The 57,671-nt window shown below is 39.6% G+C and carries 61 protein-coding genes and 1 pseudogene (2 of these 62 cut by a window edge); 55 read left to right on the top strand and 7 right to left on the bottom strand.

Annotated features, from left to right (window positions below):
* From alaS to MKY11_RS12485, 15 genes are all read left to right on the top strand, one after another.
* Window positions 1-1,155: the 3' portion of an alanine--tRNA ligase gene (gene alaS, locus MKY11_RS12555; protein ID WP_256689356.1), read on the top strand. Its footprint begins 1,482 nt before the window's first position; 1,155 of the gene's 2,637 nt are visible here — the last part of the coding sequence; its start codon lies beyond the left edge, outside the window; its stop codon occupies window positions 1,153-1,155.
* Between the two features lie 89 nt (window positions 1,156-1,244).
* Entirely contained in the window at window positions 1,245-1,511 is a 267-nt protein-coding gene (locus MKY11_RS12550; protein ID WP_024718370.1) for an IreB family regulatory phosphoprotein, read from the top strand.
* Between the two features lie 3 nt (window positions 1,512-1,514).
* A complete protein-coding gene (gene ruvX / locus MKY11_RS12545; protein WP_003216519.1) occupies window positions 1,515-1,931 on the top strand; it encodes a Holliday junction resolvase RuvX in 417 nt (138 codons plus the stop codon).
* A gap of 15 nt (window positions 1,932-1,946) precedes the next feature.
* The gene (locus MKY11_RS12540) at window positions 1,947-2,231 is read left to right on the top strand and encodes a DUF1292 domain-containing protein (protein ID WP_017358102.1); all 285 of its coding nucleotides are present in this window, start codon (window positions 1,947-1,949) and stop codon (window positions 2,229-2,231) included.
* Between the two features lie 156 nt (window positions 2,232-2,387).
* Window positions 2,388-2,954, top strand: a complete 567-nt coding sequence (locus MKY11_RS12535) for a biotin transporter BioY (RefSeq protein WP_024718368.1) — start codon at window positions 2,388-2,390, stop codon at window positions 2,952-2,954.
* Window positions 2,954-4,411 (top strand): acyl-CoA synthetase, encoded by a 1,458-nt coding sequence (locus MKY11_RS12530; RefSeq protein WP_342501458.1) that lies wholly within the window; start codon window positions 2,954-2,956, stop codon window positions 4,409-4,411. Before MKY11_RS12535 ends, MKY11_RS12530 begins: the two co-directional genes overlap by 1 nt.
* Window positions 4,399-5,487: an acetyl-CoA C-acyltransferase gene (locus MKY11_RS12525; protein ID WP_019743021.1), complete on the top strand. Its 1,089-nt coding sequence runs from the start codon at window positions 4,399-4,401 to the stop codon at window positions 5,485-5,487. Before MKY11_RS12530 ends, MKY11_RS12525 begins: the two co-directional genes overlap by 13 nt.
* Window positions 5,488-5,560: 73 nt before the next feature.
* Entirely contained in the window at window positions 5,561-6,643 is a 1,083-nt protein-coding gene (mltG, locus tag MKY11_RS12520; RefSeq protein ID WP_024718365.1) for an endolytic transglycosylase MltG, read from the top strand.
* 212 nt (window positions 6,644-6,855) lie between these two features.
* Entirely contained in the window at window positions 6,856-7,521 is a 666-nt protein-coding gene (locus MKY11_RS12515) for an O-methyltransferase (protein ID WP_024718364.1), read from the top strand.
* Window positions 7,518-8,447, top strand: coding sequence for a peptidase U32 family protein (locus tag MKY11_RS12510; protein ID WP_342501457.1), 930 nt, complete (start codon window positions 7,518-7,520; stop codon window positions 8,445-8,447). The genes MKY11_RS12515 and MKY11_RS12510 overlap by 4 nt, the downstream gene beginning before the upstream one ends.
* A 20-nt stretch (window positions 8,448-8,467) precedes the next feature.
* Complete coding sequence (locus MKY11_RS12505; protein WP_056705818.1) at window positions 8,468-9,736, top strand: U32 family peptidase; 1,269 nt, start codon at window positions 8,468-8,470, stop codon at window positions 9,734-9,736.
* Window positions 9,737-9,743: 7 nt separating this feature from the next.
* Window positions 9,744-10,376 carry a uridine kinase gene (gene udk / locus MKY11_RS12500; RefSeq protein ID WP_007501435.1) on the top strand — a complete coding sequence of 211 codons (633 nt, stop codon included), beginning with the start codon at window positions 9,744-9,746 and terminating at the stop codon, window positions 10,374-10,376.
* Between the two features lie 647 nt (window positions 10,377-11,023).
* Complete coding sequence (gene greA / locus MKY11_RS12495; RefSeq protein ID WP_007501433.1) at window positions 11,024-11,497, top strand: transcription elongation factor GreA; 474 nt, start codon at window positions 11,024-11,026, stop codon at window positions 11,495-11,497.
* A gap of 50 nt (window positions 11,498-11,547) precedes the next feature.
* Entirely contained in the window at window positions 11,548-13,290 is a 1,743-nt protein-coding gene (locus MKY11_RS12490) for a penicillin-binding protein 2 (protein ID WP_025207694.1), read from the top strand.
* Window positions 13,291-13,357: 67 nt separating this feature from the next.
* Window positions 13,358-14,023: a YrrS family protein gene (locus MKY11_RS12485; protein WP_017367687.1), complete on the top strand. Its 666-nt coding sequence runs from the start codon at window positions 13,358-13,360 to the stop codon at window positions 14,021-14,023.
* A gap of 141 nt (window positions 14,024-14,164) precedes the next feature.
* Here MKY11_RS12485 and MKY11_RS12480 read toward each other — a convergent pair whose 3' ends face one another.
* Entirely contained in the window at window positions 14,165-14,371 is a 207-nt protein-coding gene (locus MKY11_RS12480) for a YrzA family protein (RefSeq protein ID WP_024718362.1), read from the bottom strand.
* 187 nt (window positions 14,372-14,558) lie between these two features.
* Between MKY11_RS12480 and MKY11_RS12475 the strand changes: the two genes are divergently transcribed.
* The 7 genes from MKY11_RS12475 to MKY11_RS12445 all read left to right on the top strand — a co-directional run bounded on the left by MKY11_RS12475 (window position 14,559) and on the right by MKY11_RS12445 (window position 19,437).
* Window positions 14,559-15,200: a class I SAM-dependent methyltransferase gene (locus tag MKY11_RS12475; RefSeq protein WP_041506826.1), complete on the top strand. Its 642-nt coding sequence runs from the start codon at window positions 14,559-14,561 to the stop codon at window positions 15,198-15,200.
* Between the two features lie 15 nt (window positions 15,201-15,215).
* The gene (mtnN, locus tag MKY11_RS12470; RefSeq protein ID WP_007501428.1) at window positions 15,216-15,911 is read left to right on the top strand and encodes a 5'-methylthioadenosine/S-adenosylhomocysteine nucleosidase; all 696 of its coding nucleotides are present in this window, start codon (window positions 15,216-15,218) and stop codon (window positions 15,909-15,911) included.
* 45 nt (window positions 15,912-15,956) lie between these two features.
* A complete protein-coding gene (locus MKY11_RS12465; RefSeq protein WP_024718360.1) occupies window positions 15,957-16,880 on the top strand; it encodes a cysteine synthase family protein in 924 nt (307 codons plus the stop codon).
* Between the two features lies 1 nt (window position 16,881).
* Window positions 16,882-18,030, top strand: coding sequence for a bifunctional cystathionine gamma-lyase/homocysteine desulfhydrase (locus MKY11_RS12460; protein WP_047946484.1), 1,149 nt, complete (start codon window positions 16,882-16,884; stop codon window positions 18,028-18,030).
* 72 nt (window positions 18,031-18,102) lie between these two features.
* Window positions 18,103-18,333 carry a YrhC family protein gene (locus MKY11_RS12455; protein ID WP_017358091.1) on the top strand — a complete coding sequence of 77 codons (231 nt, stop codon included), beginning with the start codon at window positions 18,103-18,105 and terminating at the stop codon, window positions 18,331-18,333.
* A 648-nt stretch (window positions 18,334-18,981) separates the two neighbouring features.
* The gene (locus MKY11_RS12450; protein WP_008342648.1) at window positions 18,982-19,116 is read left to right on the top strand and encodes a YrzI family small protein; all 135 of its coding nucleotides are present in this window, start codon (window positions 18,982-18,984) and stop codon (window positions 19,114-19,116) included.
* A 165-nt stretch (window positions 19,117-19,281) separates the two neighbouring features.
* Window positions 19,282-19,437 (top strand): hypothetical protein, encoded by a 156-nt coding sequence (locus MKY11_RS12445; protein WP_223255651.1) that lies wholly within the window; start codon window positions 19,282-19,284, stop codon window positions 19,435-19,437.
* Window positions 19,438-19,480: 43 nt separating this feature from the next.
* Here the strand turns inward: MKY11_RS12445 and MKY11_RS12440 are convergent.
* Window positions 19,481-19,555 (bottom strand): annotated as a pseudogene (locus MKY11_RS12440) (YjcZ family sporulation protein); the annotation flags it as partial.
* Between the two features lie 318 nt (window positions 19,556-19,873).
* On the opposite strand from MKY11_RS12440, the gene MKY11_RS12435 reads away from it, so the two are divergent.
* The 5 genes from MKY11_RS12435 to MKY11_RS12415 all read left to right on the top strand — a co-directional run bounded on the left by MKY11_RS12435 (window position 19,874) and on the right by MKY11_RS12415 (window position 25,570).
* Window positions 19,874-20,476 carry a methyltransferase domain-containing protein gene (locus MKY11_RS12435; protein ID WP_039167119.1) on the top strand — a complete coding sequence of 201 codons (603 nt, stop codon included), beginning with the start codon at window positions 19,874-19,876 and terminating at the stop codon, window positions 20,474-20,476.
* 425 nt (window positions 20,477-20,901) lie between these two features.
* The gene (gene fdhA, locus MKY11_RS12430) at window positions 20,902-22,116 is read left to right on the top strand and encodes a formaldehyde dehydrogenase, glutathione-independent (protein ID WP_017367682.1); all 1,215 of its coding nucleotides are present in this window, start codon (window positions 20,902-20,904) and stop codon (window positions 22,114-22,116) included.
* Between the two features lie 209 nt (window positions 22,117-22,325).
* The gene (locus MKY11_RS12425; RefSeq protein WP_100325253.1) at window positions 22,326-23,270 is read left to right on the top strand and encodes an ABC transporter ATP-binding protein; all 945 of its coding nucleotides are present in this window, start codon (window positions 22,326-22,328) and stop codon (window positions 23,268-23,270) included.
* 19 nt (window positions 23,271-23,289) lie between these two features.
* A complete protein-coding gene (locus MKY11_RS12420; protein ID WP_342501456.1) occupies window positions 23,290-24,456 on the top strand; it encodes an ABC transporter permease in 1,167 nt (388 codons plus the stop codon).
* Entirely contained in the window at window positions 24,449-25,570 is a 1,122-nt protein-coding gene (locus MKY11_RS12415) for an ABC transporter permease (protein ID WP_274660631.1), read from the top strand. The genes MKY11_RS12420 and MKY11_RS12415 overlap by 8 nt, the downstream gene beginning before the upstream one ends.
* Before the next feature lie 138 nt (window positions 25,571-25,708).
* Here MKY11_RS12415 and MKY11_RS12410 read toward each other — a convergent pair whose 3' ends face one another.
* The gene (locus MKY11_RS12410) at window positions 25,709-26,602 is read right to left on the bottom strand and encodes a LysR family transcriptional regulator (RefSeq protein ID WP_008342630.1); all 894 of its coding nucleotides are present in this window, start codon (window positions 26,600-26,602) and stop codon (window positions 25,709-25,711) included.
* 130 nt (window positions 26,603-26,732) lie between these two features.
* Between MKY11_RS12410 and MKY11_RS12405 the strand changes: the two genes are divergently transcribed.
* From MKY11_RS12405 to MKY11_RS12380, 6 genes are all read left to right on the top strand, one after another.
* On the top strand, window positions 26,733-28,175 hold the full coding sequence (locus MKY11_RS12405) for an alanine/glycine:cation symporter family protein (protein WP_342501455.1): 1,443 nt from the start codon (window positions 26,733-26,735) through the stop codon (window positions 28,173-28,175).
* Window positions 28,172-29,329, top strand: coding sequence for an iron-containing alcohol dehydrogenase (locus MKY11_RS12400; RefSeq protein WP_342501454.1), 1,158 nt, complete (start codon window positions 28,172-28,174; stop codon window positions 29,327-29,329). Before MKY11_RS12405 ends, MKY11_RS12400 begins: the two co-directional genes overlap by 4 nt.
* Window positions 29,330-29,561: 232 nt before the next feature.
* Complete coding sequence (locus tag MKY11_RS12395; protein ID WP_007501410.1) at window positions 29,562-30,311, top strand: glucose 1-dehydrogenase; 750 nt, start codon at window positions 29,562-29,564, stop codon at window positions 30,309-30,311.
* Window positions 30,312-30,682: 371 nt separating this feature from the next.
* Complete coding sequence (locus MKY11_RS12390; protein ID WP_342501453.1) at window positions 30,683-31,873, top strand: MFS transporter; 1,191 nt, start codon at window positions 30,683-30,685, stop codon at window positions 31,871-31,873.
* Window positions 31,874-31,972: 99 nt separating this feature from the next.
* Window positions 31,973-33,013: a 2,3-butanediol dehydrogenase gene (locus MKY11_RS12385; protein WP_008342621.1), complete on the top strand. Its 1,041-nt coding sequence runs from the start codon at window positions 31,973-31,975 to the stop codon at window positions 33,011-33,013.
* A 126-nt stretch (window positions 33,014-33,139) separates the two neighbouring features.
* A complete protein-coding gene (locus MKY11_RS12380) occupies window positions 33,140-33,970 on the top strand; it encodes a manganese catalase family protein (protein WP_216894738.1) in 831 nt (276 codons plus the stop codon).
* Window positions 33,971-34,006: 36 nt separating this feature from the next.
* On the opposite strand, the gene MKY11_RS12375 is transcribed toward MKY11_RS12380, so the two are convergent.
* Genes MKY11_RS12375 through MKY11_RS12360 form a run of 4 tightly spaced genes read right to left on the bottom strand, consistent with a single transcriptional unit; the run spans window position 34,007 to window position 37,073 of the window.
* Window positions 34,007-34,720, bottom strand: a complete 714-nt coding sequence (locus MKY11_RS12375; RefSeq protein ID WP_041090876.1) for an amino acid ABC transporter permease — start codon at window positions 34,718-34,720, stop codon at window positions 34,007-34,009.
* Between the two features lie 12 nt (window positions 34,721-34,732).
* The gene (locus tag MKY11_RS12370) at window positions 34,733-35,431 is read right to left on the bottom strand and encodes an amino acid ABC transporter permease (RefSeq protein ID WP_342501452.1); all 699 of its coding nucleotides are present in this window, start codon (window positions 35,429-35,431) and stop codon (window positions 34,733-34,735) included.
* On the bottom strand, window positions 35,428-36,288 hold the full coding sequence (locus tag MKY11_RS12365; protein ID WP_017358081.1) for an amino acid ABC transporter substrate-binding protein: 861 nt from the start codon (window positions 36,286-36,288) through the stop codon (window positions 35,428-35,430). The genes MKY11_RS12370 and MKY11_RS12365 overlap by 4 nt, the downstream gene beginning before the upstream one ends.
* A complete protein-coding gene (locus MKY11_RS12360; protein ID WP_008342612.1) occupies window positions 36,285-37,073 on the bottom strand; it encodes an amino acid ABC transporter ATP-binding protein in 789 nt (262 codons plus the stop codon). The genes MKY11_RS12365 and MKY11_RS12360 overlap by 4 nt, the downstream gene beginning before the upstream one ends.
* Before the next feature lie 120 nt (window positions 37,074-37,193).
* On the opposite strand from MKY11_RS12360, the gene MKY11_RS12355 reads away from it, so the two are divergent.
* The 22 genes from MKY11_RS12355 to MKY11_RS12250 all read left to right on the top strand — a co-directional run.
* Entirely contained in the window at window positions 37,194-38,363 is a 1,170-nt protein-coding gene (locus MKY11_RS12355) for an acyl-CoA dehydrogenase family protein (RefSeq protein ID WP_025207686.1), read from the top strand.
* 115 nt (window positions 38,364-38,478) lie between these two features.
* The gene (blaBPU, locus tag MKY11_RS12350; RefSeq protein WP_342501451.1) at window positions 38,479-39,267 is read left to right on the top strand and encodes a BPU family class D beta-lactamase; all 789 of its coding nucleotides are present in this window, start codon (window positions 38,479-38,481) and stop codon (window positions 39,265-39,267) included.
* Between the two features lie 168 nt (window positions 39,268-39,435).
* A complete protein-coding gene (locus MKY11_RS12345) occupies window positions 39,436-46,449 on the top strand; it encodes a DNRLRE domain-containing protein (protein WP_342501450.1) in 7,014 nt (2,337 codons plus the stop codon).
* 6 nt (window positions 46,450-46,455) lie between these two features.
* Window positions 46,456-47,139, top strand: coding sequence for a hypothetical protein (locus MKY11_RS12340; protein WP_342501449.1), 684 nt, complete (start codon window positions 46,456-46,458; stop codon window positions 47,137-47,139).
* A gap of 27 nt (window positions 47,140-47,166) precedes the next feature.
* Window positions 47,167-47,826, top strand: coding sequence for a hypothetical protein (locus MKY11_RS12335; protein WP_342501448.1), 660 nt, complete (start codon window positions 47,167-47,169; stop codon window positions 47,824-47,826).
* 123 nt (window positions 47,827-47,949) lie between these two features.
* Window positions 47,950-48,117, top strand: a complete 168-nt coding sequence (locus MKY11_RS12330; RefSeq protein WP_342501447.1) for a hypothetical protein — start codon at window positions 47,950-47,952, stop codon at window positions 48,115-48,117.
* A 426-nt stretch (window positions 48,118-48,543) separates the two neighbouring features.
* Complete coding sequence (locus MKY11_RS12325) at window positions 48,544-49,200, top strand: hypothetical protein (protein ID WP_342501446.1); 657 nt, start codon at window positions 48,544-48,546, stop codon at window positions 49,198-49,200.
* 54 nt (window positions 49,201-49,254) lie between these two features.
* The gene (locus tag MKY11_RS12320; RefSeq protein ID WP_285526747.1) at window positions 49,255-50,013 is read left to right on the top strand and encodes an Imm26 family immunity protein; all 759 of its coding nucleotides are present in this window, start codon (window positions 49,255-49,257) and stop codon (window positions 50,011-50,013) included.
* 47 nt (window positions 50,014-50,060) lie between these two features.
* Window positions 50,061-50,303, top strand: coding sequence for a DNA-binding protein (locus tag MKY11_RS12315; protein WP_046526837.1), 243 nt, complete (start codon window positions 50,061-50,063; stop codon window positions 50,301-50,303).
* 191 nt (window positions 50,304-50,494) lie between these two features.
* Window positions 50,495-50,653 carry a hypothetical protein gene (locus MKY11_RS12310; protein WP_342501445.1) on the top strand — a complete coding sequence of 53 codons (159 nt, stop codon included), beginning with the start codon at window positions 50,495-50,497 and terminating at the stop codon, window positions 50,651-50,653.
* A gap of 4 nt (window positions 50,654-50,657) precedes the next feature.
* Window positions 50,658-51,272 carry a hypothetical protein gene (locus MKY11_RS12305; protein ID WP_047946475.1) on the top strand — a complete coding sequence of 205 codons (615 nt, stop codon included), beginning with the start codon at window positions 50,658-50,660 and terminating at the stop codon, window positions 51,270-51,272.
* A gap of 71 nt (window positions 51,273-51,343) precedes the next feature.
* Window positions 51,344-51,961 (top strand): hypothetical protein, encoded by a 618-nt coding sequence (locus MKY11_RS12300; protein WP_342501444.1) that lies wholly within the window; start codon window positions 51,344-51,346, stop codon window positions 51,959-51,961.
* 1 nt (window position 51,962) lies between these two features.
* On the top strand, window positions 51,963-52,361 hold the full coding sequence (locus tag MKY11_RS12295; protein WP_284725497.1) for a hypothetical protein: 399 nt from the start codon (window positions 51,963-51,965) through the stop codon (window positions 52,359-52,361).
* A 58-nt stretch (window positions 52,362-52,419) separates the two neighbouring features.
* Window positions 52,420-52,767, top strand: coding sequence for a YxiJ family protein (locus tag MKY11_RS12290; RefSeq protein WP_342501443.1), 348 nt, complete (start codon window positions 52,420-52,422; stop codon window positions 52,765-52,767).
* A gap of 18 nt (window positions 52,768-52,785) precedes the next feature.
* A complete protein-coding gene (locus MKY11_RS12285; RefSeq protein WP_144667376.1) occupies window positions 52,786-53,163 on the top strand; it encodes a hypothetical protein in 378 nt (125 codons plus the stop codon).
* Between the two features lie 53 nt (window positions 53,164-53,216).
* Window positions 53,217-54,086 carry an alpha/beta hydrolase gene (locus MKY11_RS12280; RefSeq protein ID WP_110487667.1) on the top strand — a complete coding sequence of 290 codons (870 nt, stop codon included), beginning with the start codon at window positions 53,217-53,219 and terminating at the stop codon, window positions 54,084-54,086.
* A 71-nt stretch (window positions 54,087-54,157) separates the two neighbouring features.
* On the top strand, window positions 54,158-54,514 hold the full coding sequence (locus MKY11_RS12275; RefSeq protein ID WP_029708013.1) for a winged helix-turn-helix transcriptional regulator: 357 nt from the start codon (window positions 54,158-54,160) through the stop codon (window positions 54,512-54,514).
* Window positions 54,515-54,911: 397 nt separating this feature from the next.
* Window positions 54,912-55,544: a 3-hexulose-6-phosphate synthase gene (gene hxlA, locus MKY11_RS12270; RefSeq protein WP_024718772.1), complete on the top strand. Its 633-nt coding sequence runs from the start codon at window positions 54,912-54,914 to the stop codon at window positions 55,542-55,544.
* A complete protein-coding gene (gene hxlB, locus MKY11_RS12265; protein WP_342501442.1) occupies window positions 55,541-56,098 on the top strand; it encodes a 6-phospho-3-hexuloisomerase in 558 nt (185 codons plus the stop codon). The genes hxlA and hxlB overlap by 4 nt, the downstream gene beginning before the upstream one ends.
* A gap of 148 nt (window positions 56,099-56,246) precedes the next feature.
* Window positions 56,247-56,972: a DsbA family oxidoreductase gene (locus tag MKY11_RS12260; RefSeq protein WP_024718774.1), complete on the top strand. Its 726-nt coding sequence runs from the start codon at window positions 56,247-56,249 to the stop codon at window positions 56,970-56,972.
* Window positions 56,973-57,066: 94 nt separating this feature from the next.
* On the top strand, window positions 57,067-57,522 hold the full coding sequence (locus MKY11_RS12255) for a MarR family transcriptional regulator (protein ID WP_202394234.1): 456 nt from the start codon (window positions 57,067-57,069) through the stop codon (window positions 57,520-57,522).
* Between the two features lie 10 nt (window positions 57,523-57,532).
* Window positions 57,533-57,671: the start of a serine hydrolase gene (locus MKY11_RS12250; RefSeq protein WP_342502110.1), read on the top strand. It continues 878 nt past the right edge of the window; 139 of the gene's 1,017 nt are visible here — the first part of the coding sequence; the start codon lies at window positions 57,533-57,535; its stop codon lies off the right edge, out of view.

The following is a 57,671-nucleotide window of genomic DNA, read 5'->3' as shown; positions in this document are numbered from 1 at the left end:
GATGAAACACCTTTCTATGCGGAAAGCGGCGGACAAGTGGCGGATAAAGGAACGTTAAAAAGTGCCGAAGCGATCATTGATATTAAAGATGTGAAAAAGGCGCCAAACGGCCAGCATGTCCACGAAGGAGTCGTCGTAAGTGGTACGGTTCAAAAAGGCATTGAAGTCACTGCAGAAGTCGAATCAGCACTTCGAAAAGGCATTGTGAAAAATCACACAGCGACACATCTTTTGCACCAAGCGCTAAAAGATGTATTGGGCAGCCACGTTAACCAAGCGGGTTCACTTGTGAATGAAAACAGACTTCGCTTTGACTTTTCTCACTTTGGACAAGTAACAAAAGAAGAATTGTCACAAATTGAAAAAATCGTCAACGAAAAGATTTGGGAAGGCATTTCGGTTTCCATTGACCTGAAACCAATTGCTGAAGCAAAAGAAATGGGCGCAATGGCGCTGTTTGGCGAGAAGTATGGCGATATTGTCCGTGTGGTGCAAGTAGGTGATTACAGCATCGAGTTATGCGGAGGCTGTCACGTTCAAAACACTGCGGAGATCGGATTGTTTAAAATTGCATCTGAATCGGGTATTGGTGCTGGAACACGCCGTATTGAGGCTGTAACAGGTAAAGGTGCTTATGAAGAATTAAATGATCAGCTTGCGATTTTAGAAAAGGCAGCTAATGAACTGAAATCAAATACAAAAGATGTACCAAAACGCATCGCTTCCTTGCAGGCTGATTTAAAAGAAGTTCAAAGAGAAAACGAATCACTTCTTGCGAAATTAAGTCAAGCAGAAGCTGGCTCTATTTTAGAAAAAGTCATCGAAGTTGGCGGAGTGAACGTGTTAACTGAAAAAGTAAACGCCAAAGACATGAACCATTTAAGAACGATGGTTGATGACTTAAAAGCGAAATTAGGTTCAGCAGTCATTGTACTTGGCGCTGTTCAAAATGGAAAAGTCAACATTTCAGCCGGTGTGACGAAAGACGTCATTGAAAAAGGTCTTCATGCAGGAAAACTTGTGAAGCAGGCAGCTGAAATTTGCGGCGGAGGCGGAGGCGGACGCCCAGATATGGCACAAGCAGGCGGGAAACAGCCAGAAAAGCTTGAAGAAGCACTGGCAACTGTCGAAGAATCTGTCAAATCCGTTTTATAATCAGTCAATGTAGTGTAGAATAATGGTATTAGATGAGCGGTTAGAAAAAAGCTTGCTAGTAGAATGTTGGAAGAGAGGTGCAAGAAGCAGTGAGTTCATTTGATAAGACAATGAAGTTTAACTTCTCTGATGATTCAGCTGAAACCAATGTGAATGAAGTGCTCATAACAGTTTATGACGCACTCCAAGAAAAAGGATACAACCCGATCAATCAAATTGTCGGATACTTGCTGTCAGGCGACCCTGCTTATATTCCAAGACATCAGGATGCACGCAACCTAATTCGTAAACTAGAACGAGACGAATTAATTGAGGAATTGGTTAAATCGTACTTAGAGACACATAAAGAGGCGTAAAACATGAGAATTTTAGGCTTAGATTTAGGCACGAAAACCCTTGGTGTGGCAATCAGTGATGAAATGGGATGGACAGCTCAAGGGATTGAAACCATTAAAATTGATGAAGCAGGCGGAGACTTTGGTCTCAGCCGCCTGTCTGAGATCGTCTCGCAATATGGAACGGATAAAATTGTACTTGGTTTTCCAAAAAATATGAACGGTACGGTCGGTCCAAGAGGCGAGGCCAGCCAATCATTTGCGAAAGTGTTAGAAAACACGTACAATGTTCCTGTTGTGCTTTGGGACGAGCGTCTGTCAACGATGGCAGCAGAAAAAATGCTCATCTCTGCAGATGTGAGCAGACAAAAGCGTAAAAAAGTCATTGATAAAATGGCGGCTGTTATGATCCTTCAAGGGTACTTAGACAGCTTAAATTAAAATGAGGTGAATCAAATGGAACACGGAGAAAAGCAAATTACAATCGTTGATGATAATGGAAATGAGCAGCTTTGCGAAGTACTATTTACTTTTGAAAGCGACCATTTTAACAAATCATATGTTCTTTACTACCCAATTTCTGAACAAGATAACGAAGAAATTGAAATTCATGCATCAAGCTTCACACCAAACGAAGACGGTGAAGATGGCGAATTAGAGCCAATTGAAACGGATGAAGAGTGGGACATGATTGAAGAAACGTTAAATACGTTCTTAGATCAAGAAGACGAAGAAGAATAGAACGAATAAAAGGCCTGTGAACATGATCTCTGTGATCTTTCTTCACAGGTCTTTTTTTACATTCTATATGTAAACTATTATTGAAATTTAGTTGACATATATCACTCGACCTTTTACGCTATTTTTATCAAAAACATCGAGTGAGGGGTATGAAAATTGAAAATTCACGATATGATGCAAATGGCATTCATGACAGCAGTTATTGGGATGTTAGGATTGATTCCGCCTATTTTTCTTGCGTTTACACCTGTACCAATCACCTTACAAACCGCAGGTCTTTTGCTTGCTGGAGGGCTGTTAAAACCAAAGCAAGCCCTGATTAGTTTACTTCTGTTTCTTCTAATAGTGGCAGCAGGCGCACCTCTTTTATCTGGAGGGAGAGGCGGAATAGGGGTCTTTTTTGGGCCAAGCGGTGGTTTTTTACTTGCTTATCCAGTGGCTGCCTTTATGATCAGCCTGTGGCTAAACCGGCTGAAGAAAGTGACGGCCTTACGCCTATTTTTAATCTATGCGGTATGCAGTATCGGGATATTATATATAGGCGGAATTCCCTTTCAAGCCATGATGATGCATATAAAGATCACGCAAGCAGCTCTGTTCAGCGTCATTTATTTACCGGGTGATCTGATCAAAGCAGGGATATGTGCCGTCTTCACGGTGAAAATCATTCAAGCGATGTCATATCGAAAAAGGGACTTACATAGAGGGAGGCGAGCAGTTTGATGAGAATAACGGAAAGCTATGCAGCTCATGCAAAAGTGAAGCCAGATCAGATGGCGATCATAGATGAAAAAGAGCAGATCACTTATGAAGAATGGCATGAGCGTGTGAAGTCATCTGCACAATGGTTAAAAGAAACGCCTCATCAGCAAAAAAGAGTCGCTTTTTTATTATCAAATGGTGTTCCGTTTCTCCAACTATTTGCTGGCGCAGCTTCTGCAGGATGGACAGCGGTGCCTCTTGATCCGCGGTGGAGTGATAAGGAATGCGCGGAAAAGCTCTTATTAAGCGAGGCAGACCTTGTCATTGTGGAAGATCGATATATCAAAAGAATTGAAAAGTACAAGCTGGATATGCCAGTGCTCTCTTTATCTGAATGGAAAGAAAGAATCAGCCTCAGCATAAACGTTCAATCGAACAAAGGTGAACCGGAGGAAGATCCTGCTTTTTATATGGGATTTACTTCAGGATCAACGGGATCGCCCAAAGCCTTTATAAGACGCCAGCAGTCATGGATCGAGAGCTTTCAAATGACAACATCCGTCTTTGGGATCACACATAAAGATCATGTACTGATTTTGGGCACACTTTTATCCTCTCATTTTTTATACGGTGCGATCAGCACACTTTATTTCGGGGGCACTGTGACATTGTTAGAAAAATTTGTGCCAGAGAAAGCAAAGAAAACCTTAGAGAAAGGAGACATCACGGCTATTTATACTGTTCCGACCATGACAGAATCGTTACTGCAAATGGATGCTTTCGGAAAGAATCCGCTTCTTGTCCTGTCGTCTGGTGCAGATTGGGGAAACTCTTCAAAAAAACAGCTCGTCAACCGCTATCCTCACATCACATTTTTTGATTTTTATGGAACATCAGAATTGAGTTTTGTCTCCTATTTATCTTCAGATGACTTTTTGCAAAAGCCTACTTCTGTCGGAAAGCCTTTTCCTTCTATTCAGGTTGAAGTCAGGAGGGCAGATCAAACCGTTTGCCAGCCAAATGAAATAGGGAGAATTTATGTGAAAAGCCCAATGTCTTTTTCAGGCTATTTACAAGATGAAAAGCCGCCCGAAGAGTGGCTGACCGTATATGACATGGGGTGGCTCGACGAAGATGGTTACTTGTATATGAGCGGCCGCGAGAATGGCATGATTGTCTATGGGGGACTGAATATTTTTCCAGAGGAAATTGAGCGTGTGCTGAATGAACAGCCAGAGGTGTATCGGTCAATCGTGATTGGACTTCCTGATCCATATTGGGGCGAAATCCCTGTTGCCATTATTGAGAATGTACAGCAAACAAAACTCATTCGGCAAGCTGTAAAAGAAACATTAGCGGCATACAAAGTACCAAAAAAATGGCTCGTCACGGACAAAATGATCGAAACATCAGGAGGGAAAATCGCTCGTGCCAGTATGAAAAAGTGGGCGGAGGAACAATTATCATGCAAGCCGTGATTGTACAAGCGAAGCGGACGCCCTTCGGTGAGAAAAATGGAATGTTGAAGGATTACCGGCCAGAGCATCTAGCTGCGCCCTTGATCCAGCATTTTTCAAACGTGACCAAGCCAGATGACATCATTTTAGGCAATGTCGTCGGGGGTGGTGGCAACATTGCCCGTCTGTCCTCGTTAGAAGCAGGGCTTTCATTACATATTCCGGGTATGACCATTGATAGGCAGTGTGCTTCCGGTCTTGAAGCCATTAGAACGGCGTGCATCATGATTCAGTCGGGGGAGGGATCAATGTATATCGCTGGTGGAACGGAAAGCATTTCTCGGTCACCAATGAAAGAAAGGGCCCGCTTTTCTCCAGAGTGGATAGGGGACCCTCATATGGGGGAAGCGGCAGAGCTGACGGCGTCGAGATTTTCAGTTGCGAGACAAGAGCAAGATGACTATGCACTTTTAAGCTGGGAACGAAGTATAACCGCATTCAAGCAAGGAACGTATTCAGAAGAAATTGTTCCGATTAGCGGGATGAGTACAGATGAAGCGGCAGCTAAAATAAGACCGATTGCAAGCTTGATAAAGCGGGCAAAACCTGTCTTTTTACCAGGCAAAGGTACTGTGACTGTGACCAATAGCTGTAAAGAAGCAGATGGTGCAGCTGCCGTCGTTGTGATGGAAAGAGCGGAAGCGGAGGCAAAAGGCTTCAGCCCTATGCTGCGGTATATCGGGAGTGCCGTGACCGCTATGGACCCGCATTATCCTGCTGCTTCACCAATTGATGCAATCAAGAAACTTTTACATAAAGAACAAGTGAAGATAGAAGATGTTGCACTTTTTGAAATCAATGAAGCGTTTGCGCTCAAAGTAGTGCTCATTGCCCGGACACTGGGTATTCCTTATGACCGTATCAATAAAAGAGGCGGTGCGCTTTGTCTTGGGCATCCATATAGCGCCTCGGGAGCTGCTATGATGGTGAGACTGTTTTACGAAGCCCGCGCCTTACCGAATGGAAGTTATGTCATGGCTGCAATTGGCAGTGGAGGCGGTGTCGGTTTAGCCACACTATGGCAAGTTCTGTCATGACATGCATGAGCAAGTAATTGCCGAACTCCGTCGAATCATGTACTATAAAAGCTAGATGTGAGGAGGGCCATGCATGTTTTCAGAACAAAAGAAACGACCATTTTTTAAACGAAAAATGGGGATCGTCCTGTTATCTGTACTTGCTGTGATCATCATTGCAGCATTATCAGGTTTTTTATATGTAAAATCAGCACTCGGGCCGGTCGATCAAAAAAGCAAACAAACCATTAATATTCATATTCCAAATGGGACATCTGTCAGTGGAATTGCGAGCATTTTAAAAGAAAATGAGCTGATTTCAAATGACACGATTTTCACTTACTATGCAAAGTACAAAAAAGCGTCAGGCTTTAAAGCGGGCTATTTTCATCTCAAACAAACAATGGATGCGGATCAGCTAATTCAAAAGCTGACATCTGGCGGGACAGATTACGCATTTCAGCTTGTGATACCTGAAGGGAAACAGTTGTCTGATATTGCAACTATTATCGCAAACCAGACGAATTTTTCAGCGAAGGAAGTTGAAGCGAAGCTGGATGATCCAGCCTTTATTAAAAAATTGATGAAAAAATACCCGAAAACGGTGACATCACAAGTGAACGGGAAACAGGTCAAGCATCCGTTAGAGGGATATTTATTCCCGGCGACGTATCCGTTTTATCGTGAGGATGAATCACTTGAAACCATCATTGACACGATGATTAAACAAACAGATCAATATGTGAAAACGTATGAAAAGGACATGAAAAAGAGAAAGATGTCCATCCATGATGTCCTAACGATGGCATCCCTGATAGAAATGGAAGCAACGGAAAAAACAGACCGGTCAAAAATCTCAAGTGTGTTTTATAACCGGTTGAAAAAGGACATGCCGCTTCAAACAGATCCAACCGTTCTTTATGCGCTTGGCGAGCATAAGTCCCGTGTTTATTACAAAGATTTAAAAGTGAAATCACCTTATAATACGTATACAAACAAAGGGCTGCCGCCTGGACCTATTGCCAATGCTGGAGAATCTTCTTGGAAAGCAGCACTCCATCCAGAGAAAACAGATTTTGTTTACTTCCTAGCAAAGAAAAATGGGGAAGTCGTCTTTACGAAAACGTTAAATGAGCACAACAAAGCAAAAGCGAAATACATCACTGGCAGCAACTAGCGCTCATGTGAAAGGAAAAAGACTGTAGACAATGGTGAAATTGCCTGCAGTTTTTTTCGTTGTTATATCTATTTTATAGGTTCGCAATTACCACATCTTTGTGGTAAAATATATCGGGTTGTTTTTACTTAGATGAACGAAAGATTGACGAGAAAGAGAGCTGCAGCAGGCAGGACTCTTCTTTTTCAGGTCATGAAGGAGCTAGACATATAATGACAATCGAAGATGATCAAATAAATGATTATATTGAAGATTTAATTGAGCCGAGTCCTAATGCCATCGCTCAATTAGAGGAGTATGCGAAAGAGCATCATGTGCCAATCATGGAAAAGGTGAGCATTGAACTGTTATTGCAGCTGCTTTCTTTGAAAAAACCGAAGAAGATTCTTGAGGTTGGGACAGCGATTGGCTATTCAGCGATTCGAATGGCAGAAGCTCTGCCAGATGCTGAAATCTATACGATTGAGCGAAATGCGAAACGTTATGAGGAAGCGACACGAAATATTGAAGAATTACATTTCAAAGATAGAATTCACGTGTTTTTTGGCGATGCGATCGAATCAGCTAAAACGGTTCAGACGATGGCGCCCTATGATGTGATCTTCATTGATGCGGCAAAAGGTCAGTATCAACGCTTTTTTGAGCTGTTTGAACCGATGCTGTCCGATGACGGAATGATTATTACAGACAACGTATTATTTAAAGGCTTAGTTGCGACAAATTATGAAGAAGAAATTGAAGATAAACGAAAAAAACAATTAATAGGCAAAATTGATCGATACAATCAATGGCTGATGTCAAATCCTGACTACCAAACGTGTATCATTCCGGTTGGAGATGGGATCGCTATTAGTACAAAAAGAGGTGACCAATCATGAAAAAACCAGAATTGCTTGTGACGCCAAGCAAGGTGTCGGATGTACTGCCGCTCATTGAAGCGGGTGCTGACGCATTTTTAATAGGTGAACAAACATATGGAATCCGTCTTGCAGGTGAGTTTTCAAGAGAAGATGTGAAACAAACGGTTCAACTCGCACATGCACATCACAAAAAAGTATATGTCGCCATGAATGCGATTTTTCATAATGACCGTGTGGCACTGCTTGGAGATTATTTAACCTTTCTCGATGGGTTAAACGTGGATGGTGTCGTTTTTGGAGATCCGGCAGTGATCATGGCCGCAAAAGAAACAGGTGTCAACTTGAATCTGCACTGGAGTACAGAAACAACTGGGACAAACTATTACACTTGTAACTACTGGGGCAGAAAAGGCGCAACACGTGCTGTTCTTGCCAAAGAACTCAATATGGATAGCGTGATTGATATCAAAGAAAACGCCGAAGTGGAGATTGAAATTCAAGTCCACGGCATGACCTGTATGTTCCAATCCAAACGGACACTTGTTGGCAACTATTTTGAATATCAAGGCAAACAAATGGACGTGGAAGGCAGAAATATGGAAGAAGGTCTATTCCTTCACGACCAGGAGCGTCAAAACAAATATCCTATTTTTGAGGATGAAAATGGCACACACATTATGAGTCCAAATGATGTATGTATGATTGATGAATTAGAAGAATTTGTCGACGCAGGCATTGACTCATTTAAAATTGACGGAATTTTAAAGTCACTTTCTTATATGACAGAGGTGACATCCCTCTATCGAAAAGCCATTGATTTACTAGTGACTGATAAGGAAGCCTATGAAGATCGGAAAGATGAATGGGTGGAGCGTATTGAAGATATCCAGCCTGTCAACCGTTCAATCGATACAGGGTTCTTCTTTAAAGAAACGGTTTATTAAGATAAAAGGAGGCAGAGGAAATGGCACTTTTAAAAGATGGAATTTCTGAAGTGATCGATGGAAAACGTGTCATTACAAAAAAACCAGAACTGCTAGCGCCAGCAGGAAACTTAGAAAAACTAAAAATTGCTGTGCATTATGGAGCAGATGCTGTTTTTATTGGCGGGAAAGAATTTGGACTTCGTTCAAATGCAGATAACTTTTCAATCGAAGAAATGGCAGAAGGTGTCGCATTTGCGAACAAGTACGGTGCTCGCATTTATGTGACAACGAATATTTTCGCCCACAACGAAAACATGGACGGGCTGGAAGAATATCTTCAAGGGATTGAAGGAGCGGGTGTAGCGGGAATTATTGTCGCTGATCCACTCATTATTGAAACATGCAAACGAGTAGCTCCAAAGCTTGAAGTTCACTTGAGCACACAGCAGTCTCTTTCGAATTGGAAAGCGGTGCAGTTTTGGAAGGAAGAGGGGCTTGAGCGTGTGGTCCTTGCACGTGAAACAAGCGCCCTAGAGATTAAAGAAATGAAAGAAAAAGTGGATATTGAAATCGAAACGTTCATTCACGGGGCGATGTGTATTGCTTATTCTGGCCGCTGCGTACTCAGTAACCATATGACAGCGAGAGATTCAAACCGCGGAGGCTGCTGCCAATCTTGCCGCTGGGATTATGATCTTTATAAACTAGAAGGCTCTGAGGAAGCGCCTTTATTCAGTGAAGAAGATGCACCATTTGCGATGAGTCCAAAAGATTTAAAACTCATCGAATCCATACCGCAAATGATTGAAATGGGAATTGATAGCTTAAAGATCGAAGGACGAATGAAGTCCATTCATTATGTAGCAACAGTTGTCAGTGTCTATCGTAAAGTCATTGATGCTTACTGTGCGGATCCAGACAATTTCGTCATTCAACAAGAATGGCTCGATGAATTAGACAAATGTGCCAACCGTGACACGGCTCCTGCCTTTTTTGAAGGTGTACCAGGAACGGATGAACAAATGTTTGGCATTCACGGAAAGAAAACGACCTTTGATTTCGTCGGTCTTGTACTTCATTATGATGAACAAGAACAAATTGTCACATTACAGCAGCGTAATTTCTTTAAAGCTGGCGACGAAGTTGAATTTTTCGGTCCAGAAATTGAAAATTTCACATGCAAGATTGAGACGATTTGGGACGAAAAAGGGAACGAACTCGATGCCGCTCGTCATCCACTGCAAATTGTGAAATTTAAGCTTGATCAAAAAGTATACCCTAGCAACATGATGAGAAAGGGGAAATAACCGGCACATGGGGAAAAAACCAGTGGTGATTGGAATCGCTGGCGGCTCGGGTTCAGGTAAAACGAGTGTCACCAATTCCATTTACGAAAAATTTAAAGGACATTCAATCCTCATGCTTCAGCAAGATTTATATTATAAAAATCAAAGTCATATGCCATTTGAAGAGCGCCTGCTGACCAATTATGATCATCCGCTTGCTTTTGACAATGACCTGATGATTGAGCATGTAGAAGCGCTGCTAAAGTACGAGTCCATTGAAAAACCAATTTATGATTTTAAACTAAACACACGTTCAGAAGAGACGGTACATGTTGAACCCAAAGATGTCATCATCGTTGAAGGAATCTTTGCTCTTGAAAACGAACGTCTAAGAAACTTAATGGATATTAAACTGTATGTGGATACAGATGCAGATCTTCGGATCATTCGCCGTATTTTACGTGATACGAAAGAAAGAGGCAGATCGATTGATTCCGTGATTGAACAATATGTATCTGTCGTCAGACCGATGCACAATCAATTCATTGAACCGTCAAAACGATACGCGGATATCATCATTCCAGAAGGTGGACAAAACCATGTCGCAATAGACCTCATGGTGACAAAAATTCAAACGATTCTTCAAAACCGCGGAGAGTAAATGGTGGAGAAGAACAAAGACCTTTACGACGTAAAGGTCTTTTCAACATCCTGCTCTTGTAGTCAATACTTTAGTAATGGCTAGTCCGAAATCATCGGTGAGCATTGTAAGAAGTAGTCCCTGAGTAAAAGATTTGATATGATAGGAAAACAATGCTGCGAAATGAAGACAGGAAAATCACGATGGGATGCTGAAAGTTTCAGTTATTCCTGCTTTGTAAAAGTATATTAAAAAAACGACAAACAAATCATCACAAATTTTCAAACAATTCTTGATCAAAATGCAATTTTGTAATAATATAGCATAGACATATCGTACACTGACCATATTATGTATTGGAAGATGGAGAATGGATAAGCTATTCTTCTACATATGATCGAAATGGCCGAACGAGGTACAGGAGCTTCCTGTGCCTTTCCACAGTTTGTGCGATGAAGATAATACATCATCATGAGACCGCTGCTGTTCCTGCCTAATAAAAAGGCATAATAGTTGCATCTAAAAGGGACGCCATGTAAGATGGACTTTTACGAATATGGGACAGAAGGAATGAGGGCCGGAATATGTCCTCATTCTTGTATATTTCAGTCGTCACTCACATGCAGAAAGCTTGTATGATGAGGATTAATAGAAGGAGTGAATGATTCATGGCACAAGAGAAAGTATTTCCAATGACAGAAGAAGGAAAGCGCAAATTAGAAGAAGAGCTTGAATATTTGAAAACGGTTAAACGTAAAGAGGTTGTAGAGCGTATTAAAATCGCTAGAAGTTTTGGAGACCTCTCTGAAAACTCGGAATATGATTCTGCTAAAGAAGAGCAAGCGTTTGTAGAAGGTCGTATTACAACGCTTGATAATATGATTCGTAATGCCAAAATTATTGAAGATGAAGGTAACTCAAATATTGTTTCACTCGGTAAAACGGTGACATTCGTTGAATTACCGGACGGTGAAGAAGAGTCTTATACGATTGTAGGAAGTGCAGAAGCTGATCCGTTTGAAGGCAAAATTTCAAACGATTCACCAATTGCAAAAAGCCTTTTAGGCAAACAAGTAGACGACAAAGTCACGGTTCAAACACCTGGCGGAGAAATGTTCGTCCAAATTGTAAAAATTTCATAATTACGTTTATACGATCAACACCTCGTCCACAATAGGGACGAGGTGTTTTTATGCTGAAAACAAGAAGAATCCAATGGACAGGTGTCATTATTTTTATCTTATTGCTCGGTCTCCTATTTAGACTAGCGGAAATTCAGTTGTTTTTCACAGAATCTTTTTCAAAGCTTGATATTAATTTGATCCAAGAAAGTGTCAGGCAGCGAACAGAAGAAGTAGTCATTTCAGACGGACGCGGCGAATTTTTAGATCGAAACGGCGAGGCACTTCTCACAAAAGAAGAGCCTGCGGTCATCATATTTCCTTTCCTGCAATATGACCTCCCTCACTTAAAGCAAACCGCTTCTATACTTGAGATGGAAGAAGATGAATTGAAGAGCCAGCTGACAGAAACGAAGAAACCACTCATTTTAAAAGATGATATCACGAAAAAAAAGCTAAAAGACATCAATGATATGAAATATTCAGGTGTTTACGGCGTATATATGAAAGAGAAGGACAAAAAAAGACTTGCCCTCCACACATTAGGTTTCACAAGCGAGAATCCAGAACTATTGAGAAAACGTTATCCGGACAAAAAAGAGCTTTCAATCCGCACTGAGATCGGTACATTCGGTTTGGAAAGTACATTTGACGAATTTCTATTACCAGAGCAAGACACAAAATTGTTATACCATGTGGACGGAAGGGGAAACCCTTTGTTTGGGATGGACGTCAAATATACAGCAGAAGCTCATTCATTTTATCCGCTGCAAGTGCAGACAACCATGGACGAAGACATGCAAAGGGAAATGGAGAATGTTCTCAAAGCACAAGGTGTTGAAAAAGGCGGAGCGGTTCTGCTCGACATTCAAAATAGCAGTGTGCTGGCGATGGCGAGTGTTCCAAATGTGACCAGCAAAAACCGGCATGAGGCAAGAAATTACATGCTGACCGCAATGGCTCCCGGTTCTGTATTTAAAACGGTCGTACTTGCCGCAGCGATTGAAAAAAACTTGAACCAGCCACAAACGATGTATGATTGTCGAAAGAATTTATATGGAGAGCCAGAAGGAAAGCAGGAAGTACTGAATCTGTCTGAAAGCTTTGCGCAAAGCTGTAATTATACATTTGCGACACTCGCTGAGCAGCTCATCCAAACAGATGATCAAATCCTTGAAAAGACAGCTTCAAAGCTTGGGCTTGTGGATCGAGCCGGCTGGGAAGGGGATGTATATCACAAGCAACAATTCAAACAGTTTGATCGTGAAGAAACAGGCAGTGTGTGGGGAGATAAAAGAGACAAGCATGTCAAAAAAGCCATTGCGCAAACGGCGATTGGTCAAAAAAATGTCAAAACAACCCCCTTACAAATTGCCAATATGATGGCAACGATTGCAAGGGGTGGAGAACGAAAAGAAGTGAGGATTGCAGATAAAGTGATGTATCAAAACGGAACAACGATGCTATCCTTTCAAAACAAACGACCTGATGGTGACAGTATTGACCGCTATACAGCTCAAACCTTGCAAAAGTACTTAAGGCAGGTGGTGACGTCTGACAAAGGAACAGGAAGAAGATTTCAAGACCTGCCGTTCCATATAGCAGGGAAATCAGGCACTGCCCAAACCGGCAGCAAAGATAAACAGGGGAATCCACTTTATCACAAGTGGTTTGCCGGATACTTTCCGGCAGAAAAACCAAAATACGCTCTCGTCGTTGTTCACCTTGATGAGGCAAGTGGCCGGGCTAAGACAAATGAAGCGTTTTATGATATTGTAAAAAAGGTCAATGAAATTGAAAAGAAACAGACATAGAACATCCCTTTATGTCATGTTAGAATAGTAACGACTTAGGGAACAGAGGCAAAGGAGTGCAGAGATTTTGAGTAGAAATTCTCGATTTGAACATCGTGATAAGCGCAGAAAGGCGAATATGGTGCTTAACATATTAATTGGTATCGTTGTGGTGCTTATTTTGGTTGTCGCATCGAGTTTGTTAATTTTTAATAAACCGAAAGATACAAATGTAGCAGACGAACCATCCAAAACAGCACCGGCATCGAGTGAAAATAAACAAAACTCAGAAGAAGATGTGAAAGATCAAAAGAAAGATACATCCGATGATGCGGATGCGAAAAAAGACGATTCATCTGACAAAAAAGACGATACAAAGAAAACAGATGATGAAGAAGAGCCAAACAAAGATGCGTTAAAAGATGCCACAGAAACAGATGGCGGTAAAACAAGTGACGTAGACAAAACATATGAAAACGATAACTGGGAGCCTGTAGGAACAGAGCAATCGGGATCACATACAGCAACCTATGATGCTAACTCAAAAGACTGGAAAGAAATGATCAAAGCCATGTCCTATGCGACAGGGATCTCAGAAGATCAAATGACTGTTATTTGGTTAGGAAATAACGGAGGACCTCAAGATGCAAAAGGAACCATCCGTGATAAATCAACAGGTGAACGCTACCGTGTAGAAATTACGTGGGTGGACGAAAAAGGCTGGAAACCTGTGAAGGTTGAAAAATTAAAATAAAATAAAAAAGTTGCATGCAAAAAGGCTAAAATGAACTTCATTTTAGCCTTTTTCTTCTTTTTAGCGTGATAGAAAACCTTTGCAGTCTAGGAAGGACTAGCACCGGCGCACAGACCTGACTGCCTACACGCTGATCTTTTTTTATGAGACATTCGCTTTAAAATGAACAACTGCTGTATACAAAATCTTATCATCAATGACAGTCGTTTGATGACTCACAGAATGAACAGTCAGCAAGATCGCCTGATTATGTTCAATTTGTTTTTGGATCTTTTGTTCAAGTTCTTTTAAAGACGTTGCTTCAAAAAATTCAATTTTGTCCTTTAAAAAATCCAGTTGAAAATCCATTTCATTCATCCCTCCATGCTCTAGATTCATCATAATCTCTCCCATTCAAAAGGGCAAATATTTTCCCACCCCACTCAGTATTTTTTAGTAGGAAAGAATCAGAAGATGTGGTAGGATAGGAACTGTTCGACGGAATAAAACATACTATACGCATAGGAATAAATAGATAAAGTGGAGGGAAAGAAAAATGGGACGTGAGTTTCTTTCTTTATTTGATCATTGGGCTGAATCTTATGATGACACTGTAAGTGGTCATGACGAGCAATATAAAGAAGTGTTTCGCCGGTATCCGGCCATTCTAAAAGAGATTACTCGCCGTGCAGGTCAACATGTCATTGAGTTTGGAAGCGGCACAGGAAACTTAACAGCGGCACTGCTTCAAGCAGATAAGAAAGTGTTTGGCGTTGAACCTTCAGAGGCCATGAAGAAAGCGGCTCTTCAAAAAGGAATACCAAATGTATTTCATGACGGAGATTTTTTATCGTTTCCAGCCCCGCCTTTTGAGCCTGATACGATCGTCAGTTCATATGCTTTCCATCATTTAACGGACGAAGAAAAAAAACAAGCCATCCACACCTATGGCAACATCCTTCCCTCAGGTGGTAAAATAGTCTTTGCTGATACAATGTTTCAAAATCAAGCAGCACATCAAGCGGCAACGAACAAAGCGAAAGCCGCTGGGTTCGATCAGCTTGCAGAGGATTTAGAAACGGAATATTATCCATCCATAGGTGTGTTAAAGCAAATCTTTGAAGAAGAAGGTTTTAGCACATCTTTTCATCAAATGAATGATTTTGTGTGGATCGTAGAAGCGAAGAAAAGGGAATGAAAGGATGTTTTTGATTTGAAAATCGCAGTGATAGGTGCAATGGAAGAAGAAGTGACGATTTTAAGAGACCAACTAAAGAATGCCACACAAGAAAACATCGCTGGGTGTGAATTTACAACAGGTGTTTATGAAGATAAAGAAGTGATTTTATTAAAATCAGGGATTGGAAAAGTAAATGCAGCGGTCAGCACAACACTTCTGCTTGACCGCTTTCAGCCAGATTATGTGATCAATACAGGATCAGCTGGCGGTTTCCATCACTCATTAAATGTAGGTGATATTGTCATCTCTACAGATGTTAGACATCATGATGTGGACGTGACGATCTTTGATTACGAATATGGACAAGTGCCAGGATTACCAGCTGCTTTCATCGCAGATGATCAGCTTGTGAAGCTGGCAGAGGAATCTGCTTCAGAAATCGATCATATTCAAGTGGCAAAAGGAACGATTGCAACAGGAGATTCATTTATGGATGATCCTGGTCGTGTCGCGTTTGTGAGAGAGAAATTTCCAGAGCTGTATGCAGTGGAAATGGAGGCAGCAGCAGTTGCGCAAGTTTGCCATCTATTTGAAACGCCATTTGTGGTCGTTCGAGCGTTGTCAGATATTGCTGGGAAAGAATCCAATATCTCTTTTGATCAATTTCTAGAGCAAGCAGCGATTCACTCAACAGACCTTGTCCTGCGTATGATAAAGCAAACACAATAAAAGAAGGGGTTCCCCCTTCTTTTCCATACAAAGGAAGGGATTTATATGGCTGTCATACATGATATTACGGAATTAATTGGCCACACACCGCTTTTAAAACTGTCAGGGATGGGTGTGCCGGCAGGTGTTGATGTTTATGCAAAACTTGAAATGATGAACCCAGGCGGAAGTATTAAGGATCGCCTAGGTGATATGCTGATTAAAGAAGCGCTGGCATCGGGCAAACTGCGCCCAGGCGGAACCATTATTGAAGCAACTGCAGGAAACACAGGTATCGGGCTTGCGCTAAGTGCAAGAAAACATCAATTGCATCCGATCTTCTGTGTACCAGAACATTTTAGTCAAGAGAAACAACAGCTCATGAAGGCGCTTGGTGCAGAGATTATTCATACACCAAGAAAAGATGGGATGAAGGGTGCGATTGATCGAGCCCTTGAACTAGAGGCAAGCCTTGACAATGCTTATTGCGTCTTACAATTTAAAAACCAAGTAAATCCATTGACTTACTATAAAACGCTCGGGCCAGAAATATGGTCTGACCTCCAAGGGAACATAGACGTGTTTGTAGCAGGAGCGGGCTCTGGCGGAACGTTTCAAGGCTGTGCTGCCTATTTAAAAGAGCAAAAAGAAGCGCTAAAAACAGTGATCGTGGAACCAGAAGGATCTATTTTAAATGGCGGAAAGCCGGGACCGCATAGAACGGAAGGAATTGGCCTTGAATTTATTCCAGATTATATGGAATCGACTTTATTTGACGAGATTTATACCGTCAGTGACGATGATGCTTTCCGAATGGTGAAAGAAGCAGCTGAAAAGGAAGGTGTTCTGCTCGGAAGCTCTTCTGGAGCCGCTCTATTTGCCGCTTTAGAGGAAGCGAAAAAGGCATCACCTGGGACAGTGATCGTGACCATTTTTCCTGATAGCAGTGAACGTTATCTAAGTAAAGGTATTTATGAGGGAGGAAAATAAAATGAAGCCAAAAACAATGATGATTCATAGTGGAATCACTGGTGATGAAAAAACAGGAGCCGTGTCTGTTCCCATTTACCAAGTCAGCACCTATAAGCAGCCTAAAGCAGGCGAGCACACTGGATATGAATATTCCAGAACTGCGAATCCAACAAGAACAGCACTGGAAACAGTCATTCGTGATCTTGAAGGCGGGGCAAACGGCTATGCATTCGGTTCAGGGATGGCTGCAATTACAGCTGTGATGATGCTGTTTAACAGCGGAGATCATATCGTACTGACTGACGACGTGTACGGCGGAACCTATCGTGTGATGACAAAGGTGGTCAACCGGATTGGCATTAAAGCCACATTTGTAGACACAAGTGATCCTGAAGCGGTGAAAAAAGCAATTTTACCAGAAACAAAAGCCGTCTATATTGAATCACCAACCAATCCATTGCTGAAAATGACCGATCTACAAGCCATAAGCCGGATCACAAAAGAAGCTGGCATCTTGATGATTGTCGATAATACGTTTTTTACCCCATATTTTCAAAAGCCGATTTCATATGGGGCTGACATTGTCTTGCACAGTGCCACAAAATATTTAGGCGGCCATAGTGATGTGGTGGGCGGACTTGTCGTGACAGCTACTGAAGAGCTTGGTGAAGAACTGCACTTTGTTCAAAACTCTACAGGCGGTATTCTTGGACCGCAAGATGCGTGGCTTCTAATGCGAGGGATGAAAACGCTCGGACTAAGAATGGAAGCACATCAACAAAACGCGCAGAAAATCGCTGAGTTTTTAGAACAGCATCCTGCGATTACACGTGTCTATTACCCAGGTTTAAGCGCTCACCCAGGTCATGAGCTTGCAAAAACTCAAGCAACAGGCTTTGGCGGTATGATTTCTTTTGATATTGGAAAAGAAGAAAATGTCGACGTGTTTTTAAGCCAATTAAAATTGTTTACAATCGCAGAAAGCCTAGGGGCGGTTGAAAGTTTAATCTCTGTTCCTGCTCGCATGACCCATGCATCCATTCCAAAAGAGCGCAGAGAAGAACTTGGCATCACAGATGGTTTAATCCGTATTTCTGTCGGTATTGAGGATATTGATGACTTATTACATGATATTGAACAAGGGCTCGACGCAGTAACGAATGGATAGATTTACATGCCCCTCGCATTCTCTCACTATGGTAAGCTATCAATAGACATTGATAACGGGAAGGTGAAACAAGTGAAGAAAAAGTGGGATGGTTTAGTGACAGATTACAAGCAATACGCTTTTATTTTGCTTGCTGTCAGCACCTTTTTATATATTGGTACGATTTTACCGAATCAGCACATAGAAGCATCACCAAAAATGCTGATGCTGGCAGTTGATTGTGTTTTCCTATTGGCTGCTTTTCTTTGCGTGAAACGTGCGATCTTTTTTCAAAAAAAGCTACAAGAACTAGATGAAGATTAAATAAAAAGTCTCCTCATATGATGAGGAGACTTTCAGCGTGTAGACAAACCCTCGCATTCTTTGTCAGTCCTGCGTGCCGGTGCTCACGAATGTCAAATTCGCTCCGCGCCGGTACTCGTCCTTCCTAGAATTCAAAGGTTTTCTATCACGCTGAAAAGAAGACAAAGGGCTAAAATCAAGTTCATTTTAGCCCTTTGTCAACATTCTGAAGTTTCCTCATGTGATGAGGAAACTTTTTTTTAATTGCACTGGATAATCGGACAAGAATCACTGTAGAAATTTAGTCAAACACACAAAAATCATCTAATTTACTAAAAACAGGTTTACAAAATGGTGCTCGCTGGATATACTTACAAAGTAATTAAAAACGTAAAGGAGGCTGAAGAATATGTTATTCGTATCTACTTGTGATCAATTCAACAACCAATTTCATCATGTCATCAGCCTGTGGAAGAGCTCGTGTCCTTCCTTTACCTTTTACGGTTCACGCTACAAAACTGTTTAAGTAAACGAGGATTTCACGTATCATCCATCGCAGGTTAGAAGACACTGTCTTTTGATCTGCGTTTTTGTGTGCCCGCAGGTCAACTGATAAAGAAGATCTGCGGGCTATTTCGCGTGCTGCGAACTGAAGGGAGGTGAGCGTATATGACAATCCATTTATTTTTTATTACTTTGACGATCCAACGTAAATACAAGGACATTGAAACCGTTCTTTATGAACAACAAGTCGAAACATTTTATGAAGAAATGAAGCAGAAACAACTAAAGTACATGAACTAAAAAGGACAATAAAAACATGAAAAGGAGGAGATTGACATGTTTATGATGCTTGCAATGCTTGATTGTTATACAAGGGAGAAGGACCAGGTTTAGACACGCTCCACATTGATCACCTGCACATATGATAACCGTAAAAGGAGATTGTGAGGTGATCAATGAATGTCAATGTCACCATATATGAGGTTTCCGTCAGTGGGGCACGGGTATGCGTCTATTCCGCATTCTTTAAAGCACGGATACGGCAATCCATACAGAATGCAAAGAGAGCAAGAAGAAATGCTCAGACGCTATATGTACAATTATCCAACTTATTGGTATTAAAGAAAAGGAGCAGGAAACGTTATCGTTTCCTGCTCCTTTTACATTAGCAAATCCAGCTTGCACCGATGATGATTAACAAAATGAACAGTACAACAAGCAATGCGAATCCGCCTGCAAAACCGCCACCGTAGCCACCGCAGTAGCCTCCAGAATAACCGCCAAAGCCCATAATCTAGCACCACCTTTATCTAATCAAGATACATTCATAAAATATGCAGCTCATGCAGAAAACGAAATCAATCTGAGCACAATTAATGAAAATGCCTATTTGTTTAAATATTTTTCATTACGTGCGAAACATTTTCAGAAAAGGTGCCGTCTAATAAAAGACAAAGAAATTAGGACTAGGTCTTAACTTTTGTTAGGCGAGAGCCGATATGAAAAGTAAGAAAATTCGTAAATAGTTTTATTTACTGGTGCAAAGCAGGTGTTGACATTGATTCAAAGCTGGATTGGAAAACAAATGAGGGAACCAAAGGGCTTGTTCTCAAAATGGGTTGCCCGCTATATGGAAAAAAATCATCATAATATCAATCAATGGACGATTCAACTCTTAAATATACAAGAAAACGACCGGATTTTAGAAATTGGTACTGGAAGAGGTATGACATTATCTAAAGTAGCGGAAAAACTTGACCGAGGGAAAGTATATGGAATCGATGCTTCGCATCATATGGTAAAATATGCGAAAAGAAAACATAAGAGGCTTGTCGAGCAGGAAAAAGCCGTTATCACACTTGGAAAAGCTGAGCAATTACCTTTTGAAGACAGATCATTCAATAAATTGTTCACAGTGCAGACCATCTATTACTTGCCAGATATCGAACAAGTCATGAAAGAGGTATATCGTGTTCTTCAAGTGGATGGAGAAGTATTCTTATCTTTTCAAAAGCAGGAACTAATGAAGGAACAAAAACGCTCACAGTCTCTTTCAACGTACAGTGAAGAAGACATCAGCTGTCTTTTTTCAGCGTATCACTTTAGAGACGTCTCTGTTTACCATTATGATACATACATCTGTATCAAAGCCTTAAAATGATGAAAATATTTCCCAGGTAATGAACAAGCACTCAAAAAAAGGCTCTTCGCCAGAAGGGCCTTTTTTGCATGTGGGAATTGATCATTCATCAATAAAAAAGACTCTTCACAAGAAGAGTCTTTTGCATTCATTTCATATGTAGGGGCCAGCCAGGTGTGTAAGGAATGATAGTATATATAAGGAATTTGTTTGTCGATTAAGGATACCTGTCTGGCTTATTCCTTATATCGACAATGTTCTGCAAATGTTTAGCTTTTTTTTCAATATTTTCTTTTTTATTTGACTGGAAAATACATTTTTCTCTCCTAGATAGACATTTGTCACTTATTTTTTGAGTCAATGTGCGGTTAAAAGAAGGAAAAAGCCCGAGAAAGAGAGAATTTTGGAGAGACTTCATTTTTAAACAAAAAGGGAGGAATGAAAACATGTCGGGAAACAAAGGTGTCGTTTACAAAGGAGCAGGAAATGTAGCAGTTGAGGATATTGGATACCCTGATTTGGTTTTAAGGGATGGCCCTGGTGTACCTAAAGCCAATGTTGGACGTAAGTGTGAGCATGGCGTCATTTTAAAAGTGGTGACAACAAACATTTGCGGGAGCGACCAGCATATGGTAAGAGGGCGCACAACTGCGCCTGAAGGACTTGTCCTTGGTCATGAAATTACTGGTGAAGTCGTTGAAGTTGGACGAGATGTAGAGTTTATCCAAAAGGGTGATCTCGTATCAGTTCCGTTTAATATTGCCTGTGGCCGTTGCGTCATGTGTAAGGAACAAAAAACCCATGTGTGTTTAAATGTGAACCCCGATCGACCTGGCTCAGCTTATGGTTATGTAGATATGGGCGGATGGGTTGGCGGCCAATCAGAGTACGTCATGGTGCCATATGCTGATTTCCAGCTGCTTAAATTTCCGGACAAAGATCAGGCGATGGAGAAAATACTTGATTTGACGATGCTTTCCGATATTTTCCCGACAGGTTTTCATGGTGCGTATTCGGCTGGCGTAAAACCAGGCTCTACTGTCTATATTGCTGGTGCAGGGCCAGTAGGTCTTGCAGCAGCGCATTCCGCTCAGCTCCTTGGCGCTTCTGCTGTCATCGTCGGCGATCTCAATGAACAAAGGCTCGAGCAGGCGAGAAGCTTTGGCTGCGAAACGATTAATTTACGAAAACATGATCGAATCGGTGAACAAATGACAAACATCCTTGGAGAGCCAGAAGTCGACTGTGCGGTCGATTGTGTCGGTTTTGAAGCTTCAGGTCATGGAGATCAAGGAGAAGCACCAGCCACCGTTTTAAATACAATTATGGATATTACCAAAGTTGGCGGTAAGCTTGGAATTCCAGGACTTTACGTCACAGAAGATCCAGGTGCTGTGGATGAAGATGCAAAAGTTGGATCTCTGAAAGTGCGAATTGGACTTGGCTGGGCCAAAGCCCATACCTTTGTGACAGGCCAAACCCCTGTCATGCAATATCACCGCAGCTTGATGAAATCTATTTTAAGCGGAAGGGCACAAATCGCCAAAGCCGTTAATGCGACCGTCATTTCCCTTGATCAAGCCCCTAAAGGATATAGCGATTTTGATTCGGGTGTGGCGAAGAAATTTGTGATTGACCCGCATGGCATGATTTCTAAATAATGATCCATCGAAAAAAACTTACAGGATTTTTCCTGTAAGTTTTTTTGTTTATAAATATAAAAAGACCTATACTGTTCTTCTACATTTCATAACGTGGTAAAATGAGTAAATTGGAAAAAATGATCTTTAGTTGAAAGACATACCATAAAATAGTTGGCAATGATTGGACAGGGTTATGATAGATAGGAAGAATAGAGGAGAGATTGCGATTGCTAAAAGTACAAAACATCATCAAAAATTATGAAGGTAAACAAGTATTAAAAGGGGTTAGCTTCCACTTAAAACAAGGTGAATCATTTGGACTGTTGGGCCCTAATGGTGCAGGGAAATCAACCTTAATCGGTATCATGACAGGACTTATACATGCAACGAGCGGGACTATTACGATTGGAGGCATTGATCTACATAAAGAAACAAAGCATGCACAGCAATTGATTGGCATTGTTCCGCAAGAGATCGCTTTATATTTAGATATGTCAGCAAAAGAAAATTTAACGTTTTGGGGGAAAATGTATGGACTTAAAGGAGAAGAATTAAAAAGCAGAGTACAAGAAATCCTTGAATTAATTGGTCTGGGCAATAGAGCGAATGATAAGGTGAAAGTATTCTCAGGAGGGATGAAAAGAAGAGTGAATATCGGATGTGCGATTTTGCATCGGCCAAAACTATTAATAATGGATGAGCCTACAGTGGGTATAGACCCGCAATCCAGAAATCATATATTAGAAACAGTTAAAACGCTAAATAGTGAAGGAATGACGATTATTTATACGAGTCATTACATGGAGGAAGTCGAATATCTATGTGAAAAAATAGCTATTATGGATCAAGGTTCTTTCATTAAGGTAGGTGATTTAAGTGAATTGGCTGAGCTTGTTGGAGAAAAAAGAGAAATCATTTTTACGATTAAATGTGAACAAGGACAAAAGGATATGGAGCGAGTGTGCCAATATATAAATGAATACCACCCACTGAATGACTTTATGGTGCAGGAAAATCAAATCAAATTATTTGATGACAATCCTCAGCATTTACTAAGTCAACTTATTCAAGGTGTAACCGCATTAAATGTTCAATTAATTTCAGCAGAAGTTGTAGAACCAAATTTAGAAAATGTATTCTTGTATTTAACAGGTAAGAAATTACGAGACTAGATCGAATAGAGGTGAGTATATGAGTATTTGGGTTGTACTGAAAGATCTATTATTGTTTTTTAGGGATAAGAAAAGCTTTTTTACACTTTTTTTTATGCCTATCATATTAATTGCTATATTAGGTGCAGCATTTGGAGACAACATGAAGAAAGATAGCGAAATTAGGATCAATTCATTTCGAGTAGGAATAACAGATCAAGATAAGTCCGCTACAAGTAAAATGTTTCTTTCAACATTGTCTAAGAGTGAACTCAGTGACATATTTGAAGTGAAGGTCACCTCGAAAAATCAGCTAGAGAAAGATTTAAATAGTAGAGACATTACAATGGGTATAATCATCAAGCCGAATTTTGAAAAAAGCATATTAAATCACGATCATGTGCAATTGAATATTTTGAAAGGACCTAATTCAAGCTTACAGGAAATGGTCCTAGAAAATGTGGTTTTGCAATTCTTTCAAAATTATCATATGAATCGTATTCTGGTGCCGTTGAATCAAGGTAAAGAAGTGGAGGTCGTGTCTGATCAACTGAAAAAAGAACTAGTGAACGAAAGGAACATTCATATCAACAGCCAGCCGATTACATCCTTCCAATACTACGCAGGCGGGATGGGTGTGCTTTTTTTATTAATGACTGTTGTTTTCTTGGTTGGCAGTATGATAGAGGAAAAAGAAGAAGAAGTCTATAAAAGACTACTAGTATCAAAGTTAAGCAATACTAGTTATATCATTGGAAAGTTATTGGGCATTTTTTTAATGAGTATGATTCAACTTGCGGTCATTATTTTATTTACTAGTTTTGTCTTTAAGGTGAATTGGGGAGAGCCTTTTACTGTTGTTATGATCGGATTTAGTTTTATATTAAATGCTGCGGGTTTAGGGGTGCTGATTGGTTCTTTTATCAATAGAGAAAAAACGTTTAACAGTGTGGGGATTTTAGGAACTCAAGTGTTAGCTGCTTTAGGTGGGAGTATGGTGCCTTTATACTTATTCCCACAATGGTTGATGAATATCAGCTATTTTTTACCTAATTCTCTTGCACTTCAAATGTTTTTGAAAAGTATGGCAGGTGCTGATTTTAGTGAAATTCAAAGCGGATTATTACTTAGCTGTGGGATGGGACTAGCTTTCTTCATCATTGCTTTATTAAGAATGTCTTTTGAAAGGAAGCATCGCTATGCATAAAATATTAGCCATTATCACGTTAAAGTTAAAAGAAACATTAAAGTCTCCATTGGCTCTCATTTTTTTATTTGTTATGCCAATCATATTTAGTTTTATCTTTGGCAGCACGGCATCAGATACAAAGAAACCCACAGTTGCTTTTGTTCAAAATCCTCAACAAGACGAACTAAATCAGGAAATATTAAAAATGCTCAAAAAGAACACGACATTTCTTTGGATAAAGGCGTCTGAAATTGAAGCGGAAGAATTAGTATCTGATGAAAAGGTAATTGCGTCGGTTAAAGTCTCTGATCAATTAGAGTCCCATTTAAAAGAAAATAAAGAGATTTTTGATGTGACAGTTTATAAGAAAACTGAGGAATATGCAGTCTTATCTCCCTATTTAAAAGAGGCAGCAGCGATCATTTATCAGATCAATTACGGTGTGAAAGATCAGAGAAGTGCTTCTCTCACCACTGCATTGAATAAGTTAAATGAATCTGGCACCATTTCGTTGGTTGAAAAAAATCAAGGTGGTCAAGCAAGCCAGCAACCAAATTTAATACCGCTTGGCTTTACCATTATGTTTATGATGTTTGCGATTTCAAGCTCTTTGTCATCTATACATTTGGAGTATAAAAATTATACATGGCAAAGATTGCTTTCGAGTCCAATCCATAAAATATATGTACTTCTGGGCTATTTAATGGCATATTTCCTTCTTGGATGGATACAATTGGGTGTTCTTTTGACCATCTTATCTATTTTCTTTAATGTCTACTTAGGCAACCTGTTTCTTATTTTATTGTTCGGATCATTTGTTATAGGCCTTGTCGTAAGTTTAGGGTTTATGATAGCTACTTTATCTCCAACGAAAAAACAAGCTGAAATCTTTAGTGCAATTGTCATTGTAGGATCGTGCATGCTGGGTGGTATTTATTGGCCTCTAGATATCGTTCCAGACATTATGAAGAAGATTTCTTTGACTATACCGCAAACATGGATGATGTCTGGTTTTGGTGAGATCATGAGCGGCAATGTTAATCTTTCTATCTTATTATTAGATGCGACGGTTTTAATTGCTTTTACGGTGATCTTTATGATCATTGGTTTGAAGAGTATCAGATCCTATTAATCCTTTGTTCTTCTAAAAAGCCCTCTATAGCTATGTAGAGGGCTTTTTGTATACACGTGATTTACTTTAAATGATTGGATAACTCGTTAATATTTAATGGTGAAAGAAATTGAAGGCTGCCCAAATAAATATTTCAGATTACCCATTGAGAAGGATATATTCCTCTGTTAAATCAACAAACGCCTTCAAAGCAGGAGACATCCATTTATTTTTATGCCAGAATAGTTGGATTTTCGTTGTGAGACAGGGTCCCATCCAATTGATTTTAATCATATGGCCTTCTGTTATTTCTCTTTTTATAGAAATTTCGGGAAGTACAGCAATTCCTAAACCAGCCATTACACATTTTTTTATGGCTTCTACATCTGCTAGTTCTAGTTTACTTCTCGGTTTTGCTCCTGCCTGTGTCAAAGAGTGTTCGAAGGCGTAACGATAATCGCAGTCTTCAGTTAACAACAATCTTTGCTCGTCTAAATCGATAGGATATACTTTTTGTTTTTTGCTCAATGGATTTGTTGGACAGCATACAATGGCCATCGGTTCATCTTTTAATTCTTTTACAATTAAATGTGAGGATACGACAGGATTCATCGATAATAGGGCGACATCAATTTGTCCTTCCAGTAATAGATTTAAAACATCCTTTTCAGCTATTCCGGGACGGAAAATCAGTTCTACTTTAGGATACGTTGTTTGAAAGTCCGTTAAAATATGAGGAAGTCGATAGGTACATTGTGTTTCAGATGCACATATTCTCAAAATGCCGCTTGGCTCACTCATCCCGCCAACAGCCTCTAATGCTTCTCCTGTTAAACCTAAAATCTTATCCGTATAATCTTGAAACTTCATGCCAGCTTCTGTTAAAATTACCCTTTTTCCAAGCCTTTCAAAAAGAGGGGTTCCTAACTCTTCTTCTAATGCAGCGATATTTGCCGTGATACTAGATTGAGCATAGCCAAGTATTTGTGCTGTTTTTGTAAAGTTTAATACTTTTGATGCTGTTTGGAACATCATCAGTTGCTTTATTTCCAACGTCAATCCCTCCTAAATCGGATGAGCCGATTGATGCAATCAGAAAACTTCTATAGATAGATCATAACATTTTTACTATGATAAAAGTAGGCGCTTTCATTATTTAGAATGTTCAGATTTTGTAGGGGGGATGGCTTTGTTTGAAACGATTGTCAATTCAATAAATGACTTTTTATGGACATATATTTTAGTCGTTATGTTAATAGGGATTGGAATCTACTTTACGATGAGAATGAAGTTTATGCAAATTGTCTTACTAAAAGAGATCTTCCGTTCTATTTTTGAAAAAGCTCCCAAAATAAAAGGGAGTCAAGACATTTCTTCAATGCAAGCTTTCTTTATCGGAGCAGCGACGAGGATTGGAACTGGAAATATGGCAGGTGTTGCTATTGCCATCACAGTTGGTGGTCCTGGAGCTATTTTTTGGATGTGGTTTGCAGCAGTTTTAGGGGGAGCTTCTGCATTTGTCGAAAGCACACTCGCTCAAATATATAAAGTGAGAACAAGTGATGGTTTTAAAGGGGGGCCAGGCTATTATATACAAAAGCAATTTGGACTGAAATGGCCGAGTAGGATCTTTGCCTTTTCTGTTATTCTTAGTTTTGGCTTAATTTTTAATGCAGTACAAACGAACACCATCACAAATGCCTTTCGATATTCATTTGGTATCAGTCCAATTGGCATGGGGGTATTCGTAACCATTCTTACGGCTTTCATCATTTTTGGTGGTGTAAAGAGAATTGCCCGCTTTACCCAAATCATTGTGCCAATCATGTCCTCGTTTTATATTATCTTAGCACTTTATGTGATAGTGACAAATATCGCTGATGTACCCGCAGCATTAGCAAGTATTATGAAAAGTGCGTTTGGATTAGAGCAAGTGGTTGGAGGCGGAATCGGCGCTGCAATAATGAACGGTGTCAAACGCGGTTTATTTTCCAATGAAGCAGGAATGGGAAGTGCACCAAATGCAGCTGCTGCTGCCCATGTTTCACACCCAGTAAAACAAGGGTTTGTTCAATTATTAGGCGTATTTTTTGATACATTAGTTGTTTGTAGTTGTACAGCATTTATTATTATGCTATCAACAGTAGAAACAGCAGGTGATTTGTCAGGTATTGAAATTACTCAAGCTGCAATGGCGCAGCATTTCGGTTCTTGGGCTAGTATTTTCTTAGCATTTGCGATCTTTACTTTTGCATTTAGCTCCATTGTAGGTGGCTACTATTACGGTGAAGCCAATATCGGTTTTATTCATCACAGTGTAACCGCGCTATTCGTGTATCGAATCACTGTTTTAATGATGATCATGTTTGGTGCTCTCGCCAACTTACAAATCGTTTGGACGTTAGCGGACTTGTCGATGGCGATTATGGCTATTGTTAACTTGGTTGCCATTGCGATTTTAGGCAAATTTGCTTTTGCGGCTCTAAATGATTACATGGGACAAAGAAAGGTAGGAAAGAACCCTGTTTTTTACGCTTCTACCATTCCAGGTTTAAAAGGAATAGAATGGTGGGGAGCAGAAAAACAAGCGATTAAATCAACAAATGAAGGGGTAGAAAATCAATGATAAATTTTGAATATGATTGTCATACGAAAATGATCATGGGGACTGGAAAATCTAAAGATATTGCCTCTATTGTAGAGGACATTGTTTTGCCTAGTGCTACAATTATGATTGTGACTGACCCTGGTGTAAAAAGCGCAGGATTGGCGACGCCTATTGAAGCGTATTTGCAAGAAGCTGGTTATTCAGTTGTCGTCTTTGATCAAGTATCTCCAAACCCAAGAGATCATGAATGTCTAACGGGTGCAGAGCTCTTTAGAAAAGTACAAGCATCAGCGGTTATTGCGATTGGTGGAGGCAGCCCGATGGATACGGCAAAAGCCATTGCTTTATTAGGTCCAAATGGCGGTAATCCTGAAGAGTATATAGCAGGGAAGAAGGCGTACACAAATGTATCACCCTTAATTTGTATTCCAACCACGGCTGGAACTGGCTCTGAGGTGACCCGTTCATCTGTGATTACGTTAGCTGCTTCACATAAAAAAATCACCTTAAAACATGCCTTGCTTCGACCAACTATTGCGATTTTGGATCCTGCTCTTACTTCAACGGTGCCAAAAAGTATAACAGCGGCAACAGGTGTTGATGCACTGGTCCATGCGATTGAAGGCTATACATGTAAAGAAACAAACCCTATTTCTAAGGCGATGGGGGCAAGCGCAATGAAAACCATTGTGACCTATTTACCGAAGGCGTATGAAAACGGATCTGATTTAGAAGCAAGATACAAAATGCAGGAAGGCAGTTTACTCGCTGGCTTATGCTTCGGTTCCGCTGATGTAGCAGCCGTGCATTGTTTAGCGGAAGCGCTCGGCAGTCTTTATGATACGCCTCATGGTATCGCAAATGCTGTGTTTTTACCTTATGTCATACAATTTAATGCAGCTGAAAACAAATCATTGCACATAGAGCTTGCAAACATTATGGGCTTTGCAGATAAAACGGATGCAGATGATGTGGCGATTCAAAAATTAATGGATGGTATGTATACATTCACAAAGAATTTAGGTATTCCATCACTAAAAGAATTATCTTATGTAAAAGTAGAAGATTTTGAAAAAATGGCTGAACTAGCAGAACAAAACAACTCTACAAAAAGCAATGTTCGTGCCGTTACGAAAGCGGACTACTTAGATATACTAAAGGCTGCTTTTTAAGTCATACAGAAAAAGAGCCGAATAGAATGACTGAATGATAAACACAAACTTTCCCAGACTTTACACAAGAAGCAAACGACTATGTCGTCAATATGGAGAATTACAAATATACCACCCTCCTAATGTATGATTTAGGTGGTGGTTTTTCTATGTCCCATTTGACTAGGTATCGTGTATACATGAGTGGTATGATAGACGACAACATCTCATGAGAGAAAGGATAGGATAAACGATGAATTTTCACAATAAAACAGTTGTCATCACTGGCGCAGCCAATGGAATTGGTGAATCGATCGCGTATGGCTATGCGAAAGAAGGGGCGCGTGTTGTGCTTGCGGATATTGACGAAGAGAAGGGCAAGCGCTTGGAAGATCAGCTGAAAAAGGAGTCCTTTGAGGCTTTTTTTAAAAAAACGGATGTGAAACAAGAGAAGGATATTCAAGACATCATGTCGGCTGCTGTGGCTCGTTATCAAACGATCGATATTCTCATCAATAATGCAGGGGTTATGTGTACAAAATCGCCTTATGAGCTAACGGTTGATGAGTTTGATCATGTGCTGCATACAAACCTACGAGGTGCTTTTTTATGTGCAAGGGAAGCGGCGCGTTATATCAAAGAGAATCCAAACGGCGGTTCCATTGTGAATATTTCATCTACCCGTGCGACCATGTCAGAGCCTCATACAGAAGCGTATGCTGCATCAAAAGGCGGGATATCAGCACTTACTCATGCGCTGGCTGCTTCTTTTAGTCAGGATCACATAACAGTAAACAGCATTTCCCCTGGGTGGATTGAAACGAAGGATGAGAAAAATTTGCGAGAAATTGACCATCAGCAGCACCTTTCCAATCGAGTAGGAACGCCAAAGGATATTGTCAAAGCTTGTTTTTATTTAACAGATGAAGACAATCAATTTGTGACAGGAACCGATTTGGTTGTTGATGGCGGCATGACTAGAAAAATGATTTATGCGGATTAACATGAAAAAATATTGACGCCTTGACGGAGGCGCAGTACAATATAGAACAATTCAGCTGAAGATCGTGATGAAAAAAAGATAAAGCGCAAATAGAGAAGAGTATGTAATGGCTGCCTCACACAGAGAACTCCGTGAAGCTGAGAAGGAGCTGGGAAGCGTTACAGAACCAAGCCTCTTAGCTCTGCACCGGATTCATTGTGATGGTGATGCAGCGGCATTCTCCCGTTATAGAGAAGGGTTAGCGATAACCTGCTAAGGTTCATCTGGTAACAGGTGAATGAACTGAGGTGGCAACGCGGAGTCAATCCCGTCCTCAAGACAGAAATGTCTTGGGGGCGGGATTTTTTTATGACAAAAAGGAGGGCACCACGATGAAAAAACATTGGCGGGATATGAGCATGTTACTTGGAGCGATTGGTATTGCGAACATAGGAGAATGGATTTATATGATTGCTCTCCATCTGCTGATTTTTCAGGAAACGGGCTCCGTTCTTGCTGTAACAGCCGTCTATATGTTAAGACCTGTCTCGGCTCTTTTAACAAATAGCTGGTCTGGTAGTTTAATAGATAGACTGAATCAGCGGAATGTCATGATCAGTCTAGATTTATGCCGGGCCATTCTGATTGCTTGTTTACCCTTTGCCTTATTTTCAGGCCACTTATTGATCGTATATGTGATGCTATTTCTCATTCATATGGCACAAGCCATGTTTCATCCAGCTTCGATGGTGTATATGACAGCACTAATCCCGGCGGATAAACGAAAACGGTTTAATGCCATTCGATCTTTGCTTCAGTCTGGTGGATTTTTACTCGGACCCGCCGTAGCAGGGTTGCTTTTTCTCATTGGTACACCAGTCCTTTCAATTTATGTAAATGCAATCTGCCTTTTGATATCTGCTGTTTTGACGATGTGTTTACCGACTTTGTCAAAAGCAGCCGGGGCACAAAAAGGCTTTTCTCTCTCAGTATTAAAGGAAGATGCAAAACTTGTACTTCATTTCAGTCTCACATCCCGTCAAGTGATGGCCGTGTATTTATTATTTAGTGCCGCCATCACGGTGCTACCGACTGCGATTGACTCACTTGAAGCAGCTTTTGCAAAGGAAGTGCTGATGTTGACCAATACCGAATATGGGTTTCTTGTCAGTGTAGCTGGAGCAGGGATTATCGCAGGGGCATGTCTTAATACGGTCATTGTCGAAAGGCTGCCTATTTCAGTGATGCTTGGTGCGGGGAGTTTGTTTGTGGCTTTTGGATACTTGATCTATGCTTTTTCAAGCACATTGACTGTCGCAGCAGCTGGCTTTTTTGTTCTCGCTTTCTTTTTAGCATTTGCAAACACCGGTTTTATGACTTTTTATCAAACGAATATCCCGGTAGAGGTTATGGGGAGAGTGGCAAGTTTTTATGCGTTATGTGAAGCTGTTCTGACGATGATGATGACAGGAATATGCGGCGCATTGGCGCATGTTTTATCGATACGTACTTCTGTCATGATTGGCTGCTATGTATGTTTCTTATTTGTCTGTTGCTATGTTTTGTCATTTTTCGTCCATTGACTGTCAAAAAAATAGTGCATCTTACTTAGAAAATTAAAAAAATTATGTTATCATTATTTAAGTAAGTTAATTAAATTGATGAGAAAAGGAGTCTTACAAATGAAAGCACTACGCTGGCACGATCAAAAGGACATTCGACTAGAGGAAATTGACGAACCAACAGTTGCTCCAGGAAAAGTGAAACTGAAAGTAAAATGGTGCGGCATTTGTGGTAGTGATTTACATGAATATTTAGGCGGACCGATCTTCATTCCTGTGAACGAACCTCATCCACTTACAAAAGAAAAAGCACCCATTACACTGGGACACGAGTTCTCTGGTGAAATTGTAGAAGTTGGAGAAGGCGTGAGTAATTACAAAGTAGGCGATCGAGTGGTTGTTGAACCTATTTTTGCAACTCACGGGCACCAAGGTGCTTACAACTTAGATGAAAACATGGGCTTCTTAGGACTTGCTGGTGGCGGTGGAGGATTCTCTGAATATGTATCTGTCGATGAAGAATTACTTCATTTGTTACCAGACGAAATTTCATATGAGCAAGGTGCACTTGTTGAACCTTCTGCAGTTGCTTTATATGCGGTTCGTTCTAGTAAAGTGCAAGCTGGGGATACAGCAGCTGTGTTTGGCTGTGGACCAATCGGTTTACTTGTCATTGAAGCACTAAAAGCAGCTGGTGCTACTGACATTTATGCAGTGGAATTATCAAAAGAGCGCCAAGAAAAAGCAAAAGAACTTGGAGCGATCATTGTAGATCCTTCTCAGTATGAAGATGTTGTTCAAGAAATCGCACGCCGTACAAATGGTGGAGTCGATGTTTCTTTTGAAGTGACAGGGGTACCTGTTGTATTGAAGCAAGCAATCCAATCAACTAGAATTTCAGGTGAGACAGTCATTGTAAGCATTTGGGAAAAAGGCGCAGAAATTATGCCGAATGACATTGTCATTAAAGAACGTACAGTCAAAGGAATCATCGGCTACAGAGATGTTTTCCCATCTGTATTAAACTTAATGAGAAAAGGCTATTTCTCTGCAGATACACTCGTCACGAAGAAAATCAAGCTGGACGATGTGATCGAAGATGGCTTCCATGCATTAATCAATGAAAAAGATCAAGTGAAAATTTTAGTCAGTGCTGAATAAGTAGGACGATAAAGAGAATGGCAGACGCCGTTCTCTTTTTTTATAAGGGCATTCGATTTTCATAAAGAGGGGATCGGCTGAATAGTGATAAGTGCAAAGATGTTTGTAAATAAAGGAGATGACATCATGTTTTATCACATTAAAGAACTGCAATATGAAGCAAAGCCCTCTAAGCCGGACCCTCTTTATGCGAAAAAATTACAAGAGGTGTTAGGCGGTCAATATGGAGAAATCAGCGTGATGATGCAATATTTATTTCAAGGGTTTAACTGCCGAGCGGATCAAAAATATAAAGACTTGCTCCATGACATTGGAACGGAGGAAATCGGTCATGTCGAAATGCTGGCAACGATGATTGCTCGATTACTTGATAATGCCCCAGTTAAAGAACAAGAAGAAGCGTATCAAAGTGATCCAGCACTTGCAGCCGTCATGGGCGGAATGAATCCTCAACATGCAATTGTTGCAGGCTTAGGGGCAATGGCAGCAGATAGTCAAGGGTATCCGTGGAATGCAAAATATATCATTGCAAGTGGAAATTTAATGGCTGACTTCCGGGCAAATTTGAATGCGGAGTCACAAGGCAGACTTCAGGTTACACGGCTTTATGAAATGACCGATGACCGCGGAGTGAAGGACATGCTCTCCTTTCTCATTGCTCGTGATACATATCATCAAAATATGTGGCTGGCTGCAATTAAGGAATTAGAAGAACGAGAAGGGGATGTCGTTGTTCCAACCACCTTCCAGCGCTCACTGGAAAAACAGCAAGTATCCTATGATTTGTTTAACTTCTCAAGAGGAGAAGAAAGCAAAGAAGGCAGATGGGCACATGGCCGAAGTATGGATGGAAAGGGAGAATTCAGATATATTTCTGCCCCTGTCGTGTTCGGCTCTGCGCCTAAACTCAAACCAGCACCGAAAGAACTATATAACACACCGAAAAAAGGAGAATAAAAAAAGTCGATCAGGGTTTGTACCTGATCGGCTTTTTTAACGTCCAAGAGATTTTCCGTACACGCTGACTCGTTTCTCTAACAAAGCAAAAGCGAGTTCAAAGAAAATACTAAGCATCCAATAGATCAAAGCAGAGACAAGATACGTTTCTAAAAATTTGTAGCCGTCATTTGCAATGATGCGAGAGATTCCCATGATTTCCAGTACACCAATTGTAAACGAAAGGGATGTGGCTTTTAACAGCTGAATGAGCTGATTCCCTAGGTTTGGCAGGGCAACCACAAACGCTTGCGGTAAAATAATGCGCATCATCGCCTGTCTGGTGGTCATGCCAACGATTTTCGCCGCTTCAAGCTGCCCTCTGTCTACCGCAAGGAGTGCGCTGCGGACCACTTCTGTTAAATGTGCGGCTGAATGCAGGCTGAAGGTGATAAGGGCAACGGTAAGCGGGGAGACCATATCCGGGTGAAAGGTCAACCCAAAAGTGCTATTCATTTTGGTCAGAACAAATGGAATGCCATAAAAGAAAGCAAACAACTGAACAATGAGAGGTGTTCCTCTAAAAAATGAGACATAGAGCGTGACCAGCTGGCGGAGCACAGGGATACGAAAGAGGCGAATGAAAGCAAAAACAGATCCAATCAAAAGGCTCACAGCCATAGAAACAAGTGCAATCAATAAGGTAAAGGGAACGCCTTTTAGAATATGTGGTATTTGGTCAATCGCAAATGATATATCAATGGTTTGCATCAAATCGCCTCCTTAGCGTGACAGGCTGGTGCGGCCTTTCACAAATTTTCTTTCCAGTAGCATCGTGATCAGTTCAATACTGATGCAAATCAGCCAATACACAATTGCAATGATGACGTACACTTCAAACATCCCTATCCCGTAGTTATTGCCTAGGATGATTTTGACCTGTCCCATCATATCAATGAGTCCGATTGTAAATGCAATGGCGGTATCTTTCACGAGATCAATGGTGTAATTTCCTAGGTTCGGAAGTGCAATGAGAAAGGCTTGCGGAATAATGATCCTCATTAATGCCTGCGTATCTGTCATCCCAACAATGTAAGCTGCTTCAAGCTGATCTTTCCCAACAGAGGAATATGCACTGCGAAAGACTTCAGATAAATAAGCGCCCGTATGTAACGAGAATGTGATCATCACAAATAACACACGATCCCAATGATTGATTTGAATTCCCGCCATGAGTAAAAGCTGAGGCAGGCCAAAATAAATGAGGAATAACTGAACAATGAGCGGTGTACTTCGTGTAAATGACAAATAAATGACCGCCAATTGTTTCAGCACTTGAATTTGTTTGATTCGAATGCAAGCAAACAGCAATCCGATGATGATGGCAAAAAACAATGACACCACAATCATAAGAAATGTGAGTGGCAGACGATCAACCACCTGTAAAAAGATTCTTAGCCAATCTCCAGCTGTAAACGTCATGGCGCTTCCTTCCTTTCTTCATATTGATAGCCTTGCTCTGATATATAGTCAATATCTTGAAAGAAATCAACGCCAAACCATTTCTTCGCAAGGTCAGGTAATGTTCCGTCTTCTATCATCTCTTGTGTTACTCGGTCCAATTGTGATGCTAGTTTCTTTTGACTAGGCTGTAAGACAAGATAAATAGGTTCCTTTGAGACAATGCCGCCCACTTTGACTTTCAGGTGAAGATGTTTTTGAATCGTATCAAAGGTCGAAATATTCATAAAAGCCGCATCGGACCGTCCACTTTCGACTCGTTTTAAATTGAGTTCGTTTGAAGGGCTTTCAATGGTCGTTAGCGGAATTTTCGGATCATTTTCTTCATTATATTGATTTAATATGGAACGAAGGCCGCCGCTAGGACTGACGGGAGCGAGCTTTTTTGATGTCATATCGTCTAGAGATTGAATATCTTGCTCTGATTCATTCACAATTAAACCTGTCATCGAATAGCCGTATGGCACCTTAGGATAAAGAAAGCGTTTTTCACGTTCAGGATTACTAAAAAACCAATTAGCCGCCATTTCAAATTTCCCAGCGCCGATCCCAATTAAATTGGATTCTTCCTCGCCAAAGATATAATCAAAATGAATGTGTGGCAAACGTTTCTCGACTTCATTTAAATAATCGATGTTATAGCCAATCGGCTCGTTGCGGTCATTTGTGGCTAAAAAAGGCGGATTGACTTCTGCGCTTAGTGCGACTTTGACAATTTGTCTGCCATCATCTGTTGTCGTTTTCACACTGCTGCAGCCAATGAGAGAGAGGAGAAACAGAAGGATACTAGCGGCAGTGAATAAAGTCTTGCGCTTCATCTGTCTTCCTCCAATCCTTGCCACATCCCGCGATGAATTCTTGATAAAAATTGTTTCGTTCGTTCATGCTGAGGCTTCATCAAGACGTCTTCTGGTGAGCCTTTTTCAACGATTTCCCCATCTGCCATAAAGATCACTGTATCCGCTACATCTTTTGCAAACGAGATTTCATGCGTCACAATGACCATCGTCATGCCTTGGCTCGCAATATCTTTCATCATTTCAAGGATTTCTCCGACCATCTCTGGGTCCAGTGCGGACGTTGGTTCATCAAACAAAAGCACCGCAGGATTCATGGCAAGAGCACGAGCAATCCCAATCCGCTGCTGTTGACCGCCGGATAATTCACTTGGAAACGCATCTTTTTTATGAAGCAGCCCAATTCGCGTTAACAATTGCTCTCCGATTTTTTCCGCCTCTTTTTTAGACATGTTTTGAGACACAATCAATCCTTCTGTGATGTTTTCAAGTGCTCGTTTATTTTGAAACAAGTGATAATGCTGAAACACCATAGACGATTGCTGTCTGAGTTTTAGAAGATCTTTTTTTCGATATTGTTCAAATTGAATCGTGGCTTCTCCAACTGTCAGCGTTCCTTTGTCTGGGATATCAAGGCTGTTTAAACTGCGGAGAAGGGTTGTTTTTCCTGATCCGCTTGGTCCAATAATGGCGACCACTTCACCTTCTTGTACGGTGAAATCAATTCCTTTTAACACATGAGTTGACCCATAGGATTTATGTAGATTAGTAGCAGAAATCATAAAAGCATCACGTTCCTTTGACATATGTACTTAATATTGATAAAATTTAACACATTAAATCCTATAAGTAAAGTGTGTTTTAATAATACCTATTGGATAAATCGGATATGATAGATTGCGAGAAACAGAGGAGTTGGATACGTTTTGTCTAAAGCATTATTTGTCGATACAGATTTTCAAAAAAATTGGCTAAATCAACTAGAATCCCTTCGTGAAACGATCGAACAGTCTGCAAAAGAACATGATGAGGGTGCCTATTTTCCTAAACAGAATATCGAATCATTAGTTAAACTGGGCTATACAACGTTGTCTCTGCCTGTTGAGTACGGGGGCGGGGGTCAATCTGTAAAGGATATGGTCCTTTTTCAAGAAACACTAGGAAGTATGGATGGAGCAACTGCCTTATCGATCGGCTGGCACCAAGGAGTTGTAGGTGAAATTTATGAAAAGAAACTATGGAATGAGAAGCAGCTGCAATTTTTTGCTGAAGAAATCAAAAATGGGGCTCTTGTGAACCGGGCCGTCAGTGAAGCGCAAACAGGGAGTCCAACAAGAGGAGGCAAACCTGGAACAACTGCAACGAGATCAGGAGATCAATGGGTGATCAGCGGCAGGAAAACATTCACAACGATGTCACCAGCACTCACATATTTTCTCGTCGGTGTATGGATCGAAGAAAAAGAAGCGATGGGCTTCTTCTTAATTCACCGTGATACAAAAGGTGTTTCTATAGAAGAAACGTGGGATGTTGTTGGCATGAGAGGAACAGAGAGCCATGATTTAATTCTAGATCATGTGGAAGTTCCAGATGACATGTTGGTTGAAGTGCAAAAAGGACCTCGGGGCGGTACACTGAACCCTTGGATCGCACATATTCCTTCCTGCTATTTAGGGATTGCACAAGCGGCAAGAGACTATGCTGTTCAGTATGCCATCACCCATTCACCGAACAGTATTAGCGGAACGATTAGCGAACTGCCAAATGTCCAAACACTGATTGGCGAAATTGATTTACTACTAAAGCAAGCACGCCATGTCATCTATTCAACGACAACATTGTATGAGCAGCCAGAGAAAAGAGAGCTGTTAATCAATGAATTCGGTGCTGTGAAGCATACAGTCGTCAATGATAGTCTACAAGTGGTCGATAAAGCCATGCGTTTAGTCGGTGCAAAAAGCTTAAGCCTTAGCTGCCCGCTTCAACGTTACTATCGAGACATTCGTGCTGGGCTTCATAACCCACCAATGGACGATATGACGATTTCGAAAATTGCAAAGCAAGCGATTGAAGAGAAAAAATTGAACGTACAATAAACAGAAAGCCGGATAAAACCGGCTTTTTTTATTGAAAAAGAGGACGAGCGGCTCTTATTTCTGATCAGTCAGCATGCTACAATCGATTGCAATCATGAGCAAAGAGGGTGATTGTTTGCAAAAAAAGAAGATGAAATGGCTGATTGCTGGCGTGATGCTTGCAGCACTTTGTATGAGCAAGCCTGGATCAAGTGAAGGAACATCTCCAAAATGGTCCGTCGATGAATTCATGAAAGATCGGGAAGGCACATTTGTGATTCAAGAAGTAAAAGAAAAATCACCATGGGTGTATAACAAAAAAAGAGCGAACAAGCGCTTTGCACCACAATCAACGTTTAAAATAGCAAATGCCTTAATCGGACTTCAAACTGGCGCAGTTAAAGATGAATACGACATCAAATATTGGGACGGAGTAAAAAGAGAGATTGATAACTGGAATAAGGACCATACACTGGGCTCTGGCATGAGAGATTCAGTCGTCTGGTATTATCAAGCCATGGCACGTGACATCGGGGAAGAACGCATGGGCCATTGGATAAAAGCCATTCATTATGGGAATCAAGACATATCTGGTGGAATCGATCAATTTTGGCTAAGCAGTACGCTGCGCATTTCACCAGTAGAACAAGTCCATTTCCTTAAACAGCTATATGAAGAAAGTCTCCCATTTGACCTATCTGTTATGAGAACCGTCAAGCGAATGATGATACAAGAAGAAGAGAAACACGCCACGCTATACGGAAAAACAGGCTCCGGATCAGGAATCGGCTGGTACGCAGGCTTCATCAAACATGAAAACAAAACCTACATCTTCGCCACAAATATCGAAGGCACCGGACTAGAAGCAAAAGAAATTACCTATCGTATTTTGAAAAAATATCATTTGATGGAAGCATCCGTTTAGGGTGCTTTTTTATGTGTGAAAAAGGGGATATATAGATAAGTTGATGATATATGGATTAGTTTGAAAGAATGATATATTTATAGAAATATATTGAAGTATCATTTCAAATGTATTATTATATATGGCGTAATGTTACAAATGTTACAAATATATGATAAGGAGATTAATATGAACCTAAAAAGAAAAGTAAATTGGAAAAGAAATATTGCAGCGCTTCTAGCCTTTGTGATGCTTATATCAATGTTACCTTCTGACATTTTTGCAGAAGAACATGTAGAAAATACAAAATCAAGTCATAACAGCATGCCAGAAACAGACGATTCAAAAACCCTTGAAATAGCAGGGATTGATGAAGCTGAAATTGGAAAAGACGGAGAAGTTCTTTCGGAAAGAACAGCAAACAGCAAACTTTTCTATGAAGGAGAGGGAGTATTTACGCAAGAAGTATATCCTGATCCCATTCATATAAAAGAGTCACCAGATGCTGAGTGGGAGGACATCTCTCCAGAGTTAAAAACAACTTCGAAAAAAGAAATAGAAACGGAAAATGCAAGGTTAGATTCAACCTTTCAAAAACAAATGAAGCAAGGGCTCTATGCTACATTCGAACACAAGAAGCATCAAATTGAATTTTCAATTTTAAAAGCTTCAGGAACAAACAAATCAGAAATTCGTTCCAAAGATACCTCTGCACAATTTAAAGAGAACACCAACGAACTTACATACGAAGAGGTATTTCCACATATTGATTTGCGATCATTTACTTTTAATGAAAATATCAAAGAAGATATTGTACTCAAACGATATGATGGCTACAATTCTTTTACATTTAAAATAAAGACAGATCTAACTGGAGAAATTGAGGAAGATGGTTCTATTAGATTTTTTGATCAGAAAAAACAGACCATTTTTCAAGTTCCAAAACCGTTTATGACCGATTCAAATCTAGATGAAAAGTCAGGCGAAGTGGCTCGATCAGAAGATGTGAGCTTTGAATTGCAAAAAGAAGATGATGGCTATTTACTTCGTGTAACTGCTGATGAGAAATGGCTCAAGGATCCTGAACGAGTTTATCCTGTGTCTATCGATCCATCGACTTCTTTATCTGTTTCATCAGACACATTCATTATGAGTGCATACCCAACAACAAACTATTCAACATCTACGCAAAAATGGGATGCTAATCTGAAAAGTTATGTCCTGAAAACCGGTTATTATGATAAAACAACTGGTACAAACTACGCGTTCATGAAGTTTAATTCATTCAAACCGATTCAAAATATGAATGTAACAAAAGCGACACTCAAAACGTATGTTGCTCATTCATATTACGGGACGAAAGCAACTGGTCTTTGGCTGGATACAGTGAATGCCAACTATGATCATACAAAGCTAACATGGAACAATAAACCAAGTTCTAAAAACATCGGTAAGGCCAACGTATATAAAGGACAATGGGCGAGTTATGATGTGACATCGACCATCAAAGCTTGGAATAGCGGAACAGCTAACTATGGCTTTAAATTACATGCTAATGGAAATGGACAAGATCATTGGAAAAAAATAATCTCATCAACAAACTCAACCAAAAAACCAGTCATTGAAGTCACGTATACCATTCCACAAGCAAATGCACCAACTGTAAAAGGTTTTAGTAATGGAAATGGGACAGGTTACTTAAACTTAAGTTGGAAAAAGGTGTCTGGCGCAAAAGGTTACAAAGTGTGGCTATACAACGGAAAAGAATATGAAGCCATTTCAGTTGGGAATGTGGCATCATGGAGTACAAAAGGAAAGAATATTTGGCCGACAGCAAGCGAGATTGCAGCTAAGAAATATAAACTTCATTTAGATGGAAAAGGGGGGACAGAATTAGCAGTTGATCCTTCCCCGGTTTACAAAAACTCAGGTGGTAATTATGCGACAAGCAAAAATTATTGGGTAGCTGTAAGTGCGATTTTTGACCAAGGTGAAGGCGCAATGTCAGCAAAAGTAAAACCTGTCGTGCCGAATGTGGCTAGAGCGAAAGCACCTAGTACAAAAGGATTCAATAATAATAACGCAACAGGTTACTTTGATCTTTCTTGGACTTCAGTTTCCGGTGCGACCGGTTATAAAATACAAATGTTTAATGGGAAAAGCTATGAGACATTGGATCTCGGGAATCAAACATCATGGTCAACAAAAGGAAAAAAAGTATGGCCAACAGCTGCTGAGATTAAAGCAGGTAAATTTGCATTGCACCTCCAAGATGGAAAAGGGGCTGAGATTCCAATTCATCCTGGTGCGACTTATAAAAATGCTGGAGGAGATGCGGCTCAAAAACATTATTCCTTCAGAGTGATTGCCTACAATAAAGATGGAGAAGCTATTGCTTCACCGCCATCTGGACCAACTTTACCTGATCTATCTAGACCGAAAGCTTTATCTGGATATGCTTATACGAATACGAAAGAGAGCCAAACAGGTTATATCAATTTACATTGGGACAAAGTAAAAAATGCAAAAGGATATAAAATTAACATCTATAATGGTAAGGCATATCAATCATTTGATGTTGGTGATGTCGATCATTGGACAACACAAAATAAGAATATTTGGCCGACTCCTACTGAAGTTAAAAGTGGGAAATATGTGCTTCATACAGATGGTAAAGGCGGGGAATTAGCGCTAGACCCATCACCAGTTTATGAAAATGCGAATGGAAATTATAAAGGACGCAAGAACTACTCCTTTACCCTTTCCGCCTACGATGCAAATGGAGAAACCATTCCGACACCAGCCTTTAACCCGACATTCCATGAAGGTGCCGAATTCCTTGGGACAGAGGATTACTGGTCGATTATTGATATACCAGACGGCCAGCTGAATGGTGCAACTGGTAATGTGATTGTCAGTGAAGAAGAAATGTCGATTGATGGAAGAGGACCAGGACTTGGAATTGGTCGAACTTACAACAGTTTAGATGCAGCTGACCACCTGTTTGGACAAGGGTGGTACGCAGATGTAGAAACTAGTATCACGCCAACAAAAGAAGGTGCCATCTATCTTGATGAGGATGCTACAACTCATATTTTTACAAAAAAAGCAGATGGTACGTATCAACCACCAACAGGTATTTTCCTTGAATTAACGGAATCAAAAGATGAATACATGTTAAAAACGAAGGATCAAACCTTTGCACACTTTAGTAAAAATGGTGGGAAAATCACCAAGATTGTAGATGGACATAAAAATACAACGACATACAAATATAACGAAAACAATCAGCTCACTTCAATGGAAGATGCATCTGGACGAAAAATAACAATGGAATATGATGAAGATGGTCATATCATCTCGGTCCAAGGACCAAAAGGAAAAAAGCTTTCATATGAGTATGATGCAGGCTTCCTAATAAAAGTCATTGATTCTGATGGAACGAGTATCTCATATGAATATGACAAAGAAGGAAAATTGATTAAACAATTCTCTCAAAACAGCACAGAAGATCAGCCTGTTTTTACAGAATACCAATATGAAAATCACCGTTTAGTCAAAGCGATCAATGCAAAAAAAGAAACCTTTGAGTATGCATATGATATGTCTAAAAAGACACTCATGCTGACGCAGCCAAACGGCCGGAAAATACAGTATACGTATAATGAAGCAGCCAACCCGATTCAAGTTGTAGATGATGCGGAAGGGCTTAAAATTACTACTAAAACGAAATATGAAGGCAACCAAATCGTAGAAGAAACTGACCCCAATGATGTAGAAAAAGGAAAAGCTACAGAAAGCTATTCGTATGACAAAAATGGCAACATCATTCAAGCTAAGGATGCTTACGGGACAGAAACCTACGAGTATAACAAAAACAATGATGTTACTAAAGTGAAAGATACAGAAGGAGATATTACAGATATCGCCTACGATGGATTAGATGCTGTATCTGAAACGGATCAAAGTGGAAATATGTCTTCAGCAAGTATTTATGACTCGTACGGGAATTTGGTACAAACGAGTAAAGAACTTGCTGCAGGTGCGAGTATATTAAAAAATGGCAGTTTTGAAGATACGCTAACTGGCTGGAAGCTTACAGCATCTAAGGATGATGGGAAATTAGCGCAAACAGCTGGGAAAAGTGGTCCGTTATCTGGCGGCAGAGTATTAGAGGTCAGTTCACAGTCGACAACTGAAGGAACAGAACTTGGCTATTCTTCTGCTACTCAAGAAGTGAGACTAGAGCCAAATACGACGTATACACTGAGTGGAAAAATCAAGACAGAGCTAACGAAAGCAAGAGCATTTTTTAACATCGATTTAAGAGATACAAACAACAAACGAATTCAATGGATCAGTAACGGCTACAGTACATTATCAGGCAAAAACGATTGGACAAAACGCCAAGTCACGTTTACGACGCCATCTCATGCAGGCAAAGCTGTGATCTATATGGAAGTGGATCATCGAGATAAGGCTGGAAAAGGAAAAGCCTGGTTCGATGAGATTCAGCTAGAAAAAGGCGAAGTTTCATCAAGTTATAATCCAGTCAAAAATAATTCCTTTACGGATAAAACAACAAGCTGGAGCGGAACAGGTGGTTCATTAGATAATGAAGAAGGCTTTAACGATGACGTTTCGTTAAAAATGACAAGAACCTCTTCAACTCAAGCAAATGCCATCTATAAACAATCTGTACCGATTGAACAAAGTGCGAATGATCAATCTGTATATGTCACATTGACTGGGATGTCTAAGGCTGAAAATGTCAAAGCCTCAAATGAAAATGATTACTCACTTCAAGCGTTCGTTACGTATACAGATGGCACAACAGGAACATTTAATGCGAAATTCCCAACCGGTACACAGGAATGGAACCGAGCAGCGGTTGTCATACCAAAAACAAAACCATTGAAAAAAGTCGACGTACAGATCGTTTTCCAAAAAAGTGCGATGGGAACGGCTTGGTTTGATGATATCCGTCTAGTAGAAGGTAGTCTGTTAACGAAAACCACTTACGACGAGAAAGGGAACTATGCTGTTAAAGAGGAGGATGAGCTTGGTTACTCATCTCAATCTGCCTACGATGAAACAGGCAAAAAACTTTCTGAAACAGATGCGAAAGGCGAAAAAACAACATTCGAATATGACCAGGCTGATCAGCTGAAGAAAATCACTTTATCTAACGGGACGTCCATTGTGAGAACGTATGATAAAGAGGGCAATGAACAGTCGAAAACCATTCGTGCAGAGTCAGATCAGACGTATCAATTCGAATACGACCTAATGGGCAAATTGACAAAAACCATTGATCCATTAGGGAATGTGTTGAAAAGTGAATATGATGCGAATAGCAACTTAATCAAAACCATTTCTGCAAATGGACATGAAGTGTCTCTCACGTATGATGGAACAGACCGAGTGAAATCCAAGTCATACAATGGGACAGAAAAATATAACTTTAGCTATGATAAAAACGGAAACGAAACAACGGTTGTTAACAAAGAACAAAACACAACCAAAAACAGAACGTTCGACCAACAAAACCGCATCACAAAGTTAACAGAGCGTGGCAGCAGCCAAACTTGGACGTATCCAGCCAATTCAGATAAACTGAAATCCTTTGAATGGACACACGGAAATCAAAAAGGAACGAACCAATTCAGTTACAATAAGCTTGATCAAATGACGCAGATGAAGGATTCGAGTTCTACGTATTCGTTTGATTATGATGAAAATGGAAATGTTCAGTCCTTTATTACAGGTAACGGCAGTGGTGCTAGCTTTGCTTATGATGAGCGCAATTTAATTAATGATTTGCACATTGGAACAAGCCAAGGGGTAACGATCTTAAACGAAGCTTACGAATATGATCAAAATGGAAACAGAATAACGGTTGATCAAGGAAGCAACGGGAAGATTCGTTATGAATATGGAAAATTAGATCAATTGATCAAAGAAACTCATCCAGATGGCACGGTCATTGGGTACACATATGATGGGTTTGGAAACAGAAAAACCGTCACAACTGAAAAAAATGGCACTAAAAAAACAATCAACGCGTCATTCAACATCATGAACCAACTGACAAAGGTAAATGATGAGACTTTAACTTATGACAAAAATGGCAACCGAACGTCTGACGGACAATTCCTTTATGAATGGGATGCAGAAGATAACATAACGGCCATCACGAAAAAAGGCGAAGACAAGCCATTTGTCACTTACAAATATGATGAGCGTGGATATAGAATTCAAAAAACAGTGAATGGAAAGGTCACCAATTACTTTTATGACGGCGACAGCCTGAATGTTTTATACGAAACAGATGGAGACAACGAAGTCACAAAAACATACACATACGGTGAGAGTGGACAACTCCTTGCATTCACGCAAAATGGAAACAAATATTTCTATCACTACAATGCACACGGTGATGTCATAGCCATCACAAATAGTGCAGGAAAAATCGTTGCTGAGTACGAATACGATACATGGGGCGTTCCAACAAAAGTAAAAGAAAATGAAGAAGTAAAAGGAAACCCATATCGCTATGCTGGTTACCGCTTCGACGAAGAAACAGGACTTTACTATTTAATTGCACGCTACTATGAACCGAAAAATGGCGTATTCCTATCACTTGACCCAGACCCAGGAAGCGATGGAGATTCACTAGATCAAAACGGATATACCTATGGAAACAACAACCCAGTCATGAATGTGGACCCGGATGGTCATTGGGTATGGTTTGTTGTCAATGCAGGATTTGCGGTATATGATGGATACAAAGCTTATAAATCGGGCAAGGGCTGGAAAGGTGCGGCTTTAGCAGCAGCTTCGAACTTTGGACCTGGGAAGATATTTAAAGGTGCGAAAAGGGTTTATAGTTTTGCGAAAGGTAAAAAATACTTAAAGCCAGGACCTTTTGCTAAGAGATCTATTCCAGCGAGGAGTACAAGTAGTAGGCTTAGAAAGAAAGAACGTAGAATCCTTAATAGAATTGGAAATACACACGGTTGTCATACGTGTGGTGCGAGAGCCTCAGGTACAAAAAGTGGAAATTGGATAGCTGACCATCAACCTGTATCACAATTGAGAAAAAAAGGCCAAGCTCAAAAGTTATTTCCTCATTGTCAGACTTGCTCTCGAAAACAGGGTGGGCATGTAAGTGCAATTATTAGAAAAAAATCTAGGAGGTAATTAAAGGTGAAAAAAGAAGAGATCTTATTAATACTGGATCAGTCTTTTCTTAAAAAAGAGATGCCTCTTTTGGATAATGGAAATTTTGATTTTGTCAAAGGTAGATTTTCTGTATTTGTTGGAAGAGAAGATTGGCTAATTACAATTCAAATATTTGGTTTATCCAAATTGGGACCGGCCATAGATTGTTTTGCAATTGGAAATCAATTAAACAACAAACCTTCGAATACTTTGTTAGACTTTCCTTTTGATTTCATTGATCAACATAATACAATTATTGTGGATGAAGAGATAGAACCAGGTTTTACAAAAAATCCAATTCATATTAAATTAAGAGATCAATTTTTTGAATTTCATATTTCTGAGTCCTCTCAAACCCATATAAAAGAAGAAAATGAATGGATTGTTTGCTTAAGAGAAATGGCTAAAGACCAAATGTTTCTAGAGAGGCTCTGGTTGACAAGTAAAGAACAACTAGAATTATTCAATTTAAAATCAAGTTATACTCAACTGTATACAACTAATTCATGGTTTCACCCAGAATCGGATAAACATCTGCCTAGCCAAAATGTTTTTTTTCAAACAGTTGCTGAGAGTATAGTTTTTCATGATTCTAGTATTATCAAAAATGAAAAAAAGAACACTGAATGGATTTTATGGGCACATACTGACTCGGTAGAATATTATTAATCTCATTGTTAAAAGGAGAAAATACTAATGAATTCAACACAAATTCTTAATATATTAGACGAAGAGTTTGATAATTTAAATCGTCCTATTTTTGAGTGGCGTGAAATGAATTATATTGGAAGTAAATGTACAATTATTCGCTTGAATCATCAACAGTGGTTGATAGCAATACAATCTTTCTTATTAGATAAGAAAGGTCCTTATGTGACAATAGATTTTTACCGTAATGACACACAAAACAGATATCAAAATATACTAATGGACGACTTGACTTTTAAGTTAGATAATAATAGTTACATCCCTTTTTCAGATATTGAACCCCATCATTTACAATTAATAAAAGAAATAAAGTTTAATGAAGACTCTTTTTGTTTGAAAAATCTAAATCTAAATGATGAAATGGATAAGAGTGGTAAATCTTTTTTTAGAAATCTTTATGAAATACCCTCTTTTAGAAATTTTCTTTGGAAAACACCAAGCTCTCTTTTGAATTTTGTGGGTTTAAAAGATGGTTATGAAAAAGTATTTGAGACAGAGGAATGGGAGTATCCAGACTACTTAACAGAACCAAGTGAGACAGTATCATTTAAATCGTTCGCTCAATTTTTGGCAAATGAGGTAGACTCCGTTAATGTTGGTATCCCAAATAATCATTGGATGGAATGGAAAGATTATGATATTGATTGATCAATGAGAACATGAAGATTCAAATGAATACTTTTAAGTTTGCAAACAAACCTCCACTTATCAGTAGGAGGTTTGTTTGCTATAAAGATCATTTGAGTTTGTACAGTAATTGAGGTGAAAAAATTGAAGAAAGTTAAATTAAGCACGATGACCAAAGAATCTATCGCAGATATCGAAAAAGAAATAATAAATTCCGCACTAAATCTAGTGAAAGAAAAACAAGCAAAATTTAAAGATTTAGGGTTAACAATCAATGCTGAATTTGGAAGGTTTGTATTCGGAAAAAAATAGAGAGGAAGAGAAATTCAAGTTTCAGATTGTTTTACAGCAGGATATCATTCATCCATAAAATGGCGAAGAGCTTCATGATGGTGAAGAAGGTGATCCAGGTTATTGTATAGACCATCTCGATATTTGGATTTGTGTATCGAATAATCTCGTTAGCAAAAAAGGATATTTAAGAGTATTTGAAAATGAATCAGATTTGCGGGGAATGATTATACCATTAATTGATGAATTGTATAAAGAAGCAACAGAAATTCTTCAAATCCTAAGCAGCTAGGATTTTTTCAACCGGTCTAAAAGGGAGAGAAATGGTGCTTAGATAGGAACAAGATAAAGTAGAGCATTTGCAGTAAGAAAGCAAGTAAAGGAAAAAGAATGAGCAAACCATTCAAAGCCATGATGAATAAAATCTTATTAGGAGGCCTATAAGAAGTGTATTTGAAAAATATACAATTAATGTCAGATGACGATCGTGGGAACTTAGCCAGCCAATCCCTTTGTATGACTGAAATGTTTTTATACGAATTAGAAAAGAAATTTCAAACGAAAGATTGTGAGGCTATTGTTTTGATATGTGGGTCTTTTAAAGACTACAAATTAATTAGTACTTTAAAAGATGAACCAGATATCTTATTTTTAAAAAATACGTACGAGCTGGAAGTACCCTTCCGTTACAGTGAATTTGAAAATGCAACAAATAAGAAAAAGATCTTAGCAGATACTTTGGAAAAAGCGATACTCTATCTGTGTGAACTGAAAAATTGGGACAGTCAGCTAGTCAAAGCGACATTTAAGAAAATGAAAGAGAAGGAATATAAAGCGGAGATTAAAGGGAGAACAAAACTAAGTCCCGATAAAAAAAGAAAAGCTCACCCACTTATCGAATTAGATTTAAAACAGTTTACTCTTTATCTTGTAGTTGAAGACAATAAAAGAAATATCTTAGATAAAAAATTAATTGCAAAAACCGATACTTATTTAGAAGAAATATCCTATCATATGAGAGAGCTTAAGTGGTTAACGGATCATGAAGTGGCACTTTTCAAACGTGCACATAAAACAGTTTATACAAGTATACGTTTATCGTGATAAAGCAAAATGAGAATAATATAAAGAACACAATCTATAAAGAGGGTATTCTAAATGGGCTTTTGGGAAGAAGAACATAAGAAAAAGAACATCATAATTGGTGATGATGGATTAGATATTTTTGAAGAAGCGATTGAACAATTCTATGAAATGACTGAGGAACATTTGAAGAGAAAGCCAACGATTGATGAGATGCTTTTGACAATTATGATGGCTTTAAACAATGGAGGTCGTCACTATTTTGATGATTTAAACGACAAAGAAGTAACGGATATTAAAATAACAACTAAAAAAGTAAAAACTTTAAGTAAAGTAGAACCAGGAGCTATATTTGAACTCCCATTAAAAGAAGTTGGGAAATTGAGCTATGCTTTGATCATTTCGGGTGAGGGGAAAAATCAATATGATGATATTTTAATCCAATACTATGATTTGTTTGTTGATGAAAGAATAGAAAAAAATGAGTTAAAACAATTGATGAAAAAAGAGAATGGACTATTTGTTGCAAATACAGGTCTGACAGGCTTTTTAAATGGTTCATGGAAAGTCATCACAAAAATAAATCAAGATTTTATAAAAGAAGAGGATCTTCAAAATCTGAAATTCGTGGAATACCGAGATGGAAATTATTACGTAAGCAAGGGGAAAGAAGGTCACAATGCACCTGTTATGGACTTAGAGGTTGCTGAGCCAAAAACGGCTAAAATGATATTTAACCCGATTGGTATGCTTGGCGAATATACTATTATAAGTATTCTTTCATTATATTTTAAAGGTATGTCAATGGAGGATATTATTAAATATGAAATATAGGCAGTTTACAGCGTAAAATGAGTTTTGAGAAAGGAATGGTGTAATAAATGGCTGAACCAAAAATGCTAGACTGTTTAAATAAAATACGAAATGTCTTAAAGGGGACGATCACAAGAGAACAAGTGTCTGATTGGGCTGAAATTTACGTTTCTGCAGACGATCCAGAAATAGACGATGATCAAGTTTGGGATATGCTGATTCTTTTAAGTGGAATTGATTTGAAAGATTCACCTAATTCTTACTTACATCCTGTAGATGATTTGAATGACTGGTTAGAAGAATACAAATAGTTCCTATATATGAGCTTGCTAAATTCTTATGGTTAAGCCCATTTATAAATAAAAAAGAGTGACGCAATGTTCATGAATCCGAAAGAATTAGAAACCACCATGCAATTCCCTGCGACAAAGCGTTATGCCTATTTCATCAAAAGATCGTTGATTTTGTAGAGGTTTGGTCATTAAGAAACGAGAAGGGGTGGGTGATGTCAGAGGATGAATATGGTGTACGGCAGCTTCATTTTTGGCCGACAGAGGAACATGCCGCTTATTGCGCGATCGATCAATGGGAAAAAACAGTCATTAAAAGAAGATATAGAGGAAGAATTAAAAAACTACTAGTTCGACAAGAGTGGAGGTAGTTGTTTGAAACGGCTTGAAGACTTATTTATTCGTTCAGAAAAAGAATTCAAATTCTATCAGAATTTAGTAGACCATGTGTTTGAAACAAGTAAAGAGCTGCCACAACAAGTCTTTCGTAAGACATTTGATTGTTTTTTGTTTCAAGAGTTTGATTGGGCATTGAGTGATGATATTTTACCAACCATAAAAGAGTTATCAACTGTTACACAAGATAGAGAATTTTTGACTGCAGTCCTTCAACCAGATCCAACCGCATATTATTTGAAGGAATTTGGTTATTATCATTGGCTGAAAGCGAGTGTGAACATTTCAGGTGAGGATTATGTAAATGCACTATGGATGCACCCAAAAGGTTCCATAGCGGATAATATAATCACGAATTCGAATATAGTTGTCTGGTTATCTCATTCTTTGCAGTGGGCGATTTGGGCAGATAGAGATATGGAAATTTGTATCATAGGGATGGTATCAACAAAAGATTCTGCAAAAAATATGTTATTAGAAGAAGGATGGAAGCCACTGGATCATCCTGTTTTAGCAAAATGGCTACAACTATTATTAAAGGATCAAAAAACATTCGATGACTATTTCACTCAAATGCTTTCTAGTTATGCATAATGTTCCAAGCGGTGGAATTGAGAATCAATGACTGATAATAGTCTTACCCGAAGATATGAAAGGAGCATAAAGTGAAACATTTGTTTATATCCGATCCAAAAGAATTTGAACATGTTCTATCGTTTGTTCATTCGCTCATTCACAGTACGAAGACATTCCCTGATCAAGTGTTGAAAACGAAAACCCCTCATTATTTATTCGAAGAATTCCATTGGTTGTTATCAGATGATGGCTGGGAAATGTTAAAAGGTTTAGCTTTGAATCATCATGATGACTATATACTCATGGCTGTATTAGATGAGCAGAAGAGCATGGATGATTATTATCATGATTTTGGTTATTATCCTTGGGTGAAAGTACCGTTAAACCTCACACCAAGTGATTACCTCGATCTCTTAACGGATTATCCGATAGAGAGTGTAAATGATAGCATAATGGGTATTGCTTCACGTGTGATATGGGTTTCCCCTTCTGCGAAATGGATCATTTATGGCGACAGAGGTTATGAGATAGGAGTACTAGCGATTCTTCAATTAGAACAAATGAATAAACAATTGTTAAAAACGTGGAGAATTTTAGATGAGATTGTATTAGGCTGGATTTCAGTTGTATTTCCGAATCAAAAACTTCCTGATGATTTTAAAAAAGAACTGATTCGAAATTATACTAATTTTTGGGGGAGTGAATGAGATGTTTAGCAGTATTGAGAAATGGATCGATTATTTAGATGGTGTCTGTGATGTACTGGCATTCTCATTTGATTTTTTTCGTAAAGAACTAGTCATAAACATTAGTATAAGTGAAATAAATGATGCTCGGTATCATGAATTGCGATTTATGAATGTGGCGAGTCTTTATTATAATGGGGGTGAAGGTAATGATAGATTTGAAGAATTGATACAAGAAGAGATGAATTGGCAAATTTTTGAATGCAGTTACCATCCTAATGGGATAGGGAACTTTAAAAATGTACTTCTTGAAGAATTTGATTCAAATGCAAATTTTCTATTTAACATCAATGGGATGTTACTCGCAATAGAATCGAAAAACGTATGTTTCGATTCACAAGAATTTATTTGCAGTGTATAGGAAGATCTCATTAGCGTCTAAATAAGAATTAAAAACAATGAGAGATTGGAGAAAATCCATGAGATTCAGCCGTGATAAACAAGGTTTATTCGATGATTTAAAACAACGTTATCAATACTTATTAGATTCATCTTATCCAGATGAAATCGTCTCTTTTGAAGCAGAAACTGGTATATTTTCAGATGACTTTTATTTATTTTTTTCACTTGTTGCAGGTAGCCTAAGTTATGTGATCGATCATAAACGAATACCGAAAAAACAGTTAAACGTGCTACGTCAGTCATTTGAAGAGCAATATCCCCAAATCAAATCATATCAACAGATCCTTGAATCGTATCCTTTATTGCATTCCTATGTTCAATACCATGAAGAAACAAGAAAACGAATCATTGCACTTATACAATAACCTCTTGGAGGCCAAACAATGACATGGTTTTTAGATGAAAAAATCCAGAAACAAATCCCTGATTTCGATATCAAGCATCTAAAGCAAATCAATGAATTTCACTACTTTAAAGAGTATAATGAACATTACGACTTGATCAACTGTATTGTAATACACATCCCATATGATTCCCCGAATCTGCAAGCAGACATTCATCTGAAATTTACCAACGTCTCTTCTGTTCAAATCAAAGATTTGGAGTTAACAAACGATTCCTATCTTTTTTTGAACGTTCAACTTTTGGATAGAGGCTGGGAATATTTGAATTACTTTGTCGAAGATTATGAAGAACAGTATTTCTCTTTTTACTGTCAAACAGTTCAAGTCATACAAGTCGTATCAAATGAATCGGGCTAGTCGCTCTACATATGTGCGAATCATACTTCCCCATCCCAACACAGAAAGGTGCAATGACATTGAATCGAATCATGAAATGGCTCTTATTTGCGGCGGTCATCGCTGGATTATTGGTATGCGCATTCTTTGTGTTCCGTTTCAACCAGCCTAAGCCGACGACGAACATCCATTATGCAGACACACAAAATAAACAGCAAACACTGGATATATATATGCCAAAGGGAAAAGATGAAGACAAAAAGAAGAAGCATCCAGTCATGATCTATCTCCATGGCGGCGGCTGGACAGGCGGCGATAAGAATAGAGTCGCTTCAAAGGCTGATTATTTTACGGGTCAAGGGTATGTGTTTGTTTCAATGAATTACAGGCTTCACCCTGATGCCAACTTCGAGCAGATGGCAGATGATACGGCAAGCGCTATTAAATGGGTGAAGGATCATGCAGATGAATATCAAATCGATTCGTCAAAAATCAATGTCATGGGTCACTCAGCGGGTGGTCATTTGACAGCATTGGTTGCTACAGATTCGACTTACTTAAAACGTGTGGGGCTGTCGCCAAAAACGATCAATTCTATCGTGATTTTAGATGGGCCGTTAAACATCAATCAATTTATACAAGCCATTCCATCGTATAAAAAAGTCTTTGGCAAACACGAGAAGAACTGGACAAAGGCATCACCTGTCACTTATATGAATCAAACGAATGTACCGCCTGTTTATTTGGTCACAGGCTGGGAAAACCCTGAGGTGTACCGATTTGCAGAAAAACTGAACCATGATCAAGGCTCACGGTTTGTTTTTCGGGTTCATTCGCTGAGCCACAGTGATTTAAATAAATGGTTTGGATCTGACAGAGCGCCAAAAGAAGCGCAAGAGATGACAAAGGCTGTGATGGCTTTCGTCAAAAAACAAAATCAATAACAAAGACTGTATGCTAGGGCAATCCATTTTGCCGAAGTATATGATAAAGTGGTTTGAAATTAAAGGAGTGTATGTTGTTGTCATCACGTATGGAAAATAAAGTGTTCAATTGCGAAAAAGAGCTGACGCTGAATATTATCGGTGGTAAGTGGAAAATGTTGATCTTATGGCACCTTGGGAGAGAAGGGACAAAACGGTTTGGTGAGTTAAAGTCGTTAATGCCTGGGATTACGCAAAGAATGCTTGTCAATCAGCTAAGAGAATTAGAGGAAGATCACATTGTGCACCGAGAGGTTTATCCTGTCGTTCCGCCAAAGGTTGAGTATTCTCTCACAGAACTCGGAGAAAGCTTAATGCCAATTTTAGAGGCGATGTATGATTGGGGAAAACAATATCTCGACAGTAATTTCTTAAAAGACGATAAATAGAAATACCTACAATAGATACTGAACGAAAGACAGTATTTCAGATTGTTGACAAAGGGCTAAAATGAATTGATTTTAGCCCTTTGTCTTCCTTTCAGCGTGATAGAAAACCTTTGCAGCCCTAGGAAGGACGAGTACTGGCGCGGAGCGAATGTCACATTCGTGAGCACCACCACGCAGGACTGACACCGAATGCGAGGGTTTGTCTACACGCTGAGATACTGGTCGAAAGACAGTATCTTTTTTGTGCCCATATGCGAAAAAGTATAGTATGTAAAAAAAAAGTGCGTACTAGGATTGCGCCATTCCTGTTGTTATACTCGTTTCATGCAAGAAAGATTCAAGATGCATCATCCGCGGAGCTCTTGAAGATGACATGATGAAACAGGAGTGAATGTAGATGAAATTACAATTAGCGTTAGATTTAGTGAATATACCAGAAGCGATCGAGCTGATCAAAGAAGTAGAAGCGTCTATTGATGTGGTGGAAATTGGGACACCTGTTGTGATCAACGAAGGGCTTCGTGCTGTAAAAGAAGTTAAACAGGCGTTTCCGAATTTACGTGTGCTGGCGGATCTCAAAATTATGGATGCTGCCGGTTATGAAGTGCAGCAGGCATCCGAGGCTGGAGCGGATATTGTGACCATTCTTGCGGCGGCAGAAGATATGTCCATTCAAGGAGCGGTGAAGGAAGCAAAAGCAAGAGGGAAACAAATTTTAGTCGATATGATTGGTATCAAAGATATCGCCGGCCGTGCGAAAGAGCTTGATGAGCTTGGGGTAGATTATATTTGTGTGCACACAGGCTATGACCTGCAAGCGGTTGGTCAAAACTCATTTGCTGATCTCATGACCATTAAACAAGTGGTCAAACAGGCGAAAACAGCGATTGCAGGCGGTATTAAGCTTGATACATTGCCTGAAGTCGTCAAATTAAACCCTGATTTGATTATTGTCGGCGGCGGTATTGCGAGCCAAGACAATAAAGCAGAAGTGGCTGCGCAAATGAAGCAGTTGATTGCACAATCATGAAAACAAGTGACTATGTGAGAGCGATTCTAAGCGAGCTTTCTGAGCACTCGCCCGCGATTCAAGACGAACAAGCAGAGCAGCTTGTCAAAAGCATTTTAGCGGCTCGAAAGGTCTTCGTCGCAGGGGCTGGCAGGTCTGGTTTGATGGGGAAATCGTTTGCGATGAGACTCACGCATATTGGTGTCGAAGCTTATGTGATCGGTGAAACGAATACGCCTGCTTTTACATCTGAGGATTTATTGATTGTAGGGAGCGGTTCTGGCCGAACAGAGACGCTGCTTGTGTTCGCGAAAAAGGCAAGGGCGATTGGCGGAAGCGTGGCGTCGTTCACGCTTTCAGCTGAGTCACCTATAGCTGATCTATCGGATGAAGTCATCTTACTTTCAGGTGCGCCAAAGGATCAACATGAAGGAAACCATCATACGATTCAGCCGATGGGCTCATTATTTGAGCAAACTTTGCTTCTTATGTACGATGCGGTCATCTTGAGATTGATGGAAATGAAAGAGCTCGACACCCATAAAATGTACGGTCACCATGCGAATTTAGAATAGCCGTGATGAAAACCTTTCCTTTTTTGAAGGAAAGGTTTTTTTAATACATGGTACTTAAAAAGAAGGATCACTTGACATAAAGGATAAGATGTAACTATAATAGTTACATCTTGAAAGAAAAAACGTAAGCAACGGAAGGAAGATGAAGATGAAAGTACAAATTTGGTCAGATATCGCCTGTCCTTTTTGTTATATAGGAAAAAAACAGTTGGAAACAGCGCTTGAGCAATTCCCTCATAAAGAACAGGTAGAAGTAGAGTTTAAAAGCTTTGAGCTTGATCCGAATGCACCTGTTGCAGTGGATTATGATGTGCATGATATGCTTGTCAAAAAATATGGCATGAGCCGTAGCCGGGCCATCGCGATGAATGAACAGGTGAAACAGGCGGGCAAGGAGAAAGGAATCGATTTTCAATTCGATCCACTCGTTTTGACAAACACCTTTGATGCCCACCAGCTCGCACAATATGCTGGAAAAATGGGAAAAGGCGATCTCGTCATGGGAGAGCTGTTTCAAGCGTATTTTACAGATGGAAAGCATGTTGGTGATCGTCAAACCCTTTTAGATATCGCAGAAAAAGCAGGCCTTGATCAGAACGAAGTACAAAAGGTTCTAGACGGGCAAGAATTTGCAGACGATGTACGAGAAGATGAAAAAGAAGCAAGACAGCTCGGGATTTCTGCTGTGCCTTTTTTCTTGATCAATGACAAATATTCGGTTGCTGGTGCACAGCCAGCAGATACGTTCCTTCGTGCCCTTGAAACGGCTTGGACAGAAGAGGCAGTGCAAACGGAGAAAGCGGCTGATGCTTCATTTGAAGAAGCATGTGCAGATGGCGTATGTGCAGTACCTTCACCTAAAGAAGAAGTATAATCGGCATTTTCCCTATCTTTAATAAAAGATAGGGATTTTTGTTGATTAATAATTAACATACCTTTATACTTAAGTTATCTTAATTATGAAGGTGATGACAGTGACATCCAAAACAACGATGATCCAAGAATTAAACCAAATCGAAGCGCGCATCCATCAAAAGCTCCGATTAGAGTTTGAAGAGTTATTTGTAGATGAGTTAACTGATAAACAGCATATTGTCCTTGATTTCGTAGAGCGAAAAGGGGGAAGCTCACCTATTCAAATTGCTCAGCAACTAGGCATCACCCAAAGTGCTGTGAGCCAGTTGTTAAACACACTTGAAAAAAAAGAATGGGTTCGCCGCAGCATCAACCCGCAAAATCGTCGGGAATTGCACGTTGAACTTTCTGAAAAAGCAAAGACGTACTTGGAGAATATGAGAAAGATAGAACTTGCGATCATTGAAAAATACTATTCAAAATTAAGCCTCGAAGAGATCAACACATTGACATCCATTTATACAAAGCTTGATCAATTGATTGTAGATCAAAATGAAGGGGAAGGATGATGATCCATTGATGATGCTCAAACAAGAAGTACAGCGAATTGCCTCTTCTTATACGGAAAAAAAGAAACAGGCACTGCTCGTGATCGGCCTGATTCATCAAGGAGAAAGACACGTTTTTCATTTCGGAGATCACCCCATACAGCAGCGCG

This window comes from Bacillus sp. FSL W7-1085 (genome assembly GCF_038595035.1).
Taxonomy (GTDB): Bacteria; Bacillota; Bacilli; order Bacillales; family Bacillaceae; genus Bacillus; species Bacillus altitudinis.
Note: the sequence above shows the minus strand (reverse complement) of the source record. Positions and strands in the feature narration are given on the sequence as shown.

What these genes read in the sequence shown, in the direction of transcription:
- ruvX (WP_003216519.1), top strand. Translation starts at nt 1,515, where the DNA reads ATGAGAATTTTAGGCTTAGATTTAGGCACGAAAACCCTTGGTGTGGCA.
- MKY11_RS12540 (WP_017358102.1), top strand. Translation starts at nt 1,947, where the DNA reads ATGGAACACGGAGAAAAGCAAATTACAATCGTTGATGATAATGGAAAT.
- MKY11_RS12530 (WP_342501458.1), top strand. Translation starts at nt 2,954, where the DNA reads ATGAGAATAACGGAAAGCTATGCAGCTCATGCAAAAGTGAAGCCAGAT.
- MKY11_RS12525 (WP_019743021.1), top strand. Translation starts at nt 4,399, where the DNA reads ATGCAAGCCGTGATTGTACAAGCGAAGCGGACGCCCTTCGGTGAGAAA.
- mltG (WP_024718365.1), top strand. Translation starts at nt 5,561, where the DNA reads ATGTTTTCAGAACAAAAGAAACGACCATTTTTTAAACGAAAAATGGGG.
- MKY11_RS12515 (WP_024718364.1), top strand. Translation starts at nt 6,856, where the DNA reads ATGACAATCGAAGATGATCAAATAAATGATTATATTGAAGATTTAATT.
- MKY11_RS12510 (WP_342501457.1), top strand. Translation starts at nt 7,518, where the DNA reads ATGAAAAAACCAGAATTGCTTGTGACGCCAAGCAAGGTGTCGGATGTA.
- MKY11_RS12505 (WP_056705818.1), top strand. Translation starts at nt 8,468, where the DNA reads ATGGCACTTTTAAAAGATGGAATTTCTGAAGTGATCGATGGAAAACGT.
- udk (WP_007501435.1), top strand. Translation starts at nt 9,744, where the DNA reads ATGGGGAAAAAACCAGTGGTGATTGGAATCGCTGGCGGCTCGGGTTCA.
- greA (WP_007501433.1), top strand. Translation starts at nt 11,024, where the DNA reads ATGGCACAAGAGAAAGTATTTCCAATGACAGAAGAAGGAAAGCGCAAA.
- MKY11_RS12490 (WP_025207694.1), top strand. Translation starts at nt 11,548, where the DNA reads ATGCTGAAAACAAGAAGAATCCAATGGACAGGTGTCATTATTTTTATC.
- MKY11_RS12480 (WP_024718362.1), bottom strand. Translation starts at nt 14,371, where the DNA reads ATGGATTTTCAACTGGATTTTTTAAAGGACAAAATTGAATTTTTTGAA.
- MKY11_RS12475 (WP_041506826.1), top strand. Translation starts at nt 14,559, where the DNA reads ATGGGACGTGAGTTTCTTTCTTTATTTGATCATTGGGCTGAATCTTAT.
- MKY11_RS12465 (WP_024718360.1), top strand. Translation starts at nt 15,957, where the DNA reads ATGGCTGTCATACATGATATTACGGAATTAATTGGCCACACACCGCTT.
- MKY11_RS12460 (WP_047946484.1), top strand. Translation starts at nt 16,882, where the DNA reads ATGAAGCCAAAAACAATGATGATTCATAGTGGAATCACTGGTGATGAA.
- MKY11_RS12450 (WP_008342648.1), top strand. Translation starts at nt 18,982, where the DNA reads ATGACAATCCATTTATTTTTTATTACTTTGACGATCCAACGTAAATAC.
- MKY11_RS12445 (WP_223255651.1), top strand. Translation starts at nt 19,282, where the DNA reads ATGTCACCATATATGAGGTTTCCGTCAGTGGGGCACGGGTATGCGTCT.
- fdhA (WP_017367682.1), top strand. Translation starts at nt 20,902, where the DNA reads ATGTCGGGAAACAAAGGTGTCGTTTACAAAGGAGCAGGAAATGTAGCA.
- MKY11_RS12420 (WP_342501456.1), top strand. Translation starts at nt 23,290, where the DNA reads ATGAGTATTTGGGTTGTACTGAAAGATCTATTATTGTTTTTTAGGGAT.
- MKY11_RS12415 (WP_274660631.1), top strand. Translation starts at nt 24,449, where the DNA reads ATGCATAAAATATTAGCCATTATCACGTTAAAGTTAAAAGAAACATTA.
- MKY11_RS12405 (WP_342501455.1), top strand. Translation starts at nt 26,733, where the DNA reads ATGGCTTTGTTTGAAACGATTGTCAATTCAATAAATGACTTTTTATGG.
- MKY11_RS12400 (WP_342501454.1), top strand. Translation starts at nt 28,172, where the DNA reads ATGATAAATTTTGAATATGATTGTCATACGAAAATGATCATGGGGACT.
- MKY11_RS12395 (WP_007501410.1), top strand. Translation starts at nt 29,562, where the DNA reads ATGAATTTTCACAATAAAACAGTTGTCATCACTGGCGCAGCCAATGGA.
- MKY11_RS12390 (WP_342501453.1), top strand. Translation starts at nt 30,683, where the DNA reads ATGAAAAAACATTGGCGGGATATGAGCATGTTACTTGGAGCGATTGGT.
- MKY11_RS12385 (WP_008342621.1), top strand. Translation starts at nt 31,973, where the DNA reads ATGAAAGCACTACGCTGGCACGATCAAAAGGACATTCGACTAGAGGAA.
- MKY11_RS12380 (WP_216894738.1), top strand. Translation starts at nt 33,140, where the DNA reads ATGTTTTATCACATTAAAGAACTGCAATATGAAGCAAAGCCCTCTAAG.
- MKY11_RS12375 (WP_041090876.1), bottom strand. Translation starts at nt 34,720, where the DNA reads ATGCAAACCATTGATATATCATTTGCGATTGACCAAATACCACATATT.
- MKY11_RS12370 (WP_342501452.1), bottom strand. Translation starts at nt 35,431, where the DNA reads ATGACGTTTACAGCTGGAGATTGGCTAAGAATCTTTTTACAGGTGGTT.
- MKY11_RS12365 (WP_017358081.1), bottom strand. Translation starts at nt 36,288, where the DNA reads ATGAAGCGCAAGACTTTATTCACTGCCGCTAGTATCCTTCTGTTTCTC.
- MKY11_RS12360 (WP_008342612.1), bottom strand. Translation starts at nt 37,073, where the DNA reads ATGTCAAAGGAACGTGATGCTTTTATGATTTCTGCTACTAATCTACAT.
- MKY11_RS12345 (WP_342501450.1), top strand. Translation starts at nt 39,436, where the DNA reads ATGAACCTAAAAAGAAAAGTAAATTGGAAAAGAAATATTGCAGCGCTT.
- MKY11_RS12335 (WP_342501448.1), top strand. Translation starts at nt 47,167, where the DNA reads ATGAATTCAACACAAATTCTTAATATATTAGACGAAGAGTTTGATAAT.
- MKY11_RS12320 (WP_285526747.1), top strand. Translation starts at nt 49,255, where the DNA reads ATGGGCTTTTGGGAAGAAGAACATAAGAAAAAGAACATCATAATTGGT.
- MKY11_RS12315 (WP_046526837.1), top strand. Translation starts at nt 50,061, where the DNA reads ATGGCTGAACCAAAAATGCTAGACTGTTTAAATAAAATACGAAATGTC.
- MKY11_RS12295 (WP_284725497.1), top strand. Translation starts at nt 51,963, where the DNA reads ATGTTTAGCAGTATTGAGAAATGGATCGATTATTTAGATGGTGTCTGT.
- MKY11_RS12290 (WP_342501443.1), top strand. Translation starts at nt 52,420, where the DNA reads ATGAGATTCAGCCGTGATAAACAAGGTTTATTCGATGATTTAAAACAA.
- MKY11_RS12285 (WP_144667376.1), top strand. Translation starts at nt 52,786, where the DNA reads ATGACATGGTTTTTAGATGAAAAAATCCAGAAACAAATCCCTGATTTC.
- MKY11_RS12280 (WP_110487667.1), top strand. Translation starts at nt 53,217, where the DNA reads ATGACATTGAATCGAATCATGAAATGGCTCTTATTTGCGGCGGTCATC.
- MKY11_RS12275 (WP_029708013.1), top strand. Translation starts at nt 54,158, where the DNA reads ATGTTGTTGTCATCACGTATGGAAAATAAAGTGTTCAATTGCGAAAAA.
- hxlA (WP_024718772.1), top strand. Translation starts at nt 54,912, where the DNA reads ATGAAATTACAATTAGCGTTAGATTTAGTGAATATACCAGAAGCGATC.
- hxlB (WP_342501442.1), top strand. Translation starts at nt 55,541, where the DNA reads ATGAAAACAAGTGACTATGTGAGAGCGATTCTAAGCGAGCTTTCTGAG.
- MKY11_RS12260 (WP_024718774.1), top strand. Translation starts at nt 56,247, where the DNA reads ATGAAAGTACAAATTTGGTCAGATATCGCCTGTCCTTTTTGTTATATA.
- MKY11_RS12255 (WP_202394234.1), top strand. Translation starts at nt 57,067, where the DNA reads ATGACAGTGACATCCAAAACAACGATGATCCAAGAATTAAACCAAATC.